Source organism: Bacteroidota bacterium, assembly GCA_016713925.1.
Taxonomy (GTDB): Bacteria; Bacteroidota; Bacteroidia; order AKYH767-A; family OLB10; genus JAJTFW01.
In genome coordinates this window covers 1,211,099-1,268,769 of the sequence record JADJOH010000002.1, presented here as the reverse complement: position 1 = coordinate 1,268,769, position 57,671 = coordinate 1,211,099, and the positions used below count along the sequence as shown (strand labels likewise).

The following is a 57,671-nucleotide window of genomic DNA, read 5'->3' as shown; positions in this document are numbered from 1 at the left end:
GGCAATCTTTCCCTGCTTTATGCGCTCTCCGGAAGCAGTTCCGATATTGATACTAACGGAAAAATTCTCTTTATCGAAGACCTCGACGAGTATCTCTACCATATTGACCGGATGATGATGCAACTAAAACGTTCCGGCAAGTTGTCGGGATTGAAAGGATTAATTGTGGGCGGTATGAGTGATATGCGCGATAATGCTGTTCCGTTTGGTAAAACAGCAGAAGAAATTATCGAAGAGGCAGTAAGGGAGTATGACTATCCGGTTTGTATGAATTTTCCGGCAGGACATGTTCAAAATAATCAACCCCTGATGATGGGTGCTGAAGTAAGTATGAACGTTGAGGATAGTGCTTCAATTAGAATTCTTCATAAGCAATGAGAACTATTCATTTCCAAACAATATAATCTATTGAACACGGATCTCGTCACATGCTGCGCCGAGACAAGTTGGATTTGACGGATTTTCGCTGATTTGTTTCTCGTCATATTATCCGCGCAAATCTGTCAAATCCGTTTAATCTGCGTTCCTGATAGTCTGGAATTTATCGATATGTTATAGTGTTTAGAACACGGATCTCGTCACATGCTGCGCCGAGACAAGTCGGATAGAGCGGATTTTCGCTGATTTGTTTCTCGTCATATTATCCGCGCAAATCTGTCAAATCCGTTTAATCTGCGTTCCTGATAGTCTATAATTTATCGAAAAGATATAGTGCTGAGAACACGGATCTCGTCACATGCTGCGCCGAGACAAGTCGGATAGAGCGGATTTTCGCTGATGTATTTTAAGAATTTAATTATATTTGCCCTATCAATTTTTCAAAACTCATTTTAATAAAATCTATTTATGTCCGACATCGACAAAATCGGCCCGCGTGGGGAAGCCATTGCACTTCGTTACCTCGAACAAATTGGCTATAAAATTTTAGCCCGGAATTTCCGCTATCAAAAAGGTGAAATTGATATCATCGCTACCGACGACACCTTCCTGATTATTGTGGAAGTGAAAAGCAGAAGCTATCCCAACTATGGCGCTCCTGAATCCTCCATCGGTCCAACAAAGACCGAACTGCTGGCCCTGGCTGCCGGATTTTATCAGGAATTGCATGATATCCGGCTGGAAATTCGCTTTGATGTGGTTTCAATCATCTTTCGAAAAGGAAAAAAGGCCGAACTGACACATATTCGTGAAGCTTTTCATGGCTAGGGTTAGGTCCGATGAAATTTCAGAAATCAGGAGGACGTATTTTCCGCATAAGACCTGTAGGGGCGACACCTCATGAAATTTCAGAAATCAGGAAGATGGTCTTTCCTGCATGAGACTTGCTAGGGCGACACCTCATGAAATTTCAAAAATCAGGACGATGGTCTTTCCTGCATGAGCCTTGCTGGGGCGGCACCTCATGAAATTTCAAAAATCAGGAAGACGTATTTTCCGTATAAGCCCTGTAGGGGCGACACCTCTGTAACCCGGGGATCATCTTACCCCACTAACCCGCCTGCCCCGACCTAAGGTCGGGGCAGGCGGATGCGAGGAGAGAGAGAAGTTTGTCGGTTACAGAGGTGTCGCCCCTACAGGGCTAGTACATCGAAGAAGGGGCAGCCAACTTGCCCGGGAATTGCAGTTTGTTAAAGAGATCACCTACAGGGCTAGTACATCGAAGAAGGGGCAGCCAACTTGCCCGGGAATTGCAGTTTGTTAAAGAGATCACCTACAGGGCTAGTACATCAAAGAGGGGGCAGCCAACTTGCCCGGGAATTGCAGTTTGTTACAGAGATCACCTACAGGGCTAGTACATCGAAGAAGGGGTAGCCAACTTGCCCGGGAATTGCAGTTTATTTAAGAGATCACCTTTAGTTTTGATATTTGCAAATTGGTTTTCATCGTGAGGAATGCATCCCGATTGTCAATAACTCCAACCATTTTTTTGGAAAATTGCGAAATTTTCATGCATTTAGCGTTAAATCAATGCTTTTTAGGCCGAATTCTTTGAAAATTGTAGTTTACTTATTAACAATTATTTACGATCTTTGCCGCCCTATTTATTCAAAATGAAAAAGAAAAGCAGCCACAGCCGTGATGGTGCACGTGGCCCCAAAAATGACCGTTCCCGACCTGCGACAGGAAGAGGAAGAACCCCAAGAACCGGAGATGGAGAAAGCCGTCCCGCAAGAAGTGAAAAATCTTCCTCCTGGGATGATTATGATCGTGAAAATTCTACAAAACCTTCTACACGTTCAGAAGGGTCCGATCGAAGCAGTGAAAGAAGCACCGGTTCCCGTGAAGAGGGAAAGGGAATGTACCAGCGTCGTGAAGACAACGGCGACCGCCCTTCTTACCCAAGAAGAGATGATGGTGCAAGAGGAGAACGGAAATCATATGGAGACAGAGAAAAACGTCCTTACCAACGTCGTGAAGACAGCGGCGATCGTCCGGCTTTTCCAAGGAGAGATTCCGGTGATGGAGGCGAAAGAAAATCATACGGAGACAGAGAGAAACGTCCCTACCAACGTCGCGAAGACAGCGGCGATCGTCCGGCTTTTCCAAGAAGAGATTCCGGTGATGGAGGCGAAAGAAAATCATACGGAGACAGAGAGAAACGTCCTTATCAGCGTCGCGAAGACAGCGGCGATCGTCCATCCTTTCCAAGGAGAGATGATGGCGATAGCCGAGAAAGAAAATCATACGGCGACAGAGAGAAACGTCCTTACCAACGTCGCGAAGACAGCGGCGATCGTCCGGCTTTTCCAAGAAGAGATGATGGCGATAGAGGGGAAAGAAAATCATACGGTGACAGAGAGAAACGTCCTTACCAACGTCGCGAAGACAGTGGCGATCGTCCGGCTTTTCCAAGAAGAGATGATGGCGATAGCCGAGAAAGAAAGTCATACGGCGACAGAGAGAAACGTCCTTATCAACGTCGTGAAGACAGCGGCGATCGTCCATCCTTTCCAAGGAGAGATGACGGAGAAAGAGGGGAACGAAAATCATACGGCGACAGAGAGAAACGTCCCTACCAACGTCGCGAAGACAGCGGCGATCGTCCTTCCTTTCCTAGAAGAGATGATGGCGATAAAGGGGAGCGCAAATCATACGGCGACAGAGAAAAACGTCCTTATTCAAAAAGACCGGATGCGGAATCACGTCACAATCGCTTTGAAGAAAAACAATCCCGCGGACGTGGAGGATATAGTCGTGGAGGAGACCGTCGTTCGGCACCACGAAAACGCAATGCGAGTGAAGGTCCGGATCTGACAGGAGAAATTCGTCTGAACCGTTTTATTTCTATGGCCGGTATCGGTTCCAGACGTGAAGCAGATGATCTTATTACGGCAGGATTAATTTCCGTGAATGGAAATCTCGTCACGGAGCTGGGCAGCAAGGTGAAACCCGGTGATGATATCCGTTATAACGGTGAGCGTATACGAAATGAAAAACATGTTTATCTTTTACTCAATAAACCCAAAGACTATATCACCACTGCCGAAGATCCTAACGATCGTAAAACAGTAATGGAACTGATTGCAGGGGCTTGTCCGGAACGTGTGTATCCTGTAGGCCGCCTCGACCGCAATACCACAGGACTGTTGCTTTTCACCAACGATGGCGATCTGGCAAAGCATCTTACGCACCCCAGTTCACGAGTGAAGAAACTTTACCATGTGGAACTCGACAAAAATGTAAAGGTGGCGGATATCCGAAAACTTCAGGAAGGCATCGAACTCGAAGATGGTTTGACGAGTGTGGATGATATTTCCTTTGATGGTGATGGCAGCGATAAGAAAGTGGTGGGTGTAGAATTGCATTCCGGAAAGAACCGTGTCGTTCGACGTTTATTTGAAGCCCTCGGATACGATGTGAAGAAACTCGATCGTGTCGGTTTCGCCGGACTCACCAAGAAAGATTTACCGCGTGGTCGCTGGAGAATGCTCGACGAAAGAGAAGTTGGGTTTTTGAAGATGATGGGAACGGGAAAGAAGAAGTTTCTAGCGGATTAATTGCTACCGGCTTGCAGCTACCAGCTACCAGCTACCAGCTACCGGCTACCAGCTACTGGCTACCAGCTTCCGGCTGCCAGCTACCAGTTACCAGCTACTGGTCACCAGCTTTCGGCTGAGGGGGATATACTATATAAATAATGGTTTATATAGTATAGAAAAATATTAACTTAAGAAAAAAAGCCGGTGGCCGGAAGCCGGTAGCTCACAGCAAAATGCACTTTGCCAATATAAATTAGCTTCTTAAGAAAAAAGACCGGTAGCCGGTAGCTCGCAGTAAAAAGCACTTTGCCAATAAAAATTAGCTTCTTAAGAAAAAAGGCCGGTAGCCGGAAGCCGGTAGCTCGCAGCAAAAAGCACTTTGCCAATAAAAATTAGCTTCTTAAGAAAAAAGGCCGGTAGCCGGAAGCCGGTAGCTCGCAGCAAAAAGCTCTTTGCCAATATAAATTAGCTTCTTAAGAAAATTAAGCAGCCAGTAACCAGAAGCAAGCAGCAAAGGGCAGTTTATTACTGGCTTCTTACTTCTGACTTATGTCTTTTTTTGATCTACTGGATAAGCACAGTGTTGATTGCAAACGTTGCAAAGAGGAGAACCTAATTCTATTCGCAATCAGGTGCTCAATAGAAGAGATTTAGTATTTTCAAATTGATTTGAGCAAAAAAAGTGGTTAGTTTCGAAGAACAAAAAATCTTTACTTACCCATGTTTTTCAACAGTTTGCCTAGCTTTTAAATAAGTTTAACAGGCAATTAATTAAACTGAAACCAACAATAACACTTACCACGAGAATAAGTAAGTTTAAACTTTTAAAAAAAACTTTTTACCGACCCTTTTTTAAAAGCCTATTTTATTACCTTTGAATTTAAACCTATAGTTATGAGATATCTATTTTTAGTTTGTCTTCTTTGCAGTTCAATTTACACAAACGCGCAATACAACATAATATACGAAAATAGTTTTCGGAATTGGGCTACAGGTCAAGGCTGGGTCATGCTCAATAACGATACTATTCCGCAATCAGCAGGCATGATAACAAATTCGCTTTTCGGTGGAGTACCTGTTCCATTCTATCTTGAAATTTTCGACTATATGCTTGGTGTAGACCAAACATTAAGTGCAACAGATAAAATCATGATAACACCTCCACTTTTAATCGGCGACAGCACCTTTGTGAGGTATTATTCAAAATACAATTCTGGTAGTGAACTTTCTTTATGGGTGCTTCCCTTTCAGAATGACACGACCCTAAGTGGCTTAACAGACAGTCTGGGCAATAGCAGCTCAAATGGATTTAATGTTTATAATCTCTCCGCCTATTCCGGCGACACGGTAAGGCTGGCATTTCGCATCCGTGGTTTAATCACAAAAGGTTTTATTGATAATTTAATCGTATTAGACAAATACTCTCTGGCATGGGTTCCCGACTTAAACTTTCGCAATTATTTAAAAACTCAGATACCAACTGCATTTACAGGAGATAGTCTTGATTTTATTTCGCCATCTGTGATAAACATGGCACAAATCGTAAGTCCAAATTCACAAATCAATACACTTGAAGGACTTCAATATTTCGTCGGGTTAAAATATCTTAATGTCGCAAATAATTCAATTACTTACATACCACCGGATAAGCTCACATTCCTGGACTCGGCAAATGCAGAAAATAATTTTTTACCCATTTTCCCTGACGCACCATTATGTGTGAAGCTTAGATTGAATAATAATTTAATAAAAAACATCCCTGATTTATATAATTCTAGTTTGGATGTGCTTCAAATGAAGAATAATCTGTTATATGATTGCCTTACCTGCTCTAACAGATTTGTTCAGGCTGACCTGACTTCAAATATTTATACAACTCGTGAATGTACTTATTACAATGCTTATTTTACTCCTAATCCGGGTTCATTACCTCCTCCTGTTTGTGGATTAACAATGGGTAAAATTAAAGGAAAAGCTTATTATGATATCAACCAAAACAGTACTTACGATACGACAGATGTTTTACTACAAAATCAACATATAAATTTCGCACAAGGAACAGACCTTACTACGATGGCTAACGGTACTTATTTAATTAATGTTGATAGCGGACTGGTTAATATGAGTTTAACGGCTCTTCCTGCTGGATTTATATGCAATACGCCATTAATTGATACCATTAGCTCTCAAGAAGTAATTATACATGACTTTATTGTTTCTTCAACATCTAATTTCACAGATCTCTCTGTATCATTAAATGCTACCGGCACGACAAGACTCAATGAATCCCTTACACTTTCCATCAATGTAAAAAATATAGGAACTCAAACCGCTTCCGGTTATGTGAAAATGTTTATGCCTCCAGGTTACACTTTAATCAATCTTCAAAAAGGAAGTATCACTAACGATACGCTGACGTGGAATGTCAATGTGACACCTTTTAGAAGTGAAAACAATCTGATAACAATTAGAGTTGATTCATTTCCGATTAATCAGGAAACGCATTTTAATGCAAACCTTTCTATAGTAAATGATATTAATTTAACCAACAATACCGATACCGTAGGAGTAATGATTCGCGATAGTTTGGTGACAGTGAACCCTCCATTTGGATTTCCCTATGACCCCAATAACAAACTTGTTGATCAACCCATCGTGAGTCCGGGTTTTCAAGATTATCTGACTTATAATATCAATTTTGAAAATATCGGAACAGGAAATGCAAGCCGTGTAATGGTACGTGACTACCTATCTTCAAAACTTGATATAAGCACATTTGAATTGTTATCAACCTCCCACCCATGCATTGTTTCATTTGGGGCTGATAGCCTTATACAATTTCTTTTTGAACCAATAGTACTTACTCCAACCAGTATAGATTCTATTAATTCCCATGGGCATATATGGTTTAGAATTAAGCCAACAAATCCGGTTTACCTGAATGATACCATTTATAATTCAGCCGGGATTTATTTTGACTTGCAACCCCCTATACTTACCAATACAAGTATGGTGTATGCAGCTTCTTCTGGTGGCGTTCAATTTATTGTCAACAATGATACACTTTGTGGAAGTGGAAATGTCCAATTTAGAAATCAAAGCGGTGGGCAGCCATTATCTATTGAATGGCAATTCCCGGGAGGAAATCCCATTACATCCACGCTATCAAGTCCTATAGTGAATTATAATACGCCCGGTACGTATGATGTAATTCTAATTGCAAAATACGTAGGTTATAATGATACACTTTTTAAACCCTTTTTTATAAAGGTACATTCAGTTACACCGGCAACGATAATTTTAAATGGGAATGACTCTATATGTAAAGGAGATTCTGTGCTTCTGTCAGCCAGCCATCCAGGAACAGCTTATCAATGGTGGCAAACCAATCAAACAACTCCCTCTATTTATGCTTCCACTTCGGCATATTATCAACTAACGATTACAGATAGTAATGGTTGTAGATCACTGGCTCCTTACATTTACATAAATGTATTAGATCCTTCACCGGTCATTACGGGAATCGATACTTTTTGTAGTGGAACATCGACCTCTTTAACTACAGGATTATTTTCATCTTATCTATGGTCCAATGGTGCCACAACAAGAACTACAAGTGTCTCGAGTGCCGGACTCTATATCGTCACCGTCACAAATAGTTTTGGATGTACAGGTGTTGACAGCATTTATATGAGTCAATTAAATGCATTAAAACCGACGATTACAGGGCAAGATAGTATTTGCATTGGTTCTTCAACGCAGCTTTCAGCAGGGACAGGCTATCTGGGTTACTTATGGTCAACCGGTGCAAGTACTCCAAACATTACTGTAAATAATCCCGGGGCCTATATAGTTACTGTTACTGATTCCTTAGGATGTCAAAATAAAGACACCTTTCAACTCTCAAACATTGTATTGAACCCTTTAACTGCGAATGCGGATAGTATTTGTTCAGGGTCACAATTAATAATAGATGCCGGGGCCGGATATATTCAATATTTATGGAACACCGGTGATACTACACAACAAATCTTGGCATCTAGCCCTGGCTATTATTCGGTGACGGTAGAAGATGTTAACGGATGTACTGTAAAGGATAGTTTGTTTTTAACCCTAATCAGTCTACCGATTCCAATTATTTCAGGAAGTGACACTCTTTGTTCAGGGCTGCCATTAGCTGTGACTAATACTTACTCAAGTTATAGTTGGTCCAATGGAGGAACTGCAAATTCAATTTATCCCACTTCCTCCGGAATTTATAGTGTAACAGTTACCGATCAAAACGGTTGCACCGGATCTGCAAGCAAAAACGTCATTGTAATTAGTTCTCCTGTTCCAATAATCAGTGGAATCGATACTGTTTGTCTGGGAGAACCAGGATTATTAATCACAGGAACTTATTTATCCTATTTATGGTCGAATGGATCATCTCAACAATCGATCGATCCAACAATTGCAGGTAATTATTTTGTAACTGTGACTGACTTCAACGGATGTACGGGGATAGATAGTATTGAATTTGTTGTCTTGAACTTACCCAACCCGTTTATAACCGGAGATGATACTATTTGCATAGGGTCACAAACTCTTCTGGATGCAGGTGCCGGATTTATAAGTTATCAATGGTCTACGCAAGATAGTTCAAGTCAGATAGTAGTAAGTAATGCCGGCACCTATTGGGTCACTGTAATTGATTCATTTGGATGTACGATATCGGTGAGCCATCAGTTATTCACTTCCACTGTTGATACTTCAGTAACTATTACCGGATTTACTTTGTTGTCGCTTGCAAATACAGCATCCTGGCAATGGATGTACTGTGATAGTTCAATCATTAATGGTGCAAATGGTATTTCATTTACTGCAACACAAAATGGATCCTATGCTGTAATTGTTTCTGAAAACGGTTGTACAGATACTTCAAGTTGTTTTCCTGTTAACGTGACAGGTTTTGAAGATATTAAGTATGGAGTTGCGGTATTATATCCCAATCCAGCAACAACAGAGCTTAACTTGTCTGGAATTTCAAATCAAAAAATAAAATACATAAACATATATTCCTCCACTGGTCAATTAGTGAAAAATGTTTTGGTTGAAGAAATCAGCGACAATTTCAGAATCGACATTAGTCTGTTCTCCTCAGGTTTGTATTATCTTGATGTAAGATTAGAAAGTGAAAACAAGCGATTTAAATTTATAGTCCTACATGATGAATGATGCTTCTTTATTATTTCAACTTCAGTTAAAAGAATGATCTAAAACTTAATCTTATCCCTTAAATAAACAGTTACAATTAAATAATCACTTTTTAATACGATACCGGTCAACGTATTTTAAACTTTAACATGTCGGCTACCAGCTACCGGCTGCGGGCTTCCAGCTTCCAGGTTTCAGGCTGAGGGTATATACTATATAAATAATGGTTTATATAGTTTAGAAAAATATTATCTGAAGAAAAAAGCCGGTAGCTGGAAGCCGGTAGCTCGCAGCAAAATGCGCTTTACCAATATAAAGTAGCATCTGAAGAAAAAAAAGCATGTAGCCGGAGGCCCCTAGCTCGCAGCAAAAAGCTCTTTACCAATATAAATATTATCTTAAGGAAAGTTAATAAGGACAACCTCTTTTTTTTATTTCCTGAATCGAACTTCAGACAATAAGATGCAGCAAAAAATTTTACAAGTCGGAGTTTTTATTTGGTGACAACCATCAATTTTGTATCAATGCTTCTTCCATCGATTTCAAGAGAATAAACATAAGTCCCCTGGGCAAGTTCATTTGCCTGCACGAGTATTTGTCCCGGGCCGGATTGACGAATCGGATACTGTCTGATTAAGTTACCATTAATATCCCGGAGGCTGATGTTCGCGACTTTATCCTTGCCTGAAATCAGATAGTGTATTTGAGTTTCCCGGCTGGCAGGGTTGGGTTGGTTCTGAAAGAGACGATCTTCACTACCAACGGAGGGGGCAGCATATTTTTCACCAGCAGCATTACAAATATCGGCTATACATTGCTGAAGATCGTTCAATTGTTGTTGCATAGACGCCATCTTTGCATCTTTCATTTCATTTTGCTGACCCAGTTCTTTGATCGCATTCACTTGTGCGATTAGGATAGCATGGATATTGAGATTAAGGTATCCATCTTCGTCTTTATTTACACATTCAGGAAATATTTTCTGAACTTCCTGAGCAGTAAAACCGATGGCTTCTGCAGCCAAAACCTGCTCATCGAATGATCTGCCCTCTGCGTTTTTATAATGATACGTAAGCGGTTGAAGTTGCATGATTTCTTTCAAACCTTTAGTGTATGCGCCTTCAATATTTTTTAGTCTTGCATCTGAAACGATTGTCCAGGTAGAGGTGGAAGGTTTCCGCCCTTGATCCAAGCTCAGTTCCAACTGACCACCAGGAGCGAGTTTACCAATGCCCAACCTGTTCTGAATGAAAACATTTCCATTTCCAAAATAACCGGCCCATGCTGTATCTCCTCCTGTAGCTGTTCCATAAATACCAATTCTTCTTCCGGAAATGAGAGATCCCGGACTTCCATTGTTAGCTACTCCATACACGCCGTACCTATTGCCAAACTCTCCACGACCTTCTCCATAAACCCCATATCCATCTTCTGTTGATGCTGCACCTTCAGCCTGTCCTCTTACTCCAATTTTTGAAGCCAATCCCTCCACACCCACAGAATAGCCGTTTACTCCTGTAGGAAGTACTTGTCCAATCAGCGCTGTAGCTTCTCCTGTACCAGCAAATCTTCCTGCCGGAAAGCCGGTAATAGTTTGTTGAACTTCTAATTTAAAGGAAGGTGTTGAAGTTCCAATACCCACATTTCCACTCTTCAAAACAACCATGGCATTGCTTGGCGAACCTTGAGTTCCATTTCCAATAGTGAATAATCGGTCAAAGGGGTCAAATCCGCCAGGATCGTTAGGGGTGTAACTGGTATTATTTGATCCTATAGTCGTTTCACAAAAAGTTGGCGCGCCTGTCCGGTAACCCAATGCAGTAGAGAAATCCCCTCCGGCATTGGAGTAGGAGCCTGTTGCCACTGCGGATTGACCCGAAGCCGAACAATGGTCCCCTGCAACAAATGTGTTATTACCGAACGCAAGGTTTGTAAATCCCAATGCTGAGGAATAGTTGCCCGAGGCGAGGTTATTGTGTCCGAAGGCTACAGATCCAATTCCGGGACTATCCCATTGACCTGATGATACAGATCCGGCTCTGAACGCGGCAAGAGAAGGTACCCACATCATACGAGTACCGGCTCCTGTAGTTGGTGTGGTTCCGCTACTGCCATCAAAAAGAACGGAGCCATTGACCTGAAATTTTGATTTTGGATTTGATGTACCTATTCCGATCCTTCCCCCCGACGAGGTGATAACCATTCGCGTGGAGTTATTTGTCTTAAAATAAAGGTTTTTTGCATCGGTTGTTCCGATGAAATTTGTTCCCGGAACAGTCCCGGAATTTCCGGTCAGAGACCATTGTGCCTGCGCCATCTGAAATCCGAAGGTTCCGGCAAAGATGGCCAATAGAGTAAATTTTTTCATTGTTTGAGGGTTGGTTTAAACTAAGAAGTTGTGAAATAATACCCCCAAGATATTTATTTAATCTATTCCGTGCAAGTAATTTATGATGAAATGATCATCAACATCCAACTTTTAAACCTTTAAGTAAAGGAATGATCAGGAGAATGATAAAAGTTATGCCCCTTTTTTGTAATCGGAAATAATTTGCAGAAAGCAGCACTTTCTTTAACGCATTCGTTTTTCCTCAATGAATCAAACTTTTGTCATAATTTGAGGTATGGAAGGGGTTTACCCGACCAGCATATTATTTCCCTCTATTTTTGCACGGCAGGTAAACCATTCCGTTCAAGGTTGCGTTAGTTTGCTTGAAACCCCAAAATAAACATCGATCCATTTCACCCTCTAAATCGTTATGTCACCATCCATCCGCTTACTTCTATTAAACTTCTGCTTCATTACATCACTGCTTCATGCCCAGCAACTTCCGCAACAATGGCTGCGTAGTTTCAAGGCTCAGGGGAAAAATTCTGATCGCATCGCGGCAATCGTGACCGATGCAAATGATAATGTTTTTGTCGCCGGTTATGCAGGGAACCACCACGGTGCTGCCGATGCATTTGCAATGAAAAGAGATGCGCTGGGAGATACCCTTTGGGTGTATTATTACGATGCCGGAGGTAACAGGGAAGATTATGCAACGGATATCGTTGTGGATGCAGGCGGAAATGCATACATCACCGGAAGATCGGAAAGTATTAACGCGTATAATTTTGAATGTTTCACCGCAAAAATAGATCCTTCCGGAACGCAATTATGGGTTACACGTTATCCTGCCGTGTCGCCTAACCAAAGTTACGGTAATGCATTAACGGTAGATGCGAATGGTAACGTATATGTTGCCGGTTATACCGATCCGGCTTCTGCAAGCAAAGATTGGCTGGTGGTTAAATACAATTCATCAGGAGTACAGCAATGGGCAGATGTGCTGAATGGGCCGGGAGGTGGAGATGATGAAGCACTGGATATCGCCCTGGATGCGAATGGAAATCCAACAGTGTGTGGCTTTTCCTATTCGGCAAATGTCTCCGGCGGGATAAATATTTTTGTAAAACAATATACCCCTTCCGGTGCAACGATCTGGACCGATACGTATACCAACCCTACATTTTTAGGAAACGATGAAGCAAAGGGACTTGGATTTTCTTCAAGCGGGGATTTATTTGTAGGTGGAGAAACGAGGAACGCAGCCGGTTTTAACAGAGATGGAATTGCATTGAAGTATAATGCAGCAGGGGTGCGTCAGTGGGCCACCATCTATTCCGACGCCACCACTACCGGTGATGAATATGTGAACAGAGTGGCTGTTGATGATTCCGGAAATACCTATTTAACCGGTACTGACTATCAGAATGGTTTTGTGACAAGAATTAATTTTGATGGCACACAGGGCTGGAGAAAAAAGTGGATTGGACCTCTGTCCAACGGTTATGATGTTTTTCATGCGATCACTGTAGATAATAACGGTGGCGTCTATGTGACAGGGAGAGGAGTATATGCCGGTCCGGATTATTACGGCAATGGAGGCACCGCCAACCAGATTGTCGTAAAGTATTCGTCGGGTGGTGATTCACTCTGGACCTATCGCAGTCAGGATACGCTCAATCCCTCCATGGGTTTGGCAATAACTGCCCGAAACGGAAAAATTTTCGCCGGAGGATTTAAAACGGATACGGCGTACGTGGATGAAAATTTATATACACAGATCATCGCTACCAATGGTAGTACGGTGAATGAGTGGGGTTATAGCGGTACAGGAGATGCCATTACCCGTGGACAGGTAGTTCGCACCGATGCGCAGAACAATGTGTATTGCGCCGCTACTGTGGATAGGTTATATGCCAACGGACTTGATGTCGCAGTGATAAAATATGATCCGGCCGGAAATTTACTATGGGAGCGCTATTATACTACCCGTGGCTGGAACAACGATACTTTGACACATATGGAATTGGATCCTTCCGGAAATATTCTCATGTGTATTTCTTCAGATACCGGCTTGCTTAAAAATAATTACAGAATGTCGCTGGTGAAACTCGACCAGAACGGTGTATTTCTTGATACAGCCTGGTACCTTCCTGCACCCTTAGGAAGTACACTGGCCACTTCTATGCTGGTGCGTAACGATGGCAGTGTGGTGCTGGGTGCGCTTTCTAATATCAATGGAGGTGTGCTTGCTTATTTCGATAATGCGTTAACGTTACAATGGTCGGCGAAGATCGATTCGACACAATTTGCGGTAACAAAGGTGAACAGTCTTGCCTCTTTTCCCAATGGAGATATTGCTGTTGGAGGATTTGTGCAAACCGGAAGTGGAACAACAGGCAAAGGAGTCGTGCAGCGCTTTACTCCCAGTGGGGCACGGTTATGGACAACCGACATTGACTCAGCCGGTGTGTACGATGAAATTCGTGGGATTACTGTGAATGCTTCAGGAAATGTGGCAGCAACCGGTGCTTCCGGTGGGATCACCACTTTTACTGCGATGCTCGCGGTTTTGGATGGAACTACGGGACAGCTCACATGGAGGCAGATCTACAACCCGAATACCAGCAATGAATACGGATTGAAAGTGGAGTTCACTCCTGCCGGAAATGTGGTGTACATCTGCCGCGGCTGGACCGGATTTGTAGCGAGATACACGACCGTACAATACAGTGGAACCGGCACCTTTCAATGGGCTACTGTCTACAACCAAACCGCCAGTGACCGCGAGCCGTTAGAGTTACTCGTAGAGCCCAACAACCGTGTCGTGACTGCAGGCTGGTGGATCGATGCGACCTCCTCCAATCTGAATTACGTACTGGTAGGCTATAACAGCAGCGGTGTGCAGCAATTTTTAAATACCTATTCCAACACCACCAGCGGCACTTCCAACCCCGATCAGTTGCGATCACTCACCCGCGACAGCCAGGGAAATTTCATCGTTACCGGAGAAAGTGCCTTTGACTTTTACAACAACTTCCTCTTCAAAATGGTGACCATTAAGTACGGGAACAGTGCGGTGGGAGTGGAGGAGATGGGTGCCATCAATCAAGATAATGTTTATGTATATCCTAATCCCTCTTCTGACGGGGTATTTTATATTGTAGATGCAATAGGCAACTCCGCCATTGTTTCAGGGTCAGTGATGGATATTCAAGGTAAGGAAGTAGCACGATTTTTTCCTGAGCAGTCAATAGTTCATATTGGTGACAAAGCTCCAGGGATGTATTTACTTAGATATATCAGAAGTAATGGTTCCATAGGGACTGTTAAATTGATCAAGTAGTTTGAAGTATTGCCTATAATCAACTTGTTTTTGATACCTTGCAAGGTAATTTAGGGTGTGATATTCTTTATCCTTTATTGGTACCGTTGTTTTCATAAAATTATAGTAGAATTGAATCGACATTTTATTTATATTTGTTGATAGAGATCGTTATTTAAATAACATTTCCGTAACAGAGTATGAAGATTCTTTCAAATAGTTAAAGATTAAATATTATTTGTATTGATTTTAACATTACCCACCCCCCCCCCCCCATAAAATAATAGATATGAAATACGTCAGGTTATTATTATTCACCTTCATTTTGCTAGCTACTGAAAAGACAGAGGCACAGCTTTTGGGTACACATTGGACGAAGGAGTTTCGTGGTCAAGGTCGTGGAGAGGATTATCTTGCTTGTCAAGTAATGGATTCAATTGGTAATATATATCTAGCGGGTTCTTCCCAATCCGATAAAGGGATGTATAAAATTTTGATTGTTAAAACAAACATTTATGGAGATACATTGTGGACATATTATGTAAAAGGAGCTACAACAGATGATAATGTGGAGGATATGTTAATTGGGCCGGACGGTAATTTATATTTGACAGGATCTTCGTATTCAAAAGTAGATCAAGCATACAGTTTTATTACCTTAAAATTTGATACCAGTGGATCTCTTTTGTGGGGGAGCAATTATGGTGTTACTATTTCAATGCCTTATGACGATTTTAGACCTAATAAAATTTTAGTAGATAATTTATCAAATATTTATGTTTCCGGGTCTAAAAATTCTCACATTGGGATTATTATTAAGTATAGTGCATCCGGGCAATTGTTATGGGAGAAGGATGATTTAGGGTTAGACGGGGATCCATATATAAGTGATATGCAATTTTCTAAAAACGGACACCTTACAGTATGTGGCAATTTTTATTCCAACAGTAATTCAAAGTATATATATTTTGTCAATCAATATCATTCCGGCAACTCATCATTATTGTGGAGTGATACTATACAAGGGACTCAACAATCAAATGCTAGAAAAATGAAAGTTCTCAATGATGGTCAATTGATAGTGTCCGGACAAATATCTTCCCTGTTATCAGGAGCGGTTTATATGGCTGTTAAGTATGATACCCTCGGTAATCGTCTTTGGACCTGTAATACATTAAACAATGGTTTTAATTCAGTGAATTTAAGTAAACCTGATATGGCAATTGATGATTCAGGAAATATTTACATTGCAGGCTATGATCCATATTTAAATGGAAAGGCAATTTTATCGAGGATTAATTATGATGGGACACAAAGTTGGAGGCGAGATTGGGATGTTCCATCAGGAAATGGAGATGAGGTTTTTAATAAAATAGTACTAGATAGCAGTGGTGGTGTTTATGTGACAGGATGGGGAATTTTTCCAGGACCAAACTATGAGAATACTGGAGGAATTCCTAATCAAATTGTGGTTAAATATACTACTTCAGGGGATTCTTTGTGGACCATCAGACCAAAAGACACGCTAAATGTTTCAAGAGGAATAACAATAAATATTTTCAATGAAAAAATCATAGCATCCGGAACTTCTTCTGAAATAGCTAATAGAAATCCCAACTTTTTTCTCAATACGCTCGACACCTCAGGTATGGCAATTTCAGAGTGGATTTATAATGGTGAAGGTGATGTGAAGGTCGACAGCTCCAAGATAATATTTGATGCAAACAACAATGTGTATGTAGCCGCAACTATTGAGCGTTATGGAAATGAAGGGAAGGATGTTGTAATTATAAAGTATGATCCCTGGGGGAATGAGATATGGAATAGGTATTATTCATCACCAGGTACAAATAATGATACACTTACTTGTTTTGATATTGATTCCACTGGTAATCTTGTCTTAATGATTTCATCAGATTCCCTTCGAACCAGAAAACGTTATAATCTATCTATAGTGAGAATGAATGTTCAAGGAAATTTTCTTGATACAACATGGATCACACTTTCTTCATATGATAATGTAATCGCAGTAAAGAATTACTGTCTGCCTAATGGAAACTATATTGTAGGAGCAAATTCTACAAACCTTAGAGGAGTTATATTTCGGATGGATACAGTAGGAAATATAATATGGTTAAATCAAGTTGATACGAATGCACTGGTCATAAGTTATATTACAAAAATGATCCAATGTGACAATGGTGAAATAGGACTAACAGGTTATGCCCAACAAGGGTCATATATTGATAGAATGGGATTTGTTCAGAAAATTTCTGCATCCGGAATAAAGTTATGGTACACATTAGTTGATTCTATAAATGTAGGTGAGGCTTTTTCGGATTTGGCAGAACATTCAGATGGAAATATTGCCGTTACAGGTTATTGTGGAAATTCTTCAAGCGTGGCATTGATTTGTAAATTGGATGGTCAAAGTGGAGCATTAATTTGGAGAACAGTTTATAAACCCAATTCATATGTGGATTATGGAAGGCAAATCGGATTTCTAAGTAGTGGTAAAATACTGGTCGTAACTCAAGGGGCGGGTGTTTTAGCAAATCCTAAACTTAATGTGGTTTGTTTTGATTCTACCGGAGTCCCTTTATGGACAAATATTTCAGTAAATGCACACTCAGCAGAGCTTTTTATAGCAGGAGATGACTTGATAACATTAGGAGGAAGAGTATCCGTTGGACTCAGATTTTTTGGTTTAGATAGTTCGGGAACTATATTGTTTAATAATATATTATATAATACTTTAACTGCTGGCGAATGCATAACTGATATAAATTTAGATTATGCTAAAAAGTTTTACACGACTGGTTTTTTTTCGGATTCCTATACAGGACAATACATAGGATTCCCCAACTGTTCAAGAATAATAACAACGAAATATCAAGGTGTTTTTGTTGGTTTGAATGAAGTGTCAGGAGTTAAAAATGGTGATATCTACGCCTATCCGAACCCATCCTCCAATGGCCGCTTTACCCTCGTGGATGCTTCCGGTAAATCACCCATCACCCGCGGTCGCGTTTTCGATAGCAGTGGAAAAATGATCAGCACACTTGATCTCATCAGCCAGGAAATCAATCTTAGCGGTTTCCCTATCGGCCTCTACCTCCTCCAATACGAACGCAACAATCTCCCTTCCGGCACTGTGAAGTTAATGGTGGAATAGGAACTGCAATTACCCTATCCATTTCTCAAACTAAATAAACAGCATTCTGATAGTTCCATAAGAGTGACATGGACATAGCGATGTGATTAAAGCTACATCGTAGCGTTATCAAACAATTGGATCGGTTAACAAAAAAGCAAGCAGCTAGTAGCAAGCAGTCGCGAGGCTCTTACTCTCCGAAGGAGACTTTCGCTCGCGATAGGGAGCGACGTTTACAACAGCGAGCATGGCCTCGTTGCCTCCTTACCAGCAGCAAAAACACCATTTGCAATTAAATTTGTCACCTGCATAAAATTAAGTGATATTCGAGAAAGTATTATTCAGACTCCCCTTTCATTTTCTTCCATACCCTTTCCATATCCTTCTCCGTTACTATCCCGCATAATTTCCCATCTTTCAAAACAGGCAAACAGGAGATTTGTTCCCGGATCATTAATTGCATCGCTTCCATTACTGTTGTTCCCGGTACAATGAAGTGAAATTTTCGGATCATGATTTGCCCGGCAGTCATCGCGGGATCAATATTTCCCTCCGCCACGTGACGTTTAAGATGTGTCGTGGTTATCAAACCTATTAATTCACCCCGTTGGTTTTCGACCGGTACATGATGGATGTTTTTCCACTCCATCATTCTCGCCACCAACTCTGCGGGATCATCTTCCCTGACACTCAAAATATCCGTATTCATACATTCTTCGGCCATTCTGATACGTGAAGTCTGATTGGTGGTAGGCCGCGTGATATTCCATTCGGCTACAGGATGTCCTTGCTGTTGTTTTTCGTAGAGTATGGCCGTTAGTTCCAGTTGAGCTTCAACGGGCTCATGGTTATTCTTTAATTCTCTGAATTGTTTCACCTGCCAGCGACTGCCTGTCTGTAAGGTTTCAGCGCGTGTACGGATGGTCTTCATTAGATCGGAAGCTTCATGCGGAGTACAACCGGATTGCAGTAATCCCTGCTCTGCTATAGGGAGTAAATCATTTAAAATAATATTCCTGGCAGGTTGGAATCGTCCGTTCCATTTCAGCTCCGTGTTGATACCATAACGGGCCGCCTTCACGAAATTCTCTTTTACTTCTGTGAAATCAAGTTTGTTTTGTAATTTCCGGTAGTGGTCCGGTAATCCCTGCATCAACCCTACCCAGAATGCCGCATTGGCGATTTCATCTTCAGGGGTGGGACCGGAAGGAATATACCGGCATTCGATGCGTAAGTGTGGCTTGCCATTGGTGATACCATAGCAGGGCCGGTTCCATTTCCAGATGGTGCCATTGTGGAGTTGGAAGGCGCGCAACTTTGGTGCAATTCCATTTTTGATCAACTCAAAGGAATCTTCCGTATCGCCGGTCAGGATCATCGGGAAACGGGCGATGTCATCCTTGATCAGTTCGGTAACAGAACCTAACACCCATGCATTACCGAAATTAACTCTTGGCTTTCGTTGACGAAGATCGTTGGTTTTGGTGCGTACATCCAGACTCTGTTGAAAAAGTGCAATGCGTGTTTCCGCCCAGAGTTCTTTACCGAAGAGAAGGGGTGAGTTAGTACAGATAGATAAGACCGGTCCTGAAATCAGTTGCGCCCAATTGTACATGTCGGCAAAATCATAGGGATTAATCTGCAGATGCACTTGAAAACTCGTATTACAGGCTTCAAGTAGTATATTATTATGACGCATCAGCAACTCATCATTTCCCTGAATGTCAACATCAAAATCACTGTCGCGCATTTCCCGCAGAATTCTGTCGAGGGCGTAATAGCGGGGCTTTGGTGTGAGGTAAGATAAATCCAGTTCTCTTGGTGTAATAGAGGGGAGTATCCCACATAATAGTACTTTATTGCCGAAGGGAGCAGCGTATACATTCGCATCAGCCAGTAAACTTTTGAGGTTTGCTTCCATCGCTGCAAAAGCTCCTGATTTCAGCACCATCGGATCCAGATTTATTTCAAGGTTGTAGCGGGCGAGTTCAGTTGTGAAATGCGGGTCGGATATGGTTTTTAATATTTCCGGTCCATCCATCGATGGACGGTAATTATAATCGACCAGACAGAGTTCCTGCTCCGCCCCGATGCGGGTGATATCTCTTTCCATCCATCCTTCTGCCAGCATATATTCCATGGCATCCAGATCTTTTAAAAGATGATGTATGAACTTGTTTTTGGCTGCTATAGAGAGGTCTCTGTTTACTTTTTGTTCGCCCATGATGGTAGAAATTAGAAGGTAAAAATTAATTGTAAGATGGTGATTGTTTCCTGTTTAAAGTCCATTATGTATATGATATTCATCATTTTAATACAGACTATGGATGATGTATGGTTTTGTTGAAGAGAAAAAAGTGACGGGTAAGCGTCGAACCGGATTTAGTAAAGTTTCTTAAGGAAATTTCCTTGAAAGATGAGATATGAATTTTTGTTCCGATTATTTCTTTATTTTTAGTTCCTCCCTATACGCTAATACCAATTCCGAACATCAACGGTAAAGAAATACCGGTAAGATAAATCTAGTAATATGAAAAAAATTCTCCTCCTTGTTCTCCTTTATTTCTTTGGTGTTAAGTCCTCCTCAGCACAATTCCTATCTTCTTTTCAACTCGTCGCAACTTATAATTTTGCCCAGATAGATTCTATATATTTGGCGAACGGGATTCCTACTTTCATTTTTCCGAAACGTTTTAATGTGAATGTTTATAGAATCATCTACAATACCGTCAGTTATGATAGCACAGCAACCATTGCCTCCGGAGCACTTTTATTACCTCTGAATCCACCGTGTAACTTACCATTGATCAGTTATCAGCACGGTACCGAAACAGTAAAATTAAACGTCCCTTCATATCTGGGAGGCGAGTTAATGGTGGGCGTAGCTATGGCCACTGATGGTTATGCAGCTTCGTTACCTGATTATCTGGGTTTGGGAGATAGTCCGGTTCCTATTCATCCATATCTTCATTCACAGTCGGAAGCAACAGCTACAATTGATATGTTGCGCGCTTCACGGGAGCTGATAGACAGCCTTGGTTTCGGATTGAATGGCCAGTTATTCCTTGCCGGTTATTCTTTGGGAGCACATGCTACGATGGCAGCGCAACGGCTGATGGAAGAACAGTTCCCTCAGGAATTTTCAATTACCGCCTCCTTGCCAATGTCTGGCCCCTATGATTTATCCGGATCACAGGCACGGGTAATTGAAGTAGATAGTGTTTACGCTTCCTCTGTTTATTTACCGTATATCATTTTTTCATACGATCAGGTGTATAATTTATGGGCGGAAGACAGCAGTGTTTTTACCAGTCCTTATGATACGTCTCTGCGTCCTTTGTTCAATGGTCTAAACGATCTCACAGTGATCAATAGTCAGTTACCCGCGATACCGAATGATATTTTAAATCCTCTGTTGCTGGATTCTTTCATAAATGATACCAACCATTATGTAAGGCAAGCCCTAAGAGAAAATGATCTCACCGACTGGATGCCGGTTTCACCTACAAAGATCATGTATTGTACTGCCGATGAACAAGTGGTGTATCAGAATTCCATCGTTGCGTATAATAAATTTATTCAGAATGGATCTACTTCTGTGCAGCTGATTAATGCCGGTCCTTTCACACATGCAAATTGTGCAACAAATACATTCATCAATGGAAAGGCATGGTTTGATACGTTGCGGACGGATTATATTGTATCCGATATCACAGTAATAGATGCAACCAGTTCCACTTCAAATGATGGACAGATTGCGGTGAATATTATAGGTGGTGTTCCTCCGTATACCATTACCTGGAGCAATGGCGCTACTACCAATCCCAATATTGGACTTTCTTCCGGATTTTATATACTAACGGTGACGGATAGTACAGGATGTGCAAGAATTGATTCTATTCAGGTAGGGCCGGCGACTGGAATCTTTTCACTGCAGGGAACTGATAAAATTGTAGCGTATTATCCTAATCCGGTTTCAGATATAGTGACAGTAAAAGTTATTTCACCTAACGGTGGCAACATAACCGTTACGATATTTGATATTCATGGCCGGATTCTTTTTACAGAAGTAATGAATGGTGAAAAGAAAATTGATGTCCATGAATTTTCAAAAGGAATGTATTTTATTCAGGCCAGGCGAGCACAGGGAGGAGTGATGAACGGAAGATTGATTGTAGAGTAGTACATAGCGAAATACATTGTAGGTGGACGAACATAAATCATTTGGCAGGGATAGTTGTTGTTTGATCCCGTTTTCCGGAGATTTTGCCTGAGGGAACATCAGGTGGTTTCTTGCTACCAGACTAAAATCCAAATTACTGATGAGATTGCGATTTACCTTTATTAAAAGTTATCGTACCCTTTTTGACCGGAGCGAAAGCATTTTCTGAGAATTCAGAGTGATTTTTACCATTTTGAATCTATAAGGCAGGGCAACTGTTCATATAGTCCTTTGTCATTTACAAACCAAAACAGCCGTTTACAAAGCGAATTCCCACACTTATAAATTAGTAGATACACCTGCCTTTTTAGCGTGGTACATTTGATTCATCAAACAATAAAACGTTAATCGCTAAAAGAGAACGCCATGAAACCTTTAAAACAATATTCCCGCAAACACGATCAAAGCAACAAATATGCTTTACGTCTGGCCAACTTAAAAGTAAGCCGATTGCTGCCAATTCTGGAGAATTCAATGGCGCTGATAGCTATCCTGATCTTTGTCTACTTTAATATTCAGAATATCGGGCTATTATAATCGTATTGCACTTCGCCTTCTGACTAGCTATCCAGCGAAACAAGAAAGGCTTAAAGAAAAGATACTTTAAACCGGAAAATTGTCATTGCAATTACATCTCTCCTTCGTCCCGTAAGACGAATCTCTATATCACCTTCAGCCCCGTAAGGCTGTTGAAATCAAGAAAACCAAATGTCCCGTAAGACAATCGGTATCGAAAAACCGGCTAATGCCCGCTTCGGATGGGGATCAGCTAAAATAGGATCACCACGTCAATCACCGAAGTCTATATTCTAAAATAAACAAAACCATTTTCCACCAAAATCCCGGGAGCCACCACTTCCGGGATTTTTTATTCAACAAAAACACTCACTCAAAAGAGACACGCCAAAATCAATCTGCTTTTCCTCAATACACTCTATTTTACCCATCATCCATCTTCGTTTTTTCAACATTCGCAATTTCCCCTTAATCCCATATCCATACTATTCGTAGATTCATACAGTCGTATAATTTGCAGATTCGTACATTCGTACATTCATACATTCATACATTCGTACATTCGTATATTCGTACATTCGTATATTCGTATATTCGTACATTCGTACATTCGTACATTCGTAAAATATGCGGATTCGTAAAATTAGTATTTCGTACATTCGTAAATTTTCGTATTTCGTAACCCCCCGATAAAGTTTAATTTCACCTACAAGTAATATCATGTGTGGAAGATATGTATTAATCGACAAACTCCAAGCCTACGAACAGCGCTTCAACGCCGTTACGCAGCAGTTTTCCGTTCACATCACCCTTCCCAATTACAATGTAGTGCCCGGCGCCCTCGCTCCCGTCATTACCAATGATAAACCCAACGAAATTCAGTTTTTTCGGTTTGGACTTACTCCTTTCTGGGCGAAGAAGCCGATGTACCTGATCAATGCCCGCTCTGAGGGGGATCATAACAGTGATGATGATCCGGAGTATCGCGGTGCAAAGGGAATCATCAGCAAACCCTCTTTCAGAAAACCCATCCGCTCACAACGCTGTCTCGTGATTGCAGATTATTTTATCGAAGGACCTAGAAAAGAAAAACTCGACAAACCCTATCTCGTGTACCTGAAACGACGTCCCTTTGCAATGGCGGGCATCTGGGACCAATGGGTGAATCAGGAGACGGGAGAAATCATTCATTCGTTTGCTATTATAACGACCACGCCTAACCGCGTATTGCAAAAAATTCAGCATCATCGGTCGCCGGTCATCCTTCATGAAAGTGATGAGCGGAAATGGCTGGAGGCCGATCACCTCGCCACTGTTACTTCTCTCCTCGAACCTTATGACAGCGATGAGATGAACGCCTATCCCATCTCCAATCGTATCAAGAGTCCCCGGGCAAACGATCTTCAGCTGCTGGAACCGATCGGTGAACCGGTAGAGACGGAAACAGATTTAAGAGTGGTGCGTGAATTAAAATTGCAGGGGATGGGTTATACGAAGAGGGATGAGCGAAAGGAGTCCTGAAAAAGAATTTTGTAGTATTTCATCCATATAATTTAGAAGTAATTTTAATCTCGTCGGATTCATTTTTGAGTTTTCTGACTGAGAGGAAAAAAAATACAGGACTGCCTGATTCAGACAGCCCTGTAGATAAAAAATCAACTTGAACTTATTTTGTAATCACCATCAGTTTGGTGTCGATGCTCTTACCTTCAATAACAAGGGTGTAGGTATATGTTCCTTGAGAAAGTTCATTGGCATTAACAGTCACTTGTCCTCTGCCTGAACCATTTACATTGATGGATTTCATTAGATTTCCGTTCAGGTCACGGATAAGGATCATTCCGCGGCTATCTTTATTAGATAAATTAAAGCTGATAACTGTTGATTGGCTAAAAGGATTAGGTTGATTTTGCTGAAGCGAAGAAACACTTACTTCAGAGATGCCTGCTTTTGCATTGGAGGGAGAGTTGCAAAGTGCCTGAAGACAGTCTTGCATATCCTTTAATTGAATTTTAATCTCTGCAAGTTCTTCAACTTTACTTGCTAATAACTCCTGTAGCGCATTGATTGAATTTTGCTGATCCTGCATGCCTTTGATTACTAGCGGAGTCATTCGGCCATAGTCAACCATCCAGGGTTGTGTTTTTGCATCATCACCGCCTTTTGCAACAGCGTTTGGAAACACAGTATATAATTGCTGTGCTAAAAAGCCGGTTTGACGATTACCCATTTTGTCATCATTGTAATCATAATCTCTAACCTGAATCTTCATAATATCTGCAATGCCAAAATTCGTTTCCGAAATATTTGATTTCAGCCTTGTATCAGAGGTTGTAGCATATCCAACGGAAGAGGCAGATTGCTGATTTATGGCTCCAATAATAGTACCATCTGGTCGGGTTAAACCAACGAAAAGATTTTGTCCGGGAAATATGCCATTGTCAGTACAAGCAGTTATAACTAATCCATGGCTAGGATTAGTTTGACTGTTTGCAGTATTGGCAATACTTGCACCCCAGCCACCTATGAATGCAGAAGTAACAGCTAATTTTTGACCGGGATTATTTGTTCCAATTCCTACATTACCGGAAGTGTTAATTCTCATCCTTTCAGTTGGTGAAGCAGCACCTCCATTTGAGAAGATAATGTCACTGGGATTTCCTAAAGTAAATATCTTTAATTGATTTACGTCCCTTTGTATTCCATGATTCCCATTTCCTAGAAAAAGTGCTCCGCCACCTAGGGTTGTAGTACCTACGGTAATGGCCGGATTTGCATCGTTTTTAACATCTAATGCGCTGACTGGAGTAGGTGTTCCAATTCCTACATTACCTGTGCCATCTTGAATGAAAAATCTGAAACTGGATAAATTTACTTCACCTATAGCAAATCCCGCATTTGCACCGGATCCTTCTAATGCGAATTGATATTTGGCTACTCCGGTACTATTCTTAAATACTTGCTCAACTACACCGGGACCAGTACCACCGAATAATTTACCTTGAATGGTGAGTGGCACATTGGCAACAGGGCTGGCTGTACCTATACCCACAGATCCGCTACTCGTTACAGTCATTCTCGTTTTATTGCTCGTTCTGATCTGAAGAGTCTTTGAATCAGTAGTACCAATAAAGTTAGTGCCGGGAGTAGTCCCTGCATTACCCGTTAAGGACCATTGTGCCTGCGCTTGCATCATCGAAGCGGCGGTAACTACGCACATAATAAAACTTGCTTTCATGTTGATTGTTTTCATGTTATTTTTTTTTAGGTTAAATGGAATCAAATACGTATTTTAATTATCCGGAGCAAAGATGAGCGCTCAGTGAGATAGTAGCAATACTTAGAATAGATGATATTTAAACCCAAAATGAATGTAAAACCGTTAAAATATCATCCATTCTGATGATAAGGATGGTTGGAATAAGATTATTTTGACATATGAATATGTTTTTATTGTATAATTCCGGAATTGTTGTATGTTTGAAAAACGATTTATGCCGACCCTGAAGCACTTTGTATTTCTGATAGCTGTTGCTGCCTTTTTAACCGGATCTTCCGGTCTTCTTTTTTCGCAGCCGGGTTCGGATACCCTTCGAATGCATTTTAATCATCTTTCTATTAAGGACGGACTTTCTCAGGGAATGGTGCAATGCATTATTCAGGACAAGGAAGGATATATGTGGTTTGCGTCCAAAGACGGTTTAAATAAATACGATGGCTATCGCTTTACCGTGTACCGTAATATTCCCGGAGATTCATTTTCATTACCCGATAATTATGTAACGAAGATGTTGGAGGACGATCACGGTAATTTCTGGATTGGATTGAGTTTTAAAGGGATTTGCCTTTTTGATAAGAAGAGTGAAAAGTTTTATTCTGTCCCGGCTTCTCTATTACTCCAGCGGCAAAATGAATCTATCCAAACGATGAGTATCATCGATGGTTTGCTTCTTGTTTCTACCGGTATAAATGCCTATGCATACGATATCAGTAAATTTATTCCTGGCGACTATTCTACTTCAAATCTTAAAAATATAAGGTTAATATATAATTATAATACTCAACAACCTGTTTCCTCACGTAGATTGATTACAGGAGCAGGAGGTAAAGCGCGTTGGTTGCAGGATGGTTCTTTGTGGGTATTTTTTCCCGATTCAATTCATATTTGTTCATATAAAAATCCATTCAATAAACCGGAGTATACTTCCTTTTCTACAACAGAAATTGGTGCTTCGGGAAATGTAGAGTATGGTGTATGCGAATTTCCGGGAAAGAATAAACTCATGGTGCTGGACAAAAAACTAAATCTGGTGGATATACTTAGTCATCAACAATTTTACTCTTCCGTTATTAGTAGTAGAAAAGTGAATTGGAACCCCGGTGTTTCTGACGGTAATAATCGCATGTTTTTCTACACCGATAGTGGTGATTTTTGTATTGATCTGGAGACGAAACAAATCAGACCTGTTCTCAGTAATATTTCATCCTTCAATACCCTTTATTGTAGTTTTTTAGACAGAAGCGGTACACTTTGGTTAGGTACCAGCGGACATGGAATTTATACATATAATTCCAGGAAGGAACGGTGGCTTAACAAAAGTCCCAATTCCTGGTTTTATGCAGAAGGTAAGAAAGAAGAACTTATTTTATTTGATGATCACCGTTTTTTAAAACGTGTTCACGCACTAACAGGTAGCATTATTGATTATGTACCTTTGGAAATAGAAATACCCAATGGAACTAGGAAGGTTATTTATGAAAATATGATTTTGGGAATGCATCGTGATCAAGACGATATACTTTGGGTCGTTTGTTCAGATAGCATAATGTCAGAATACCTTGTAAGTTATAATGTATCAAAACGACTTCTTCAGGCGAATCAAATTTCTATGGCGCACAGGGTTAAATTCAAGAAATTATTCATTGATTATGATAATCGACTCTGGCTGCTTAATCATCATGATAATCTTCGAAGTATTGTTCAATATGATAAGGTGAACTCCAAACCAATCAAAGAATATTTTTTCCCTGTCCAATCTGAGAAGAATGATTACCCTTTTATTTCGGATTGGTGGCAGGATAAGGATGGTGTTTTTTGGTTTGGAACGTTGAGTGGCCTTTTCAGTTTTAATGAAAAGAAGAACCGGTGGCGTCAATGGAAAAACGTCCCTGCAGATTCAACTTCGTTAAGTGGTGACCTGATTTTCTCCGTTGGCCCTGATGCTAAAGAACCGGATAAATATCTTTGGATTGGAACGAATGGAAATGGATTGAACCGGTTTGAATTTGCCACCGGTAAATGTATGCGTTACACGGAAAAGGATGGTCTTCCTAATAACGTAGTGTATTGTATTTTGAATGATAAAGCAGGAAATCTTTGGCTGAGTACCAATAAAGGCTTGAGCTGTTTTAATTCCTCATCCGGGAAGTTTAGGAATTTTTCTGAAGAGGATGGATTGCCGGGAGATGAGTTTAACCGGTATGAAAAATTAAAATTGCGATCCGGGCACCTCTTATTTGGTGGTGTCGCCGGTTTTACTGTTTTCGACCCCGGAGAAATTTTGAAAACAAATCCCGCTCCTGCAATTGTCCTTACATCACTATCCGTTTTCAATAAACCGGTAAGCCATACCATCGATAGTACTATTATTGATGCACCCATTGGATATGCCCGTTCCATTCACTTGCCGTATGAAAAGAATATGTTTACACTGGAATTTGCAGCACTCGATTTTTCCCCGGCCCCAAAAAAGCAGTATGAATATAAATTGGATGGATTTGATCAGGAATGGATAGATAACGGCGAAAAAAATTCAGCTACTTACACTAATCTTGAGCCGGGCACTTATACTTTCCATGTGAAAGGAACCAACAGTGAGGGTGTTTGGAATGAAGCAGGAACTTCAATAAAAATAATTATTACTCCGCCGTGGTGGGGAACCTGGTGGTTTCGTACCGGCGCAGTAATTATTTTTATAGCTGCGTTTTATGCACTGTACCGATTTCGTTTAAGGCAGATTCTAAAAGTACAGAAATTACGCAATAGCATTGCACGCGACCTGCACGATGAAATTGGTTCAACCTTGAGCAGTATCTCACTTTTTGGTGAATCAGCTAAAATGATGATTACTCCGGACCACCCGTTGAATCCGGTGTTGACAAAAATTAATACGAGTACAAATAATATGATGGAGTCCATGAGCGATATTGTATGGGCTGTAAATACGCGGAATGATCAGTTTGACAACCTCATTAATCGTATGAATGCATTCGCCTATCAGATCATGGATGCCAAAGGATGTCAGGTGCATTTTGAAACATACCCTGAAGTAATATCGCTTAATTTAAACATGGAGCAGCGGAAAAACATTTATTTTCTTTTTAAGGAAATTGTAAACAATTCGGCAAAACATTCCGGCTGCTCTAATTTGTGGATCACCATTTCCCTGAGTAAAAACCTACTTGAATTAAGAGTAAAAGACGATGGCAAGGGCTTTTTGATGAATAAAGCGGAGTCGCACGGAATGGGAGGAAATGGGTTAATGAATATCAGAAAACGGGTGACAGATCTGAAAGCTACCGTTTCTATGAATTCTGGCCCGGGGTTGGGAACAGAAACGATTGTAACCTTGAAAATGTAAAAATCATCAGAATTGATGATACGCCGCATAAAAGAATATTAAGATATTTGTCGTATGAAAATCAAAGTGGTTATTTTCGATGACAATGACACCAGTCGAGAGGGCCTTCAGATGATGATTAATCTTGCAGGAACCATGGAGTGTATTGGTTGCTTCCCGGATTGTCGTGATGTACTCTAACGGATTGAAGGTCTTCAGCCCAATGTAGTACTGATGGATATCGATATGCCTTATGTAAACGGATTACAGGGTCTTACTTTACTGCGTGATAAATACCCGAATTTGAAAATAATCATGCAAACCGTTTTTGAAGAAGATGATAAGATATTTTCATGTATTTGTGCAGGCGCAGATGGTTATATCTTAAAAAGACTCCTCCCCATGAACTCCTGAAAGGAATTGTAGATGTGATGGAAGGCGGAGCGCCTATGACTCCAACAGTGGCGAGACAAGTGCTTCGCCTTTTTAATAAGAATAAATCCTCAAAGAGTATTGATGAGTTTAAGCTGACAGAAAGAGAATTGGAGATACTGGAGTTTTTAGTAAAAGGAATGAGCTATAAAATGATAGCAGAAAAATGTCATGTTTCCTTGCCAACAATCAGTACTCATATTCGACATATTTACGAAAAACTTAAGGTCCATTCAGGAACTGAAGCAGTCGCAAAAGCGATTGAATACAACATCGGTCAAAAAGCGGATTGAAATTTGGTGATTTAAATAGTCAGGGCAACATTGGAAATTATCTACTATCATCCTCTTCCTATTCCTTTCTCTCTTACCTGAACATTGCTTATTTCGTTTTATTCGTACTCAAATTCCTTTCTTGCTTTTTTTCCTCTGACATTAACTCGTCAATTCTATTGGGCACAAAAAAAGGGGAACACCTTATCGCGTCCCCCTTTTTATTTAATTCTTTAGTTCCTTAAAAATCTCCCGCCTCTACGTAGGTGATCTTCGATGGGTCAATCCATTTTCTAACCGCAGCGTTGATATCGTTTACGGTTAAGGCTGCAATTTTCTTTTCGAGGTCTGCATCCCAGGCCAGTGTGCGGTCATAGTAGAGGTAGTTGGACAATCTTCCCACCAGCTCGCGGTCCTGAGAGCGGCTAACATTCCTGCTCTGAAGATATCCGTTGATGGCATCCTTGAGTTCAGTATCGTTAATACCGTTTTTCAGCAGTAAGTTAATTTCATCCTGATAAGCTATTTTTAATTTCTCCAGATTGGTAGGATTGAAAATAGCGTACGATCCGAAAGCACCAACTTTGTCCGTCTGTCCCGCCTGTAAATAGGAACCGACTCCATAACTCAAACCTTCTTTCTGGCGAATACGTACCGCGAGACGTGAATTTAAAAATCCTCCACCCAGTAAATAGTTCCCCATCACCAATGCCGCGAAATCGGGATCATTATCTCCCAATTTTAAGTTCATGCCGCATACCATCATGGCGTTTTTCTTATCGGGCGTTTTTATCTTTTCGGTTTTAGAAGTCACATCGAAGAATTCATCTTTTGCTTTTTCAAATGGAATTTTGGATGTCCAGTTGGAAAAAATGGAGGTGATACCACTCACCGCTTCTGCTTCATTGAAGTCGCCTACGATGGCAATGGTAGCATTGGTGCCATTGTAGTAGTCCGAGTAGAATTGTTGTATCTCGGCAATCTTCAACGCTTTTACCGCAGCCGTTTCTTCTTCGGGTGTCATCGTATAGCGGAAGTCAGTAGCAGGGTAGGGATTGGTGATACGGTCAAATACTTTGAAGGCGATGGCTTGTGGTTCGCTCTTCTGCGCTTCGATACCCGCCAGCTCTTCTTCAATCATTTTATCGAGTTCAGCAGCCGGGAATGTCGGCCTTCTCAGCATCTCCTCCAGCAAGAGCATCACACCGGGAACACTTTCCTTGATCGTTTGTACGCTGATGGAAACGTCTTGTCCGCTGCCCGAAATATTGATGGTAGCCTTAAGATTATCTATCGCATCATTCATCTGCTGATAGGTGTACTTTTTCGTTCCTCTGTTCAACATAGAAGCTGTCATGGAAGGAATGGATCCTTTGTTTTGCAAAGTGGCTGCACTTCCAATATGCAGGGCCATGTTGATGTTCACACTTCCGCCGCGTGTTGTTTTTGGAAGAAGGCAATACTTAGCTCCTCCGGGTATCGTTCCTGTTTTGGATCTTGATAAAATATTCGCCGGACTCGGATCAAAAGCCTCTGCCTGTGCAAGCGCTTCCTTGCCTTTGTAATCTTTCAACAGTTCTTTAGGATCCTTCGCTTCAGGAATAGTGACACGCATCGGATTTTCTTCAGGAAGGAACAGTCCGGTCGTACGATTGCTACTTAAGAGATAGGTAGCTGCTACCCGGTTTACATCTGCTGCAGTGACTTTTTGTAACTGATCACGATAGAGGAACCATAATCTCCAGTCGCCTTTTGCAATATATTCTGACAACGTCAAACCTACCCGGTCGGCATTGTTATAGCTGAGCTCAAGGAATTTATTGAGTTTGTTTTTCGCTCTCGTCACTTCTTCTTCGGTAATAGGAGTTGTTTTAACATTGTCGAGGAGGCTCAACATGGTTTTATTTGCATCTTCAATGGATTTCTCTTTCAATATTTCAGCAGTGAAATACAGGATGCCGGGATCTTTCAATCCGAAACTGAAGCCATATACACTGCTCGCCTTTTTTGATTCTACCAACTCTTTGTATAGTCTTCCACCGGGCTCACTTGTCAATGCTTCTGCCAGCACTGCTATTGCGGGATAGTCGGGATGAGCGCCAGCAGGGATATGATAGCAACACGCTGCCACCTGCACATCTCCCACTCTGCGTAAAACAACAGATCGCTCGCCGTCCTGAGTAGGTTCAACGGTGTAAGTAGGCTGCAATACGCGAGATGGTTTTGGAATTCCGCCGAAGTATTGGTTCACCAGCGCCAGCGTTTTCGCTTCATCAAATTTTCCGGTGATGGTCAACACGGCATTGTCCGGCTGATAGTATTTTTTATAGAAAGCCTGCAGGTTCTCGATAGGAACGCGTTCAATATCTTCCCGGGAACCGATGGTCGATTTTCCATAGTTATGCCAGAGAAAAGCCGTCGACATAATCCGTTCCATCAGCACACCACCCGGATCATTTTCCCCGGATTCAAATTCATTGCGTACTACAGAAAATTCTGACTCCAGATCTTTCTTTGCGATATAAGAGTTGATCATACGATCGCTCTCGAGATCCAATGCCCATTTCAGATTTTCATCCGATGCCGTAAAAGTCTCGAAGTAATTGGTACGGTCATACCAGGTCGTTCCATTCGGACGACAACCGTGACTGGTTAGCTCCTGCGGGATATTGGGATGCTTGGGAGTCCCCTTAAACACCATGTGTTCGAGCAAATGCGCCATGCCGCTCTCACCATATCCTTCGTGACGTGAGCCTACGAGATAGGTTATATTTACTGTCATCGTTGACTTCGATTGATCCGGGAAGAGCAGGACTTTCATGCTGTTTCCCAATTCATACTCAGTGATGCCTTCGAGTGAAGTGATTTTCTTCGGTGCAGGAGGCACAGTTTGCTTGGCGGTTTGTCCGTACGCCGACATTGTTACGAGGACAAATAGCCACAAAACAGTTTTTTGAAGATAAATGGTTCTTTTCATTTCAGTGAACTTTAGGTTATACTGCGAAGCTACTATTTTTTCAAATACACCCGTGCTTTTCACCCGATTGTTTAAAAATTATCCTCCGAAACAATACTCTTGATAGAACGCAGATTACGCTGATTTTTTAAGATTTCCGCTGATTACCCTTCACAGTAATTATTATCTCACTTTGTATCAAACCGTCTGGCAAAATAGGAATAACCTCCGCTTATGGCTTCGCGATCAAGAGCTCTAGCTCGCGACATATTAATTCATCTTCAAATCTTCAAATCAACCCATTTTCAAACCTGTCTCCCGCAAGGGAGATTAATCATTTGTTTTCACCAGTACCGGCAAATGATCCGATAACCAAAGTTGATTGGATCTCCGTTGATCGATATGATGGTATTCGCTAACGGTCAAGTTTTTTGTGAAGATGTAATCAATGCGCTTGGTGACTGCCTGTTCTGTGTTGAACGAATTGAAAGTCCCTGCAGGACCCTTCGAAACCACTCCTTCTTTTTTATACAAACATTCCATTTGTTTATCGAAAAGCAGTATCGGTGCTTCATGGGGTTCAGCGTTGAAGTCTCCCATCACAACAAGTTTTTTATCTGCAATATTCATCCCGGTGATTAAACGGAGCATCAATTCAGCGGATTTCTCTCTCGCCACTTTACCCATATGATCCAGATGACAATTGAAAACATACAAGGTGTCATTTGTCTTTCGATGAATGAAGATCGCGGAAGTGACGATCCGTTCCAGCGCGGCATCCCAACCGACAGATACCTTCTCCGGCGTTTCTGATAGCCAGTAGGTTTTTGAGGATAGCAATTTATAGGTAGCGGTATGGTAGAAAATTGCCGAATACTCTCCCTTCGTTTTACCATCTTCTCTCCCAACGCCGGTATAGTCATACTGCTCCAATGCCGAGTCGAGGTAGACCACCTGCTCGTGTAACCCTTCCTGAATGCCGAGAATACCGGGACGATAACGGTTAAGTATATCCGCCACTTCCACTTTCCGGTTCTCCCAGCTGTTTTCCTTATCACCGGGGTTGTTGTAGCGGAGATTGAAGGACATTAAGGATGATTGTGCCGAAAGAATAAATGGGAGGAAGAGGAGTAACAACAGGAGGGATGTTTTCATGCTGAACAAAACTAGTTTATAAATTCTCCAGATCATCAAGATCCTTTGGTCTGCCTGCTGCCCGCTTAGCACTTTTTAAATCCCTGATATCAATCATCATTACTTCTAATCCATCAAAAGGAACGATCGAAGCATTTGCAAATGTTTCATTAAAATCAAGACCCTTTACCTGTGTCAGTATATCTACACATACTGGAGGTCTGCCGAAGGTAAAAACATTGTTCTCCTTCGCGTTTAAGAACAAGGATTCTGTCATATTGAAAGGGCTTAGTCCAAATTCCCGAAAAGCTTGCATCATCTTCAGGTAATTTTGACTGGTTGGATTCACCCAAATGTCCAGGTCACCTGTAGTACGGTTATATCCATGGTAAATTACTGCATATCCGCCCACGAGAATGTAATCAACTTTATTACGGTTGAAGGTGATTATCAAATCAACAAAATCTTCGTTAAGGATATTACCCATTTCTTCTCATCGAAAATACACTTCGATCCAATCTTGGCGGGTTTTCAGGATCAAGATCATACGCGCTGCAAATCAGATACCAGACCGCATGCCATCTTTCAGATGGACTTTTACTCAGCCAGTATTCCTTATTGTTGGATGCTTCCTCAAAGGTTTGAATCCGAAAAGCAGATTTGTCAAGCCGGTATTTCTTTTCTTCCATTGCTACAAATTTATAAAATTTATTTACTCAAGGAAGTAGAATCTTTTTTTCATTGCGCTCCAATGCTTATCACCCGATGGACTCCTCTCTTCATAACAAGAGCAATCCCTCAATGCCGTCGGTAATTTCTATTCCGACAGAAATATATAGTTCGTTAGCAGTAGAAATTTCCTTTAACCCTGCCTGCGCCGAGGCTCCGGCAGGCAGGCGCGGAGTCCCGAATGCTTTCGGGAGCGGAGGAGTCGCCGCGGTCCGATAGCTATCGGACGCAGGGGCTGTACCAGGCAAACCGAATGCTTGTGATTCCATTACCTTCGATGCCCCTTCACGGATTCGTACATTCGTCCCCTTCTTACATTCGTCCCTTCGCGGATTCGCCCATTCGTAATTCGTACATTCGTATTCCCGCTCCGCGGGATAGATTCGTAATTCGTAACCCCTTTAAATTCCCGCCGTCGGCAATTTCTCCATAGCACTCACCGTGATACTGCAAAAATCAAATTCACTGTCCACTCTTCCCGTGATACGGTAAATGCCTTTCCCTCTGAATGGAAATTCCTTTATCACCCTCGGAAAATGAGTGCTGTCGAAGAAATACCCCTCCACATCGAGCCAGGTGCCAAAAGCCATGTACTCCCCCTTGATGGTGCGTGTAGGTTTGGTGGTGACGAGGTAACCGATGATGGAGATTTCCTGTCCGATAGAAGCATATAGTTCGTTGGCAACAAAAATTTCCTTTAAACGCGGCGGTCGCAGCGGATTCGCAGCGGTCGCAGCGTTTAAACTCGGGGAAGTATTATTTTCTCGGAGTCGTTTGTATGGAGAGGACAATTCAAATCCCAGCAACTCTATTTCATCCAACGCATCTTCTAAATGATGGTGCGTGAGTGGTGGTAACTTCCATTCAGCCTCGCCCTCTGAAGACTGGCCGAAGGAGGGCTCATTAAAGAGGCTTTGGTACACTTCCGTTTTTCGTCCGTCGCCGATGTGCAGGAGGAGATCCCATAACAGTTCTTTCTTGCTGCGTCCGGTAAACCTAAATGCCCCGATGCGCACCAGTATCCGCAGCTGCTCTATTTCAATGGGCACTCTGTGCATGAAGTCGGCGAGGCCGGTGAAGGGGCCGTTACGGTCGCGTTCTTCGAGGAGTGCGATCGCGGTTTGCTGTTGTAAGTTTTGCAGATGGATAAAGCCGAGGTAGATATCACGGCCTTGTATATCCGTCAAATATAAACTCTCGTTGATATGCGGTGCGTGGACGGTGGCGCCCTGCATCCGCGCTTCGTGTACGTAGAACTCGGTGGAGTAGAATCCGCCGAAGTTATTGATGACGCCCACCATGAACTCGAGCGGGTAATGCGCTTTGAGGTACAGGCTCTGATAACTCTCCACCGCATAACTCGCCGAGTGTCCTTTCGAGAACGAATACCCCGCGAAACTTTCGATCTGCCTCCACACTTCAGCAGTAATGGTGTCGGGATATCCTTTTTCTTTACAACTGTCGAAGAACTTATCGCGGATCTTCTGAAACTCTTCCCGACTTCTGAACTTACCACTCATCCCTCTGCGCAATACATCGGCTTCGCTGAGATCGAGTCCGGCGAAGTGGTGTGCTACCTTGATCACATCTTCCTGATACACCATGATGCCGTAGGTTTCTTCCATCAGCTCCTTCATAACGGGGTGTATATACGTTCTTCGGGCAGGGTCGTGGGTGCGGAGAATGTATTCGCGCATCATGCCGCTTCTCGCTACTCCCGGACGTATGATGGAACTCGCCGCCACCAGTTGTATATAGGTATCGACCTGCAGTTTCTTCAGTAGCATGCGCATGGCGGGACTCTCTACATAGAAACAACCCATGCATCTTCCGTTGCGGATGAGTGCTTTTATTTTCTCATCTTTCTTGAAGGCCTTGATCTGATGGATGTCGATGTCGATGCCGCGATTTTTTTTCACGATATCTACGGCGTCGCGGATATGACCGAGCCCGCGCTGACTGAGAATATCGTACTTGTACAGTCCCACATCTTCCGATTCCAGCATGCTGAACTGCGTGACAGGAAATCCCTTGGGCGGATGATTGAGGGCCGTATAGCAAGTGATGGGTTTTTCGCTGATGATGACTCCTCCCGCGTGGATGCTGAGGTGATGAGGGAAGTCGTGGAGCAGGGCGCTGTACTGGCGGATCAGTTTCGCCATACCTTCGCCGACACTTTCACCGTTCTTCGTCGCCTGCAGTGCATCGATCTCTTCTTTCGGCAGCCCGAATACTTTTCCGAGTTCGCGGATGACGGCATTGCTCTGATAGGTGCTATAGGTGGCGAGGAGGGCGGTATGTTCTTCTCCATGGCGCCGGAAGATGTAGGCGGTGAGGTCGTCGCGGTCCTTCCAGCTGAAGTCGAGGTCGAAGTCGGGAGGATTTTGACGGTAGGGATTGATGAAACGTTCGAAATAAAGATCCAGGTCGATGGGATCCACGTCGGTGATGCGGAGGCAATAGGCCACGATGCTGTTGGCGCCACTACCGCGACCCACGTAGAAGTAGCCTCTGCGTTGCGCATAACGAACGATATCCCAGTTCACGAGGAAGTAAGCCGCGAAGCCGAGTTCGTTGATCATACGCAATTCCTTCTCCACACGGTCACGGATAGCCGAAGACACCTGTTCTCCATAGCGGTAATGCACGCCTTTCCAGGTTTCCCGTTCCAGCAGTACGGTGTCTACCTGACGACTTCCGCTAAACGAACGTTTGTTTTTCGGCTCGTGGAAGTCGAAGGCGATATGACATTCGTGGAGCAGTTGCTCGGTGTTGCGCACAATCTGCGGGAAGGCAAGATAACGGGTACGCACCTCCGCTTCCGTTACCATGATCTCATCGGGACGACAGTTGACTTCCGGCGGGACCTTACTCAGCAGGGTATTGTGACCGATCGCGCAGAGGAGGCGGTGCACATTGAAATCGGTTTTATGACGAACGGTTACCGGCCAGAGGACAACGCAACGGTGGAGGAGCTGTTTGTAGTTTGAGAAAGGGAGTCGCGATACATCGGAAGGTTTTATTCCGTAAAAAATGTTATTTGCTTCCGGCTTCCGGCTTCCGGCTTCCCGCTTTTGGCCTTTGGCTTCTTGCTGCTCGCTACTGGCTTCCAGCTTCCGGCTTCCAGCTACCGGCTTCCGGCTACCGGCTTCCAGTTTCTGGCTTCCAGTTTCCGGCAATAGGCTGCTCGCTACTGGGTGCTTGCTACTACTATTTGGTTGTACGCAAGAATAATTACCTGCAGAAAAAATAGCCGGAAGCCGGTAGCTCAGAGCCGGTAGCCTCGAATCAGCCGGTAGCCGGAAGCTGGAAGCCGGTAGCCTTTCGCCGGTTGCCGCCCCCTGCGATAAAGCTTCTTCCTGAGAAGAAGATACGGGGGCGGATAGCGTGACAGGAAGGATAACCACAACATTCCTGAAACATGGAATTTTTTCGGGGATGATGGCATCGCGGTTGCCGGAACTCTCTCCTTCAGCGGCTCCCTTTCGGAGACATTCACTGAGAAAACGGTTCAGCTCCTCGAAGCCCTCATTATTTTTTGCAATACCTATAAATCTAACGGTATCGCCTTGACGAAATTCGATACCCACCGCCGGCTCCACCCCATACTTCGGAGCCAGGCGGATGAAATCGAGTACGCCGGAAGTGTTATTGATATCGGTAAGAACGATTTTGCGGATACCTAAACGCTGTGCCTCTTCCAGTAACTTCTCAACCGAGAGCGTACCGTAATGAAAGCTGAACCAGCTATGGCAATTGAGAAACATAGTACCCCCCGCACCTTATTGATTAATTTATTTCTCATTTTTTTGCTTCCGGCTACCAGCTACCGGCTGCCAGCTGCCAGCTTCCGGCTTCCAGCAATAGGCTTCTTGCTGCTGGCTGCTTGTTGCCCGCTACTACTAGTATTTGGTTCTAGGTAAGAATTATTACCTGCAGAAAAATCAGCCGGTAGCCGGTAGCTGGTAGCTGGAAGCCTTTCATCAGCCGGTAGCTGGAAGCTGGTAGCTGGAAGCCTGAATCCGGAGATAAACTACTCTCCAACCGCAAGCAAGATCAAAACTTCTTTAGCTCTTTTACTTGTATCCAAAGAAGCATCATAACTCCCATGCCCATCAGGCAGAGTGGCGCGTAACGCAGGCCGTTTAAAATAAGATCTAGTGTGTCCATAGCGGTTTAATGTTTAAGGTTTAAAGTTTAAGGTTCAATGTTTAAGGTTCAAAGTTTCAAGTTCCTCCTCCCAGTCTCGTCAGATTCAATTCGTCGCAGACGAAGTGAGCAATGACGAGACGTTCCTCTTTAAAGATTGTAATACGATCAATAACCATGATTGCAATATAGGCATAAAACAAAATCTACCAATTGAAAATTGCCCGGTGGTCGCTAAATGATTGGGAGAGAAAAGGAAAAAAGTTGGGGAGTGATTGTGTGGTGATCAATGACGATGTAATGCCTGATATTGATCCGGTATCTATATCCTCAAACTTCAAAATAGCAATGGAATAGCGCGAGAGAAATTTGTGAAGCAGTAGACGAGAAAGCGAAGTACCAGAGAAGGATGGGTTGTGAAATTGGGTTTTCAAAATGCAATTTAATTTTTGCTTTGATTCCTCGAAATCCCATGTATAGCACTTTAAAGACACTATATATCAATAATATACAATTTTATTGGAAAAATATGGAATTCAATTCCATATTTTTCCATATATTTGTTATATGGTTGTTCGTCAGGCATATGCAGAGGTATTACGATTAGCTTCCGGTTTTAAATCGATAGCGATAACGGGGGCTCGTCAATCCGGGAAAACGACGCTGGTGAAGGAACTTTTTCCCGATAAACCGTACATATCATTGGAAAATCCGGATAGTCGTCGATTTGCTATTGAAGATCCGCGGGGATTTTTGAATCAATGGAAGAATGGGGCAGTGTTGGATGAAGTTCAACGCACTCCGGAATTGTTTTCTTATTTACAAGAACTACTTGATAACAGTAAATCAAAAGGACAATTTATTTTAACAGGATCCAATAACTTGTTGTTGCAAGCTTCCATTTCACAAAGCCTTGCAGGAAGGGTCGCTTATTTTCAACTTCCTGCATTCAGTATTTCTGAATTACAAAAGTCGTCATTGTTACCTGCTGATGACGATGATTTAATGCTGAAAGGATTTTATCCTCCTGTTTACGATCAGGACATACCGGCCGTTGATTGGAGCCGAAATTATATCAGTACTTATGTTGAAAAGGATGTAAGGCAGATTAAAAACATAATCGATTTGCATGTGTTTGAGCGCTTTCTTTCCTTACTAGCCGGTCGATGTTCGCAAGAGTTGAATATGAGTGCACTTGCCATCGAGACAGGTGTTGATGTTAAAACGGTGCAATCCTGGATCAGCCTGTTGGAAAGTAGTTATATTATATTTCTATTGAAGCCGCATCACCGGAATTTCAACAAGATGTTGGTGAAGCGTCCTAAACTTTATTTCTGCGATACATCAATCGTTTGCTCACTGTTGCGCATTACCGAAAAAAATCATATTGAATCGCATCCGCTGCGGGGAGCTGTTTTTGAGAATATGGTAGTGGCAGAATTGCGGAAGTCATATCTCAACAATGGTTCATCCTTGCCCTTGTTTTACTGGAGAGATAAAACAGGTCACGAAGTAGATGTCATTATCGAAAAAAGTAGCGAACTGTTACCCGTAGAAATAAAATCCGGACGCACAGTGAGCGGAGAGTATTTCCGAAATCTTCACTATTGGATAAAACAGAGTAAAATGGCTCACGGTTTTGTGTTGTATGGCGGTAAAGAAAACCAGCAAAGAAGCAATGGAATACAACTCATGAATTGGAGGGAGTATGTGTTGGGAGATTTATTTTGAATACGTTTTTTCGATACTATTTAGAATAGTGTAATTATGGGTGTAAGCAGAAATAGTGAATGAAGAGAAATATTTTTCATTGCATACTTCAAACCAAATTACTTCTCCCTATATTACCCTTCGCCGTTTGACGGTCATACAATCAATGGAAGAATACATCAAAGGTCGGGGTTCACAGATCAATACACCCAATCGCTTTTTGAAGCAGGAACGGGTGCTGGAGCATTTCGAAGGAATTGATGAACTGCCCGATCCGGATCCGGGGACAGAAGTGTTTGTAGATCACCCGAAGCAGATCGTGAATAAGGTGGAGAGTACGGATTTACCTTTTCTCTATTCACTCAATCCCTACCAGGGTTGCGAACACGGCTGTGCCTACTGTTATGCCCGCAATGCGCATACGTTTTGGGGGATGAGTGCCGGACTTGATTTCGAAAGAAAGATTATCGTGAAGCCCAACGCGCCGAAGCTCCTCGAGGAGTTTATCAATAAGAAAAATTACCAGCCTGCCACGATGAGTATGAGCGGCAATACCGATTGTTATCAGCCCCTGGAACGTCAGTATAAAATTACCCGGGGACTCCTCGAAGTTTTTCTGAAGTACCGTCATCCGGTAGGCATCATCACCAAAAACGCGCTCATCCTCCGCGATATCGATTTACTCGCCGAACTGGCTTCAATGCAATTGGTGCATGTGTTTATCTCTATCACGACGCTTGATGAAGAATTACGTCGCACGATGGAGCCGCGCACCTCTTCTTCAGAAAACCGGCTGAAGACCATTCGTAACTTGACCGATAAGGGTATACCCGTAGGCGTTATGACAGCTCCCATTATCCCCGGACTCAACAGCGACGAAATTCCGGATCTCCTCAAAGCAGCCGCGGATCATGGCGCAATAACAGCGGGCTATACCATGGTGCGACTCAATGGCGACGTGAAAGACATCTTCTCCGACTGGCTGCAAAAAAACCGACCCGATGCCGCGAAGAAAGTATGGAACCATATCCGGCATGCACACGGCGGATCAGTCAGTGATTCAAGACCGGGAATACGGATGCGCGGAGAAGGAAATATCGCTCAATCCGTCAATCAGCTTTTTAAACTTTTCAGAAATAAATATTACGGAGAAAATAAAATGCCGGACTATGATTTTACGAAATTTCAAAGAGGCGGGCAGATGAGTTTGTTTTGATGAAGGAACCTGAATTTTAGAAGTTCAGTTTCATCAGTGACATATAAGAATAGTATGTGATTCAAAAGTTTCAGGTGTTTGAGGATACAGCACGGTGGAGGTTTGAAAAAGAGTAAACCCTGCACTCTGTAATGCTGCTGTAATGGCAGAAAGAGAATGGTAATAAAAATAGGTCTGGTCGCCGGTGCTGGCAGTGCGGAGTCCGGAGTTGTTCGGATCACCCTCAACAAAGCTGAGATAAAATACACCGCCGGGGTTTAACAGTTGTTTGACGGAAGAAAAAAGTGAGACACTTTCAGCAGCATTGAGATAAGGAATACAAAAACCACCTATAATTCCATCGTAGCCGGATTGTAATTCATGGATATTTCGTATATCCATAACTGTTACATGGGCTTCCGGAATATTTTCCTGATATAAACGAATCATGTTAGGCGCTACATCGACTCCGTGAAATGTCCAGCCCGGATTTTTCCGGTGGAGGTAACGGGAACAGTTGCCGGGACCACAGCCGATATCGAGAATGCTCGCAGCCGGTTGCCTGATCAGGGAACTGAAAACATCATAACTTTCGTTGTAGATGGTCAGATCCATGAATTTTTCAGCGTAGAGGCCGGCAACTTTGTTCCAGGTGGAATGCGTCGGATCTGTCATTGGGGGTATTTGAAATCAAAGTGAAGTAAGAGTTATGCTATTGTAGGGTAAAGATATTTATTTCAGGTTTCTCCTTCCGGTTTTTTTAAATAAGTTGAACAGGGGAATAATCATCATGTGAATAGTATACTATAATTAAACCTGCCCTGACTTAAACTCAAATAGCATAAGTTTTAATAACAAGCAGGCGGATGGATTCATTCTTTAGTTTGTTTCAGATTTTACAAGCAGACTGGTCTCTTTCTCCAGAATGTCTACATAAGCACCTTCCAGTTTTTCCACCTGCTCCAGGTGTTTGCCGGTTTTGATAAATCTCAGAATGAGCAGGGCCAGTAGCATTATCAATGGAAAAAACAGAAAAATCGTTTGCCATTCGAAAAACGAACGAATAGCCGCCAGCAAACCCGCTCCCGATGACAATCCCAGGTTGAAAATAGTCATGCTGAATGTAAATTGCATGGCAGAAATTCGTCTCCAACACAAATGCATAGCCAAAGCCAGAATACCAATATTGATTAATGTAATCAGCGTACAAAAAACACCAATGTATGCACAAACGAAATTAATATTTTTCCAAAGCGAAGATGAAAAGGCCATGGTTATCACAAGTAATGATATGATAATAAGACCATATTGAATCATACGAACTACCCCAATGCGTTGAATAAGGAGTCCGCCAATCAGCATTCCGCAGATTCCGCCGGTGAGGTTGGAGATGGAATAGACATTGGAATAGAACTGGTTGTTCCAACCTAGTTCCTGTATAGTAAAAATGGGCAAGAGTGTTCTCATGTAATGAATGGCGGCCATTATACTGAAAACGGAAAGAAGCACTAATACACTATTAGGAAGCAAAACCACTTGCTTGAATGATTTAAACAATTTATTCCAGCTATCAACGGTCATGAATGCAGCGTCAGGAGATGTTTTTCCGGCGGTCCAGGGGAGAAGTTTTTCACCGCTTCGTTCTCTCAATGAAAGTGGTACCATCATGATAAGAAATATCACCACTGACATGACGGACACAGCCATGGATAAATTATAGTGGTTGATCAGCCAGCTCCCCGTGATTAAGGAAATAGATGATCCAATCGCTTTCGAACCCCACATCAGGCTATTGGCTTTTCCCTGTTGTTCGATGGGGACAATATCAATAACTAAACTATCCGTGGCAATATCCTGAAATATGATAAATATGTGCAAACAAACTACCGTTCCTGTCAGTAAGGCAATATTTTCCAAAGGGTTTGGTACGAATGAAATGGCTATCAAACTGCAGAGTATACCAAATTGTCCGAATAACAGCCAGGGCCTTCTTCTTCCCATGGGTAGATAAACATATCTTTCCATCATGGGCGCCAGTAAAATTTTCAGACTGAATGGAATCAAAACGACTGCACTATAACCTGCTATTTCACCTGCGCTTTTACCATTCATGGCCATCCATGCGGGAATACCAAAAAGGGTAATTCCCTCCGGAATCCCCTGCGAGAAATACAGAACGATGAAGGTAAAATATCTTAAAGGGGGACTTTCGGAGAGTGGGGAATTTGTTTTAAAGAGTTTCGCTATAAGAGTCATTTTAATGGTCGTTGTTTTCTCTTTGAAGGATCGTTGCTATGGTTTTATTTTTTTCTAAACGCATTCCGGAATTTTAGGAACAGACTGTTCTGCAGAGCACAAGATAGTAAATTTTTCAGCCGGGAATAATCATGGTTTATGATCTCAAGTGGCGTATAATTTAAAAGAACAGACTTAAAAAGTCCGGGCAATTTTATATTATATTGAAAATTAATGTACATTTACCTTGAGTTTATCAGGTATCAATATTCTTCTATGAAACAGATTTCAGCATTCCTTCTTTGGTTAATCATTACTGCCACTTCCGGTTATTCTCAAGTAATCAACTGGCAGGCGGCTGCGGGAGGCGGACACCAACTTGTTTTTGGCGATATGGTTTTAACTCCTGACAGCGGGTTTGCTGTAACCAGTAGGCTCTTCAGCCCCGTAGCGAATGAAGCGCAGGATCCACCTTTTACTGCTAATTGGGCACTAAGTATGAATTACTGGATAGTAAAGTATAATTCAGACCGAAAAATTCAATGGCAAAAGAGATTTGGAGGAACCAAAATAGATAGGCCCGCTAGCTTAATGGTAACAAGAGACGGTGGATTCATTGTTGGCGGAACTTCTGATTCTCCCATCAGCGGTAATAAAACAGAGGCATCCGTAATGAATGATGCCTGGATAGTTAAAGTTGATCCCAACGGAAATGTTATATGGCAGAATACGATTCGAGCAGCTGATGATGATTATCTCACTTGCATGGATACTACTTTGGATAATGGAGTGATCATGGCGATCACTACTAATTCAGGAATTGGACTTAAAAAAACAGTACCACTTTATGGTGTGTATGATTGCTGGTTGGTGAAACTTGATTCGTCTGGAAATGTGCAATGGCAAAACGTGGTGTTTTTACCCGGATATGATGTTGTATATATCAAGAAAATTGTACAATTATCGGACGGAGGGTATATCGCTTTAGGAAACCAAGGAATTAGTAGTGGCGCCATTTCGAGTCCCGTGTTATTAAGACTAGATAGTCTTGGAAACCTCATATGGAATCAACCTTTCTTTAGTTCTGGAGGAGACGATGACATAGAGGCACTCGAAGTTACATCAGATGGTAGTTTTCTAGTCGGCGTGACTTCAAGTGGAGGAATTTCCCCTTGGAAATCAGATAGCTTAATTGGTTATGATGATGTTTGGCTCTTAAAGTTCGATAGTTTAGGAAATTATTTATGGGATAATAGTTACGGTAGTACTAATTCAGATCAGATTTTTGACATATGTTTAAGTACTTCGGGAGATATATATTTAATAGGAAGATCAAATTCAACTATTGGATTTGATAAAACAGAGCGAAGTTGGGGAGATTTTGATTACTGGGCTTTGAAGGTGAGCAACAATGGAATAAAGTTGTGGGATAAAACGATAGGGGGGAAAGGCATAGATACTGGTTATCGAATAAAGTTGTTACCGAATGGAGATATTTTAATTGGAGGAGAATCGTGGTCGCCAAGTGGTTGTGATAGGCGGAATTTTATAAGGGGAATTGAAGATTTATGGCTGATGTCGCTTACTGAAAACTATAACGAAATTACCGGTAATGTTTTTACCGATATGAACTCAAATTCAATTCAAGACTCCGGTGATTTCATTCCTCAAAATTTAAAAATTCAAACCAATGACTCAAATTATTTTTCTTTTATCAGTTATGACGGGACGTATAAAATGTTAGTGGAAGATAACACTTACAATTTTTTACCCGATTCAAATCCTTACTATGGCGTAAATCCTGCTTTGAATACAGCCACCTTTACAGGATTTAAACAAATAGATTCCCTGAACAATTTTATTCTCCACCCCTATGTGTTCATTCAGGATCTTAAGATTACACTTGCTCCACCGGCGTTGGTTCGTCCGGGATTTAATGCCAGCTATATGATAAGTTGTGAAAATAAAGGCACGGTTCCTGTTCCGGCGCAAATCTATTTCAAACTTTATCCAAATACCTCTTATATCTCTTCAACAGCTACACCAATTTTACAGACTTCAGATTCTGTATTGTGGGATATTGGCATTGTAAATCCCGGGCAAAATAAAATTATTAGCGTTACCATTAAACTGGATACTATAATTCAGGTGGGAGATATTTTAAATTCATATGCACAGGCTTTACCCATTGCCACCGATTTTGCCCCGAGTGATAATAATGCCACCTGGGAATCGATTGTCAGAGGAAGTATGGATCCCAATGATATTTTAGTGGATAAACGCACCATCGAATACAGTACATTGCCCTCGAACCCAACCCTCAGGTACACCATTCGTTTTCAAAACACAGGTAATGCTCCGGCTACCATTGTAAATATTATTAATAATCTCCCTATAAAATTATTGGATGCAACATTTGAACTGGAAGCATCTTCCCATCCTGTTAACATAGAATATACAAAAAATTCACGGATGTTAAAATTTGATTTTCCCGGTATCCTTCTGCCCGACAGCGGCACCAACAATGAGCAGTCGATGGGATTTGTTCAGTACTCCATTCGCCCACTTACCAATCTGGTGCCGGGCGATTCAATCAGAAACAAAGCCTTAATTTATTTTGATTATAATAGTCCTGTAATAACTAATTATGCCATTACAGCAATTGTACAAACAACTTCTGTAGAGGAAGTGGTAGCGAACGGAAAGTTAAATGTCTATCCGAACCCTGCAACGAATGTTTTAAACATAAGCTTACCTGAAAGTGTTCAGCCGGGAATAGTGATGGTTTATGATCTTCAGGGACGTTTAATTTGGCAGGAGAAAGTGAATCAGGTGAATGAAATGTATCGGATGAGTTTACAGGCTGTTGATCCCGGAATGTATACCATTCAATTTATTTCCGGTAACAACCGGTATTCCTCCCGTTTTGTGAGGTTATAATCTCATTTTTAGCAGGAATTTGCCTCTGATAGTGTAGTTTAACCTTATTGGTGGAGAAGTTCAAGATTTTATTGATATTTAAATCTCTATTTTAATTAGAAAAATGTACCTTTATTGACGAATAAGGGTTAATTGAGATTGCTATAATTTCATATCTTTAAACAGTATTGTCGGGAAAAAATAAATGGATAATGAGCAATGCAAAATTTTCAGTTTAAAACTATCATGAAAAAAGTTAAAGACAATCTTCTTCATAAACTGACCTTGCTTTTAATTCTATTGGCAACTACTACCTTTTCTCAGGAAATCGAATGGCAGAATACGATTGGGGGGAGTAATCTTGACAACTTATATTGTGCTGAGCAAACTGCTGATGGAGGGTATATATTGGGTGGGAGTTCTGGTTCAAATATCTCTGGTGATAAGTCAGAAAACAGTTTAGGAGGGGATGATATTTGGATAGTAAAAACGGATCGAGTTGGTAATATCCTATGGCAGAATACGATTGGAGGGGGAGGTATGGATCAGGTGTACTCCATTCAGCAAACTGTCGATGGGGGCTATATTTTAGGAGGAAGTTCCACTTCCAATATCTCCGGAGATAAGACAGAGAATAGTAATGGAAGTTGGGACTACTGGATTGTTAAGACCGATTCACTCGGCAATATTCAATGGCAGAATACAATCGGCGGTAGTGAAAGTGATCAATTGAAATCTATAAAGCAAACTGCTGATGGGGGCTATTTTTTAGGAGGATATTCTTTTTCTAACCTATCAGGAGATAAGACAGAGAATAATATTGGAAGTGATGATATGTGGATTGTCAAGACTGATTCGTTGGGCAATATCCAATGGCAGAATACTATAGGTGGGTATCATAGTGATCGACTTACATCCATTGATCAAACAACTGATGGGGGCTATATTTTTGGTTTTTACTCCGGTTCTGGCTTATCTGGTGATAAGACAGAGCAGAGTAATGGTAGTTGGGACTATTGGATTGTGAAGTCCGATTCACTGGGGAATATTCAATGGCAGAATACGATTGGTGGGAGTGGTGATGATAAACTCTACTCCGTTAAGCAAACAGTGGATGGCGGGTATATTTTGGGTGGATCTTCAAGTTCTTTCATATCAGGTGATAAAACGGAACCTAGTACCGGAGGACATGATTTCTGGATTTTGAAAACAGATAGCACGGGAAATATTCAATGGCAGAATACTATTTGGGGGAGCAATAATGATGAACTGATTTCCATTGATCAAACCGCTGATGGAGGGTATGCTTTGGGTGGATATTCAAAGTCATTTATATCGGGAGATAAATCAGAAAATAGTTTGATGCAAAGTATACCACGTTATGATTTCTGGATCATTAAAACTGATCCTGCAGGTTCTATCCAATGGCAGAATACGATAGGTGGAAGTAATGATGATTATTTAACCTCATTTAAACAAACTGCTGACGGTGGCTCTATAATAGGAGGACGCACTCCATCCAATATCTCCGGAGATAAAACGGAAGATGGTAATGGAAGTTTTGACTATTGGATTGTCAAAATATCCAATAAGTACAATTTGATTACTGGTCAAATATTTATTGACTTAAACAGCAATGGCATACATGATAATGGAGAATCTATGTTGCCCGCTCAGAAGATTAAAGAACAAAATACGGGTCGTTTCACCTTTAGTGATCAGAGTGGAAACTATTCAGTTCTTGTTATTGATTCCGGAAATTTCACTGTCTCACCACAATCAGTAATCTGTTATAATCTCTCGCCCGGAACTCAATCTGCAACCTTTGTAGGAACCCACCAAACCGATTCCCTCAACAATTTTGCTTTCCAACCGTTAGGTGTATTTGAAGATGTTTGTGTAACCATTACTCCATTGGGAAATTTCCGCAGCGGCTTCAATGCGAGTTATATGATTAGTTATGGCAACTACGGTACCACTACGGTTTCACCTACCGTATATTTTTATCCATACAACAATGTCACTTTTCAATCCGCAACAGTTACACCGAGCCAAATCTTTCCTGATTCAGTCCTATGGAATTTGCCCGCATTAACACCCTTCCAAACCGGCAGCATTATCGTCACCGTAAATGTTAACCTGGGACTTCCCATCGGCACCCTCATCAACAGCAGCGCGCATATTGAACCTTATACTACCGATGATAATCCGAGCTGCAACAACAGCAATTGGGAAGTGTACACCACCGGCTCCTTTGATCCGAATGATATTCTCGTGAATGAAGACACCCTCACCACCACACAACTCAGCAACGCGCCCTGGTTAGAGTACATCATCCGCTTTCAAAATACCGGTAACGATACAGCTTTCACCGTAAAAATTCTCAATCCGATTGATACCAACAAACTCAATCTTTCCACTTTCGAATTTGTAAACGCATCGCATCCCGTTAACCTCAACTGGATCAACTACCAGCGCAATATGGAGTTTAAGTTTGAAAATATTCTCCTCCCCGATAGCAACTCTAACGAACCCCTCTCGCATGGCTTTGTTCGCTATCGCATCCAACCCAAAACAAATCTTTCCGCAGGGGATTCCATCACCAACTTCGCGGCCATCTACTTTGATTTCAATGAACCTGTGATCACCAACACAGCTAAAACCAGTATTATTCTTCCTACGGGAATTGCATCCGGAACTCCTGTACCCGGTATCCTTCATGTCTTCCCTAATCCTGCAGAAAATACAATTAATATCTCCGGTATTCAATTGGAAAATGGGAAAGCGCAGTTGCGGTTGACGGATATTTATGGTAAACTGATTCTTGAAAAAACAGTGACATCAATAACAACAACTCTAGAAACAAATGCGCTCTCCTCGGGAGTTTATTTGATTCAGTCGGGAGAAATGAGAGCTACGTTTGTGAAACAGTAATTATTGAATTTTAATATTAAAAATTTGAACCATCATGAAAAAAATCAAGAACAGTTTTATTCTTAAATGGACTTTGCTTTTATTTTTTAATACATCAATTACTTTCGCCCAAGAAATCGAATGGCAGAATACGATTGGAGGAAGTCTTACTGATCATCTTAGCTCTATACAACAAACGTCTGATGGCGGTTTTATTTTGGGTGGGCAATCCACCTCAGACATATCCGGAGATAAAACGGAAAATAGTTTAGGAGGAATTGATTATTGGATTGTTAAAACCGATGCGGTAGGAAATATTCAATGGCAGAATACCATAGGTGGAAATTTGGATGATGCGTTAAGATCTGTTCAGCAAACCACTGATGGAGGATATATCATAGGTGGAACTTCTAACTCCAATATCTCAGGTGATAAAACTGAAAATTCAAATGGTGACGATGATTATTGGATCGTAAAAACAGATTCTATTGGAAATATTCAGTGGCAAAATACCATTGGTGGCAGTAATGACGATTGGCTTTTTTCCATTCAGCAAACTTCTGATGGAGGATTTATCATCGGCGGAACCTCCTGGTCAAACACATCAGGCGATAAGAATGAAAATATTGTTGGTATGGGCGGGAATGATTTTTGGATTGTAAAAGCGGACGCTCTGGGAAACATTCAATGGCAAAATACCATTGGTGGAAGTAATATTGATTGGCTATTTTCCATCAAGCAATCCTTTGATGGGGGATACTTTATTGGTGGAAGATCCACCTCCGGTATTTCTGGAGATAAAACAGAAAATGCTTTAGGATTTGAAGATTACTGGATTGTTAAAACCGATTCTGTGGGAAATATTCAATGGCAGAATACTATTGGTGGAAATAATACTGATGCATTAACTACTGTCGAACTTACAGCGGATGGAGGATATATTATTGGTGGATTTTCCGGTTCCGGCATTTCAGGCGACAAGACAGAAAGGCGTAAAGGTATTTGGGATTATTGGGTTTTAAAAATTGACTCAATTGGAAACATTCAGTGGCAGAGAACCATAGGAGGGAGTGGAGCCGATGTCCTATTATCGCTCCAACAAACTGATGATGGAGGGTATATTTTTGGCGGATCATCCGGTTCACTCATATCCGGAGATAAAACTGAAAATAGCCTGGGAATAAATAATTACTGGGTAATAAAAACTGATGTTCAGGGTGCGATTATTTGGCAGAATACCATTGGAGGTTTAGGGGATGATCAGCTGGCTTCACTTCAACAAACCAATGACGGAGGATTTATTTTAGGCGGACATTCTAATTCTTTGATAGCCGGAGATAAGACAGAAAATAGTAATGGGAATTTTGATTACTGGATGGTTAAATTAACTAACTCCTATAATATCATATCTGGTAAATTATTTGCTGACCTCAACAGTAATTCTGCAAACGATGTTGGGGAGTCGGTTCTTACAGGAAGGAAAGTGATAGAGCAAAGCAATGGAGAATTTGCATTCACTGATCATAATGGCGATTATTCTCTTGTAGTGTTTGATTCAGGAAATTTCACTGTGTCGCCACAACCTGTAAACTGGTATAATCCTGTTCCTGCATCGCACTCAGTCAATTTTACAACAATTTATGAAACCGATTCGCTCAATGATTTTGCTTTTCAACCGCAAGGAGCCTATGATGATGTCTGTATTACTATTTCTCCACTGGGTAATTTCAGAAGTGGTTTGAATGCATATTATCAAATTAGTTATGGTAATTACGGAACTACGACGCTTGCACCCACCGTGATTTTTTATCCGGCTAATACTATTAGTTTTTTGTCAGCAACAGTTACTCCCGGCCAAATCACTCCTGATTCAGTGTTATGGAATTTGCCTTCACTCGCCCCATTCCAAACCGGTACTTTCGTTGTTACAGTAAATGTAAATTCAGGACTTCCCATCGGCACACTCATCAACAGTAGCGTACATATTGAACCTTATGCCACCGATGTCAACCCCATTTGCAACAATAGTAATTGGGAAGTGTACACCACCGGCTCCTTTGATCCGAATGATATTCTCGTGAATGAAGACACCCTCACCACCACACAACTCAGCAACGCGCCCTGGTTAGAGTACATCATCCGCTTTCAAAATACCGGCAACGATACAGCATTCACCGTAAAAATTCTCAATCCGATTGATACCAGTAAACTCAATCTTTCCACTTTCGAATTTGTAAACGCATCGCATCCCGTTAACCTCAACTGGATCAACTACCAGCGCAATATGGAGTTTAAGTTTGAAAATATTCTCCTCCCCGATACCAACTCTAACGAACCCCTCTCGCATGGCTTTGTTCGCTATCGCATCCAACCCAAAACAAATCTTTCCGCAGGAGATTCTATCACCAACTTCGCTGCCATTTACTTTGATTTTAACGAACCTGTGATCACCAATACCGCAAAAACGAGTATTATTCTTCCTACGGGAATTGCATCTGCATCACCAACACGCGGCAAATTGCATGTCTTCCCAAATCCTTCGGAGAATACAATCAACATCTCCGGCATTCAATTGGAGAATGGGAGAGCGCAGTTGAGGTTGACGGATATTTATGGGAAGTTAATTCTTGAGAAAACGGTGACAACTACAACTTCAACACTAGAAACAAATCAGCTCTCTAATGGGGTCTATCTGATTCAATCAGGGGGAGTGAGGGCGACGTTTGTGAAACAGTAAATATTTAATTTTAATAAATTTTACCATCATGCAAAAAATCAGAATTAGTTTTCTTCTAAAATGGACTTTACTTTTATTGTTGAGTACTTCAAATGTATTCTCCCAAGAAATCGAATGGCAGAATACGATTGGGGGGAGTGGAGATGATTTATTTACATCTATTCAGCAAACCGCAGACGGGGGTTATATTTTAGGTGGGTATTCCTCGTCAAACATCTCCGCAGACAAAACAGAAAATGGTTTAGGGGTTTATGATTACTGGATCGTAAAAACCGATAGTGCGGGTAATATCCTGTGGCAAAATACGATTGGTGGTAGTGAAACTGATCAATTGCAATCTATAAAGCAGACCTCTGATGGTGGATTTATTTTGGGTGGATCATCCGATTCCAACATCTCCGGAGATAAGACAGAAAATTGTTTAGGAGGTACTGATTATTGGATGGTAAAAACCGATGCGATGGGGACTATCCAATGGCAGAATACGATTGGTGGAAGTGGGTATGAATATTTGTTCTCAATTGAGCAAACTACTGACGGCGGTTATATTTTAGGGGGCTATTCATCTTCGAATATCTCAGGAGATAAGTCAGAAAATAGTATAGGAGGGAATGACTACTGGATTGTAAAAACCGATTCAACAGGGAATGTCCAATGGCAGAATACAATTGGGGGGAGTTCTAGTGATATTTTGTACTCTATAAATCAAACCACAGACGAGGGCTTTATATTGGGGGGATATTCTTTATCAAACATCACCGGAGATAAGACAGAAAATAATTTAGGAGGGAGGGATTATTGGATAGTAAAAACTGATTCAACGGGGAATATCCAATGGCAAAATACAATTGGAGGGAGTTCTAATGATCAGTTGCAATCCATAAAGCAAACCACTGATGGAGGCTATATTTTGGGAGGTTATTCAGAATCTTATATCTCCGGAGATAAGACGGAAAACAGTATGGGAGGTGTTGACTACTGGATCGTTAAAACCGATTCAACAGGGACTATCCAATGGCAGAATACAATTGGCGGGAGTTTAAAGGATTATTTATTGTCTCTTGAACAATCCACGGATGGCGGATATGTTTGTGTTGGATATTCGGAATCTTATTTCTCCGGCGATAAAACGGAGAATATTTTGGGCGGGTGGGATTACTGGATCGTAAAAACCGATGGGGCAGGGAATATTCAGTGGCAGAATACACTTGGAGGAAATACCGATGATTTCACTTACTCAATTGTGCAAACTATCGATGGAGGCTTTATATTGGGTGGAAATTCTGATTCCAATATCTCCGGTGATAAAACAGAAATAAGTTTAGGGGTAGGTGGTGATTACTGGATCGTAAAACTAACTACTAATTATAATTTGATTAACGGTAAGTTGTATGCTGACCTTAACAGCAACGGCGCTCAGGACAGCGGAGAACCCCCACTATTGTCACGGAAGATTATGGAGCAGAATACCGGTCGTTTTGCCTTTAGCGATCAAAATGGTAATTACTCGGTGTCTGTATTGGATTCCGGAAATTTCACGGTGTCACCGCAAACAGTGAACTGGTATAACTCCGTACCCTCATCACAAAGTGTTTCTTTCAGCGGAATTCAGCTAACTGATTCTATCAACGATTTTGCTTTTCAACCAACTGGGGTTTTTAATGACGTTTGTGTTAGTATTGTTCCATTAGGTAACTTCCGGAGTGGATTTAATGCTTCGTATGCAATTAGTTATTCCAATAATGGTAATACGACCATTTCTCCATCTGTAGTTTTCTTCCCGGATTCAATTTTAAATTATATCACCGCATCAATTCTACCAACATTAATATCCATTGATTCAGTTGTATGGACCTTGCCGGCATTGGCCCCCTTTCAAACCGGAAATATTGTTCTGACAATAAATATTGATCCGGGTTTACAAATTGGTTCACCGGTAAATTCAAATGTACGAATTGAACCTCTCGCCAATGATGCAGATCCAACTTGTAATTTCGCAACTTCACAAGTATTGCTTTCCGGCTCTTTTGATCCCAACGATATTTTGGTGAGTGAAGACACCCTCACCACCACCCAACTCAGCAACGCACCCTGGCTGGAGTATATCATCCGCTTTCAAAATACCGGCAACGATACGGCATTCACAGTAAAAATTCTAAACCCTATTGATACCAATAAACTCAACCTTTCCACCATCGAATTTGTAAACGCATCGCATCCCGTCAATCTCAACTGGATCGACTACCAGCGTAACATGGAGTTTAAATTTGAAAATATTCTTCTTCCCGACAGCAGTACTAACGAACCCCTCTCGCATGGCTTTGTTCGTTATCGCATCCAGCCCAAAACAAATTTAAGCGCGGGAGATTCTATCACCAACTTCGCAGCCATTTACTTTGATTTTAATGAACCCGAGATCACCAACACAGCTAAAACTATTATTCTTCTTCCTACCGGAATTGCATCTGCATCACCAACACTAGGAAAATTACATGTCTTCCCAAATCCCGCAGAAAGCACATTAAACATCTCCGGCATCCAACTCGAAAACGGAAAAGCACAATTACGATTAACGGATATTTATGGGAAACTTATCTTAGAAAAAACGATATCATCAATAACGACAACACTTGAAACAATTAATCTCTCTTTAGGAATATATTTGATTCAATCTGGTGAATTGAGAGCCACCTTTGTGAAGCAATAACCTCAAATTAATTTCGAAAGTATCATCTTCAAATAAAGCATTACCAAATAAAATGGCTCTCAATTATCTACCTCTAATTAAAAACATCTTCAAATTTTAAAATTGATAAATCTTCAAATTGTATGCTCATGACTAAAATTTATAACTTTGCACTATACATTTTTTGTTTGCTTTCATTAGCATTCAAACCCGTTTTCGCTCAGGAAATTGAATGGGAAAAAACAATTGGAGGATCGGGTACAGACGAGTTGTTTTGACTAAAGCAGACCTCCGATGGGGGGTATATACTGGGAGGGTTTTCCACTTCTAATATTTCAGGAGATAAAACCGAGAATTCTCACGGGGACAATGATTATTGGATTGTGAAAACCGACTCCAAGGGTAATATCCAATGGCAGAATACCATTGGAGGGACGGGTATTGATTACCTTTACTCGATTGCTCAAACCACCGATAATGGTTTTATTTTAGGCGGATGGTCAGATTCTGATATTTCAGGAGATAAAACGGAGTCGCCGTTTGGTTATGCAGATTATTGGATAATTAAAACAGATTCATTAGGAGTCATTCAATGGCAGAATTCCATTGGGGGAAGTGTAGGTGAGGCATTAAATTCAATTCAACAAACCACCGACGGGGGATATATTTTAGGGGGAAGATCGTCATCCTTTATTTCAGGAGATAAAACAGAGAATAGTCAGGGTGATTACGATTATTGGATAGTAAAAACCAATTCGTTGGGGAACATTCAATGGCAGAATACAATTGGAGGAAATAAAAGGGATTACCTACACTCCGTTCAACAAACTTTTGATGGAGGGTATATTTTAGGCGGATATTCCAATTCAAACATTTCAGGAGATAAGACGGAAAACAGCACTAGCCATGATTATTGGATAGTAAAAACTGATTCCATTGGAAACATTCAATGGCAGAATACCATAGGAGGAAATAATGTCGATGAATTGCAAAGCATTCAACAAACTGCTGATTCCGGTTATATTTTAGGTGGATGGTCTTATTCAAGTATTTCAGGAGATAAATCTGAGGATTGTCGGGGGTATCAGGATTATTGGATAGTAAAAACAGATTCAATGGGGGTTATTGAATGGCAGAGAACTCTGGGGGGAAATATTAGTGAAATGTTGTATTCAGTTAAACAAACTAGTGATGGCGGATATATTGCAGGTGGGCTTGCGACTTCTTTTATTTCAGGAGATAAAACGGAGTATACCCAGGGAGGTGTTGATATTTGGGTCATTAAATTGGATGAAACTGGATCCATTCAATGGCAGAATACCATTGGAGGAAGTGATAATGATTGGATACGCCCAATAAGCCAAACGATGGATGGGGGATACATTATGGGCGGATCTTCCCAATCTAGCATCTCAGGAGATAAGACAGAAAATTGTGTAGGAGGGTATGATTACTGGATTATAAAATTAACCGATAAGTTCAATTTAATTCGCGGACAATTGTGCGCTGATTTGAATACCAATGGCATTCCGGATAGTGGAGAACCCCCTTTAGTGGGAATGAAAATTACTGAACAAAATACCGGTCGATTCACTTTCACGGATCAAAATGGAAATTATACGATTTCTGTATTGGATACAGGAAGCTTTTCTGTTTCACCTCAAATACTGAATTGGTGGAATCCTGTTCCCGCTACTCAATCAGCAAACTTTCCCGGATTCCATCAAACCGATAAATTCAATGATTTCGCATTTCAACCACAAGGTACTTTTGAAGATGTATGTATTAAGATTACTCCTATGGGACGTTTCCGCAGCGGTTTCATTGCAAGATATATGATCAGTTACGGAAATTATGGCAACACGACCGTTTCGCCTACAGTATATTTTTTTCCGTATAATAATGTCACCTTTCAATCATCCACACCTCCCCCGTCTCAAATCACTCCTGATTCAGTGCTCTGGAATTTGCCCGCCTTAACCCCTTTCCAAACCGGCAGCATTATCGTCACTGTAAATGTAAACATAGGACTACCCATCGGCACGCTCATCAACAGCAGTGCGCATATTGAGCCGTATGCCACCGATGATAACCCAAGCTGCAATAACAGCAACTGGGAAGTGTACACCACAGGCTCCTTTGATCCGAATGATATCCTCGTCAACGAAGATACCCTCACCACCACCCAACTCAGCAACGCACCCTGGCTGGAATACATCATCCGCTTTCAAAACACCGGTAATGATACAGCTTTCACCGTAA

General features: G+C 41.6%; 29 protein-coding genes and 1 pseudogene (2 of these 30 running past the window's edge). 19 read left to right on the top strand and 11 right to left on the bottom strand.

The annotated features are described in order from the left end of the window. The 4 genes from IPJ86_04950 to IPJ86_04935 all read left to right on the top strand — a co-directional run. Nucleotides 1-378: the 3' portion of an LD-carboxypeptidase gene (locus tag IPJ86_04950; protein ID MBK7886661.1), read on the top strand. The gene continues 534 nt to the left of window position 1, outside the view; the window shows 378 of its 912 coding nt (coding positions 535-912); its start codon lies off the left edge, out of view; it ends in the stop codon at nucleotides 376-378. 468 nt (nucleotides 379-846) lie between these two features. Beyond that, the gene (locus IPJ86_04945) at nucleotides 847-1,206 is read left to right on the top strand and encodes a YraN family protein (GenBank protein MBK7886660.1); all 360 of its coding nucleotides are present in this window, start codon (nucleotides 847-849) and stop codon (nucleotides 1,204-1,206) included. 1,091 nt (nucleotides 1,207-2,297) lie between these two features. Next, nucleotides 2,298-3,998 (top strand): pseudouridine synthase, encoded by a 1,701-nt coding sequence (locus IPJ86_04940; protein MBK7886659.1) that lies wholly within the window; start codon nucleotides 2,298-2,300, stop codon nucleotides 3,996-3,998. A gap of 876 nt (nucleotides 3,999-4,874) precedes the next feature. Beyond that, entirely contained in the window at nucleotides 4,875-9,197 is a 4,323-nt protein-coding gene (locus IPJ86_04935) for a T9SS type A sorting domain-containing protein (GenBank protein MBK7886658.1), read from the top strand. Nucleotides 9,198-9,669: 472 nt separating this feature from the next. On the opposite strand, the gene IPJ86_04930 is transcribed toward IPJ86_04935, so the two are convergent. Further along, a complete protein-coding gene (locus IPJ86_04930; protein MBK7886657.1) occupies nucleotides 9,670-11,544 on the bottom strand; it encodes a tail fiber domain-containing protein in 1,875 nt (624 codons plus the stop codon). 391 nt (nucleotides 11,545-11,935) lie between these two features. On the opposite strand from IPJ86_04930, the gene IPJ86_04925 reads away from it, so the two are divergent. Both IPJ86_04925 and IPJ86_04920 read left to right on the top strand, forming a co-directional pair. Further along, nucleotides 11,936-14,851 carry an SBBP repeat-containing protein gene (locus IPJ86_04925; GenBank protein MBK7886656.1) on the top strand — a complete coding sequence of 972 codons (2,916 nt, stop codon included), beginning with the start codon at nucleotides 11,936-11,938 and terminating at the stop codon, nucleotides 14,849-14,851. 304 nt (nucleotides 14,852-15,155) lie between these two features. Beyond that, nucleotides 15,156-18,005, top strand: coding sequence for a T9SS type A sorting domain-containing protein (locus IPJ86_04920; protein ID MBK7886655.1), 2,850 nt, complete (start codon nucleotides 15,156-15,158; stop codon nucleotides 18,003-18,005). 316 nt (nucleotides 18,006-18,321) lie between these two features. Here the strand turns inward: IPJ86_04920 and IPJ86_04915 are convergent, their stop codons facing one another. Beyond that, nucleotides 18,322-20,208, bottom strand: coding sequence for a CBS domain-containing protein (locus IPJ86_04915; protein ID MBK7886654.1), 1,887 nt, complete (start codon nucleotides 20,206-20,208; stop codon nucleotides 18,322-18,324). 306 nt (nucleotides 20,209-20,514) lie between these two features. On the opposite strand from IPJ86_04915, the gene IPJ86_04910 reads away from it, so the two are divergent. From IPJ86_04910 to IPJ86_04900, 3 genes are all read left to right on the top strand, one after another. Beyond that, nucleotides 20,515-22,167, top strand: coding sequence for a T9SS type A sorting domain-containing protein (locus tag IPJ86_04910; protein MBK7886653.1), 1,653 nt, complete (start codon nucleotides 20,515-20,517; stop codon nucleotides 22,165-22,167). 405 nt (nucleotides 22,168-22,572) lie between these two features. Further along, the gene (locus IPJ86_04905) at nucleotides 22,573-22,743 is read left to right on the top strand and encodes a hypothetical protein (GenBank protein ID MBK7886652.1); all 171 of its coding nucleotides are present in this window, start codon (nucleotides 22,573-22,575) and stop codon (nucleotides 22,741-22,743) included. A gap of 699 nt (nucleotides 22,744-23,442) precedes the next feature. Then, complete coding sequence (locus tag IPJ86_04900) at nucleotides 23,443-24,243, top strand: SOS response-associated peptidase (protein MBK7886651.1); 801 nt, start codon at nucleotides 23,443-23,445, stop codon at nucleotides 24,241-24,243. Between the two features lie 145 nt (nucleotides 24,244-24,388). Here the strand turns inward: IPJ86_04900 and IPJ86_04895 are convergent, their stop codons facing one another. Next, entirely contained in the window at nucleotides 24,389-25,975 is a 1,587-nt protein-coding gene (locus IPJ86_04895; GenBank protein MBK7886650.1) for a tail fiber domain-containing protein, read from the bottom strand. A gap of 241 nt (nucleotides 25,976-26,216) precedes the next feature. Here IPJ86_04895 and IPJ86_04890 point away from each other — a divergent pair, with 241 nt between their 5' ends. Both IPJ86_04890 and IPJ86_04885 read left to right on the top strand, forming a co-directional pair. Then, nucleotides 26,217-29,363: a hypothetical protein gene (locus tag IPJ86_04890; protein MBK7886649.1), complete on the top strand. Its 3,147-nt coding sequence runs from the start codon at nucleotides 26,217-26,219 to the stop codon at nucleotides 29,361-29,363. A gap of 54 nt (nucleotides 29,364-29,417) precedes the next feature. Next, nucleotides 29,418-30,067 (top strand): annotated as a pseudogene (locus IPJ86_04885) (response regulator transcription factor). A gap of 220 nt (nucleotides 30,068-30,287) precedes the next feature. Here IPJ86_04885 and IPJ86_04880 read toward each other — a convergent pair. From IPJ86_04880 to IPJ86_04855, 6 genes are all read right to left on the bottom strand, one after another. Then, entirely contained in the window at nucleotides 30,288-33,023 is a 2,736-nt protein-coding gene (locus IPJ86_04880) for an insulinase family protein (protein ID MBK7886648.1), read from the bottom strand. Nucleotides 33,024-33,332: 309 nt separating this feature from the next. After that, complete coding sequence (locus IPJ86_04875) at nucleotides 33,333-34,157, bottom strand: endonuclease/exonuclease/phosphatase family protein (protein ID MBK7886647.1); 825 nt, start codon at nucleotides 34,155-34,157, stop codon at nucleotides 33,333-33,335. Between the two features lie 16 nt (nucleotides 34,158-34,173). Next, entirely contained in the window at nucleotides 34,174-34,623 is a 450-nt protein-coding gene (locus IPJ86_04870; GenBank protein ID MBK7886646.1) for a hypothetical protein, read from the bottom strand. Further along, on the bottom strand, nucleotides 34,616-34,825 hold the full coding sequence (locus IPJ86_04865; GenBank protein ID MBK7886645.1) for a hypothetical protein: 210 nt from the start codon (nucleotides 34,823-34,825) through the stop codon (nucleotides 34,616-34,618). The genes IPJ86_04870 and IPJ86_04865 overlap by 8 nt, the downstream gene beginning before the upstream one ends. Before the next feature lie 90 nt (nucleotides 34,826-34,915). Beyond that, nucleotides 34,916-35,134, bottom strand: a complete 219-nt coding sequence (locus IPJ86_04860) for a hypothetical protein (protein ID MBK7886644.1) — start codon at nucleotides 35,132-35,134, stop codon at nucleotides 34,916-34,918. Nucleotides 35,135-35,266: 132 nt separating this feature from the next. After that, nucleotides 35,267-38,632, bottom strand: a complete 3,366-nt coding sequence (locus IPJ86_04855; protein ID MBK7886643.1) for a DNA polymerase III subunit alpha — start codon at nucleotides 38,630-38,632, stop codon at nucleotides 35,267-35,269. A gap of 595 nt (nucleotides 38,633-39,227) precedes the next feature. Between IPJ86_04855 and IPJ86_04850 the strand changes: the two genes are divergently transcribed. The 3 genes from IPJ86_04850 (at nucleotide 39,228) to IPJ86_04840 (ending at nucleotide 41,940) form a co-directional block, all read left to right on the top strand. Further along, nucleotides 39,228-39,371, top strand: a complete 144-nt coding sequence (locus IPJ86_04850; protein MBK7886642.1) for a hypothetical protein — start codon at nucleotides 39,228-39,230, stop codon at nucleotides 39,369-39,371. A 210-nt stretch (nucleotides 39,372-39,581) separates the two neighbouring features. Continuing rightward, entirely contained in the window at nucleotides 39,582-40,745 is a 1,164-nt protein-coding gene (locus IPJ86_04845; GenBank protein MBK7886641.1) for an ATP-binding protein, read from the top strand. 145 nt (nucleotides 40,746-40,890) lie between these two features. After that, nucleotides 40,891-41,940 carry a PA0069 family radical SAM protein gene (locus tag IPJ86_04840; GenBank protein MBK7886640.1) on the top strand — a complete coding sequence of 350 codons (1,050 nt, stop codon included), beginning with the start codon at nucleotides 40,891-40,893 and terminating at the stop codon, nucleotides 41,938-41,940. Between the two features lie 33 nt (nucleotides 41,941-41,973). On the opposite strand, the gene IPJ86_04835 is transcribed toward IPJ86_04840, so the two are convergent. Together IPJ86_04835 and IPJ86_04830 are read right to left on the bottom strand one after the other, a co-directional pair. Further along, nucleotides 41,974-42,594, bottom strand: a complete 621-nt coding sequence (locus IPJ86_04835) for a class I SAM-dependent methyltransferase (protein ID MBK7886639.1) — start codon at nucleotides 42,592-42,594, stop codon at nucleotides 41,974-41,976. Between the two features lie 204 nt (nucleotides 42,595-42,798). Continuing rightward, on the bottom strand, nucleotides 42,799-44,175 hold the full coding sequence (locus IPJ86_04830; protein ID MBK7886638.1) for an MFS transporter: 1,377 nt from the start codon (nucleotides 44,173-44,175) through the stop codon (nucleotides 42,799-42,801). Nucleotides 44,176-44,430: 255 nt separating this feature from the next. Between IPJ86_04830 and IPJ86_04825 the strand changes: the two genes are divergently transcribed. From IPJ86_04825 to IPJ86_04805, 5 genes are all read left to right on the top strand, one after another. Beyond that, nucleotides 44,431-47,094: a T9SS type A sorting domain-containing protein gene (locus IPJ86_04825; protein ID MBK7886637.1), complete on the top strand. Its 2,664-nt coding sequence runs from the start codon at nucleotides 44,431-44,433 to the stop codon at nucleotides 47,092-47,094. Nucleotides 47,095-47,319: 225 nt separating this feature from the next. After that, nucleotides 47,320-50,007 carry a T9SS type A sorting domain-containing protein gene (locus IPJ86_04820; protein MBK7886636.1) on the top strand — a complete coding sequence of 896 codons (2,688 nt, stop codon included), beginning with the start codon at nucleotides 47,320-47,322 and terminating at the stop codon, nucleotides 50,005-50,007. 34 nt (nucleotides 50,008-50,041) lie between these two features. After that, entirely contained in the window at nucleotides 50,042-52,723 is a 2,682-nt protein-coding gene (locus tag IPJ86_04815) for a T9SS type A sorting domain-containing protein (protein ID MBK7886635.1), read from the top strand. Between the two features lie 28 nt (nucleotides 52,724-52,751). Further along, nucleotides 52,752-55,430: a T9SS type A sorting domain-containing protein gene (locus IPJ86_04810; GenBank protein MBK7886634.1), complete on the top strand. Its 2,679-nt coding sequence runs from the start codon at nucleotides 52,752-52,754 to the stop codon at nucleotides 55,428-55,430. 362 nt (nucleotides 55,431-55,792) lie between these two features. Further along, nucleotides 55,793-57,671 carry the 5' portion of a T9SS type A sorting domain-containing protein gene (locus tag IPJ86_04805; protein MBK7886633.1) on the top strand. 557 nt of this gene lie beyond the right edge of the window, so 1,879 of the gene's 2,436 nt are visible here — the first part of the coding sequence; it begins with the start codon at nucleotides 55,793-55,795; the stop codon falls past the right edge of the window.

Bases quoted from the DNA above. Each gene is read 5' to 3' on its own strand.
- IPJ86_04890 (MBK7886649.1), top strand. From the start codon at position 26,217: ATGCCGACCCTGAAGCACTTTGTATTTCTGATAGCTGTTGCTGCCTTT.
- IPJ86_04815 (MBK7886635.1), top strand. From the start codon at position 50,042: ATGAAAAAAATCAAGAACAGTTTTATTCTTAAATGGACTTTGCTTTTA.
- IPJ86_04825 (MBK7886637.1), top strand. From the start codon at position 44,431: ATGAAACAGATTTCAGCATTCCTTCTTTGGTTAATCATTACTGCCACT.
- IPJ86_04915 (MBK7886654.1), bottom strand. From the start codon at position 20,208: ATGGGCGAACAAAAAGTAAACAGAGACCTCTCTATAGCAGCCAAAAAC.
- IPJ86_04810 (MBK7886634.1), top strand. From the start codon at position 52,752: ATGCAAAAAATCAGAATTAGTTTTCTTCTAAAATGGACTTTACTTTTA.
- IPJ86_04865 (MBK7886645.1), bottom strand. From the start codon at position 34,825: ATGGAAGAAAAGAAATACCGGCTTGACAAATCTGCTTTTCGGATTCAA.
- IPJ86_04930 (MBK7886657.1), bottom strand. From the start codon at position 11,544: ATGAAAAAATTTACTCTATTGGCCATCTTTGCCGGAACCTTCGGATTT.
- IPJ86_04945 (MBK7886660.1), top strand. From the start codon at position 847: ATGTCCGACATCGACAAAATCGGCCCGCGTGGGGAAGCCATTGCACTT.
- IPJ86_04855 (MBK7886643.1), bottom strand. From the start codon at position 38,632: ATGTTTCTCAATTGCCATAGCTGGTTCAGCTTTCATTACGGTACGCTC.
- IPJ86_04925 (MBK7886656.1), top strand. From the start codon at position 11,936: ATGTCACCATCCATCCGCTTACTTCTATTAAACTTCTGCTTCATTACA.
- IPJ86_04910 (MBK7886653.1), top strand. From the start codon at position 20,515: ATGAAAAAAATTCTCCTCCTTGTTCTCCTTTATTTCTTTGGTGTTAAG.
- IPJ86_04900 (MBK7886651.1), top strand. From the start codon at position 23,443: ATGTGTGGAAGATATGTATTAATCGACAAACTCCAAGCCTACGAACAG.
- IPJ86_04830 (MBK7886638.1), bottom strand. From the start codon at position 44,175: ATGACTCTTATAGCGAAACTCTTTAAAACAAATTCCCCACTCTCCGAA.
- IPJ86_04880 (MBK7886648.1), bottom strand. From the start codon at position 33,023: ATGAAAAGAACCATTTATCTTCAAAAAACTGTTTTGTGGCTATTTGTC.
- IPJ86_04940 (MBK7886659.1), top strand. From the start codon at position 2,298: ATGTACCAGCGTCGTGAAGACAACGGCGACCGCCCTTCTTACCCAAGA.
- IPJ86_04905 (MBK7886652.1), top strand. From the start codon at position 22,573: ATGAAACCTTTAAAACAATATTCCCGCAAACACGATCAAAGCAACAAA.
- IPJ86_04835 (MBK7886639.1), bottom strand. From the start codon at position 42,594: ATGACAGATCCGACGCATTCCACCTGGAACAAAGTTGCCGGCCTCTAC.
- IPJ86_04875 (MBK7886647.1), bottom strand. From the start codon at position 34,157: ATGAAAACATCCCTCCTGTTGTTACTCCTCTTCCTCCCATTTATTCTT.
- IPJ86_04895 (MBK7886650.1), bottom strand. From the start codon at position 25,975: ATGAAAACAATCAACATGAAAGCAAGTTTTATTATGTGCGTAGTTACC.
- IPJ86_04845 (MBK7886641.1), top strand. From the start codon at position 39,582: ATGGTTGTTCGTCAGGCATATGCAGAGGTATTACGATTAGCTTCCGGT.
- IPJ86_04935 (MBK7886658.1), top strand. From the start codon at position 4,875: ATGAGATATCTATTTTTAGTTTGTCTTCTTTGCAGTTCAATTTACACA.
- IPJ86_04840 (MBK7886640.1), top strand. From the start codon at position 40,891: ATGGAAGAATACATCAAAGGTCGGGGTTCACAGATCAATACACCCAAT.
- IPJ86_04860 (MBK7886644.1), bottom strand. From the start codon at position 35,134: ATGGAATCACAAGCATTCGGTTTGCCTGGTACAGCCCCTGCGTCCGAT.
- IPJ86_04820 (MBK7886636.1), top strand. From the start codon at position 47,320: ATGAAAAAAGTTAAAGACAATCTTCTTCATAAACTGACCTTGCTTTTA.
- IPJ86_04870 (MBK7886646.1), bottom strand. From the start codon at position 34,623: ATGGGTAATATCCTTAACGAAGATTTTGTTGATTTGATAATCACCTTC.